This window comes from Pseudomonas sp. R-28-1W-6, assembly GCF_009799925.1.
GTDB lineage: Bacteria > Pseudomonadota > Gammaproteobacteria > Pseudomonadales > Pseudomonadaceae > Aquipseudomonas.
This window is the reverse complement of sequence record NZ_WELK01000007.1, coordinates 82,439-137,869: the sequence shown is the minus strand read 5'-3', so window position 1 is coordinate 137,869 and position 55,431 is coordinate 82,439. Positions and strand designations below refer to the sequence as shown.

The following is a 55,431-nucleotide window of genomic DNA, read 5'->3' as shown; positions in this document are numbered from 1 at the left end:
CCGAGGTAACCGCCATGAGCAAGAGTCAGGATTCACACAAAGAGAGCAAGAAAAAACCGCTCAAGACCCCGCACGAGAAGCGCATGGCCAAGCGCGATAAAAAGCATGGCACCACGCTGCTGGGCAGCCACGCCGAGACCCATTGAGTCTCTAGCCAGACCCGGCGCCTTTACGGCGCCGGGCCCCTTTCCCCTCCGCCAAACCAGCCCCCGACAGCTCACAGGTGCCTCCGCGCGCGTGACCGGCTAGAATCTGCCGCCTTATCCGGCGTAGCCCGGACATCGACTTACCCCATCCGCAGCCAGCGAGAGAACCAACATGGGCGCACAGTGGAAAGCCAAACCTAAAGAAGCCGCAGCCAACGCCAGGGGCAAGATCTTCGGCCGTCTGGTCAAGGAAATCATGGTCGCCGCACGCAACGGCGCCGATCCGGACACCAACGCCAAGCTGCGCGTGGCCGTACACGCGGCCAAGAAAGCCTCGATGCCCAAGGACACCCTGGAGCGGGCGATCAAGAAAGGCGCCGGCCTGCTCGGCGAGACCGTCAACTTCGAGCGCACCACCTACGAAGGCTTCGCCCCGCACCAGGTGCCGGTGATCGTCGAATGCCTGACCGATAACCTGAACCGCACCGTGGCGGAAATCCGCGTGCTGTTCCGCAAGGGCCAGATGGGTGCCTCCGGCTCGGTGACCTGGGACTTCAACCACGTCGGCATGATCGAAGCCTCCTCCGACAGCGGCGCCGACCCGGAACTGGCCGCCATCGAAGCCGGCGCCCAGGACTTCGAGCCGTCCGATGAGGGCAACACCCTGTTCGTCACCGAACTGACCGACCTCGACGCCGTGTGCAAGGCCCTGCCGGAGCATGGTTTCACCGTCAACTCGGCGAAGATCGGCTACATCCCGAAGAACCCGGTCAGCGGCCTGAGCGACGCACAGATGGAAGAAGTCGAAGCCTTCCTCGAAGCCCTCGACAACCACGACGACGTACAGAACGTCTACGTCGGCCTGTCTGGCTAAGCCGTTGAGTCGGCAGCAATACCATGCCGATCACGCCGCGCGCGCCAGCAGTGAAGCGCGGCGTCTGCTCGACCAGCGTGCGGCCCTCGGCCCGCGCTGGCTGGCCTGGGTCGCCACCGAGCTGTACCAGCTGAGCCCACCGGAATTCGCCAACATGGTACGCCGCGAGCTGGAGCGGCAAAGCTCGTAGGGTGCGCCGTGCGCACCGAGGCCCATCGCGGGTTATTCGGTGCGCACGGCGCACCCTACGGCCATCTGCGGGCACCCTGCATAGCCGCGACTGATTCTCAGGCACCCTCGAACATTGACCTCCGACAAGACGCGGCTCCCGCCCCGCCGCAACAATGCGCGGCATAACGCGTGTGCGGCCCACGAGCCCACCCTCCTTCCTTGCGTGTAGACCCGACCACCGCCGCCATCCGGCGCCCGCCTGAGGTTTACCCATGAGCATCACTTCCGCCAGCATCTGCGCCGCGGCCGACGCCCTGCAGGGCTTCGTCGGCTTCAACGAAAAGACCGGCCAGCATATCGTGCGTTTCAGCGAAGACTCCTTCGGCCTCGACGTGCCGGGCGAGAGCATCACCCCCACCTGCGAGTTCGTCTGGGTGCCGCTGCCCGGCGGCGTCATGCGCCTCAGCCGCGAACGCCTGCAGCTGCTGGTCGCGCAGAACATCGACGACCGCCTGCACCTCGCCGAGGCGCTGCATGTCTACCTGCGGCGCAGCGACCTGGCCGAAATCAGCGCCGAGCGGCGTGTGCTGCCGAGGACGCCGGCCTGAGCGGAACGACCGCAACGGCACGGCCCGACGGGCTCAGCAACGGCCGCAACGCCTACCATGAAGGCTGCCAGGCCTAACGCCCCCAGCCCGCGGGCACGGTGTCACACCGTTCCGGCGAGGCTGGCATAATGCTCGCTCCAAAACGGGGCGCGACACGGCGCCCCGGCGATTGAAAGGATTGCAATCGATGCACGCAACCGTGCTCTACAGCGGGCTATTGGTTCTGCTGCTGGCGCCGCTACAGGCCCGGGCGGACGAGCTGCTGCGCTACCCGCGCGCGCCCGGCGGCGAGGAGTACCGCCAGGCCTATGCCCTGGCCCAGCTGCAGCAGGCCCTGGACAAGGCCGGCAGCCCCCTGCGCCTGCAGCCATCGGAGCACCCGATGGAGCAGGAGCGCGCGCTGGTCAGCCTCGCCGAAGACGGCGCGGTCGACGTGGTCTGGAGCATGACCAGCGCCGACCGCGAGCGGCGCCTGCTGCCGGTGCGCATTCCGCTGGACAAGGGCCTGTATGGCTGGCGCATCGCCCTGTTGCGCCAGGACCGGCCCCTGCTGCTGCGCCATGTGCGCCGGCTCGCCGACCTGCAGGGCTGGCGCGCCGGCCAGGGCCACGACTGGCCGGACACCCAGATCCTGCGCTACAACGGCCTGCCGGTGGAGGTCAGCTCCAGCTACGACAGCCTGTTCCGCATGCTCGATGCCGGGCGCTTCGACTACTTCCCGCGGGCGGTCATCGAGATCTGGGACGAAGCCGAGCACAACCGCGAGGCGGCCATCACCATCGACCGCCACCTGCTCCTGCACTACCCCACCGCCCTGTATTTCTTCTTCTCGCCGCACAACCCGCAGCTGGCCGAAACCGTGGAGCGCGGCCTGGAGCGGGCGCTGGCCGACGGCTCGTTCGACCGCCTGTTCCTCCAGTATTACGGCGCCAGCCTGGGGCGGGTCGACTTCGCCCAGCGCCGGCTGATCGAGCTGCGCAACCCGCTGTTGCCGGCGGCCACGCCCCTGCAGCGCCGCGAGCTGTGGTTCCATCCGGACGATCTGCGGCAGCTCCGGCCCTAGACCACGCCCCGCGCTCAGAGCCTGTCTACGATCTGCTGCGCGTCGACCATGCTGCGTTAAAAACAGGCTCGGAATGCTCATTTACCATTCGTAAACTGCGCCTGCTCGCCTGTTTGACCAGCCGGAGGCTGTTACTAACGTAGCGCCTTGCCTTGCTCCAGCTCGCGAGATCGCAGACAGGTTCTCAGGGCTGCCGGCTGGCAGATACGCCCGGCAGGCTGGCACGCACGGCCTGGCGGCTATGCGTACCGAAGTTGCGGAACAACTCCACCAGCAACTGCTCCATGGCCGGATCACTGGCGCTGGCCAGCTGGTTGCCGGCGCTGAAGCCCTGGCTGGCGGCCTGGCGCGCCAGCCACAGACCGATCAGCTGATCCAGCTGATCGGCGCGCGCCTGGGACTCGGCGGCCACCACCTGCACCGCGTAGTCCGGGCCCACGGCCGGGGAGCCGGCATCCTCGCGCAGGTCGGCATAGGCCGCCAGCAACGGGTGGTCGGCCGGGCCGTCGTGCATCAGCAGCTGCATGCGCTCGAGCTGGTAGTGCTCGATGGCGGTATGCCGGTCGGCCACGCGCTGGATCGCGGCCTCGCGATCCTCCGGGTAGCCGGCCTCGGCCTTGGCGGCGATCAGCACCATGTCGCCGGTGCCCACGCCTGGCAGCACCCGGGCGTGGTAGGGCTGGGTCAGGTCCTGCAGGTAGTGCAGGGCCCAGCCGAGGAAACGGTAGCCCCAGTACGGGTGGCCACTGGCGAACGCCAGGCGGGCCAGGCCGCTGTACTGGTAGATCCGCCAATGCGGCAGGGTCCGCGCCAGGTACGGCGCGGCGGCGAAGATCAGTTCGGACTCGTGGTAATAGCCGATATGGAAAGGCGCCTGCGAGGAATACTCGAAGCGCGCATCGCCGAACGGTTGCTCGCCGAAGTTGTAGTCCTGGCCGGCCGTGCCCGGGTTGTCGCGGAACAGGTTGATGTCGTGGCCGTAGTCCGGCTCGTCGGCGGCGCTGGCCAGCACCTGCAGGGCGCTGACCGCCTCGCCCGGACGCAGCTCCAGGTAGCGCCAGTGGCTCCACGGGCCGATCTTGTGGAACACCAGGACATCCTGGCTGAGCAGGCGGCGCCGGCCGCCGGCATCCTGCCCCGGCAGCTGCTGGATGAAGCTGGCCAGGCGCACCTCGGGATTGATCCGCAGCGCCCGCAGGAAGGCCTGGCGCGGCTCCTTGAGGCCGGCGGCCAGCCAGCGCAGGTTGTCCGGGCGCGCCGGATAGCCGGGGAAATATTCGCGGGCAAAGCTCTCCTGCTGGTCGAGCAGGCGTTCGATGGCCGGCGCCTGCTCGAGCAGGAAGGCCTCCAGCGGCTCGGCCGGCACCTCGGCCGCCAGCTCGGGCATGCCGCGCAATGCCAGCAGGCTGCCGAGGGAATGATTGGACCAGGCGTGGGCGGCCAACGGCAGGCTGGCGAGGATCCAGGCACAGGACAACAGGGCGAACGGCTTCACTCTCACTCCACTACTCGGCGGCGGTCTGCGGCAGGCCAGCCTAACCCCGGCGGCCGCGCGCCGCACGGACACAAGACGCCAGGCACATGCACGGATCCGGCCACCTGCGGGCAGGGAGCAGGCGAGTACATGGAGTGAGCGCGGTTCAAGGCTGCCGGCGTGTTGGCCCGCAGCACCCGATCCCGCTCGTCGCTGCCACGCGAGCGGGTTCGGCGCCTCAGAATCTGTTTACGATCTTCTGAATTAGAGCCAGACAAGGCAAAAACGGCCGAGAAAGCGCAGTTTACGAGCTGTAAATGAGCATTCCGAGGCCGTTTTTAACGCGGTATGGCCGCGAGTCAGGAGATTGTAAACAGGTTCTCAGAACAGCAGGCTGGCGACCAGCAGTCCACCGGCAAAGGCCGCCAGGGCCAGCAGGCCGGCCTGCAGCGGACTCAGGCCGCCACGGCTCGGCAGCGCGGCCACGGCGGGCGCGGCACTGGCCTGGGCGGCGGCGCGCAGCGGGTTGGCAGTGGCCGGCTGGGCCGCATTGAGCGGCTTGCTGGCGGCCGGCTTGGGCAGATCGACGGCGCGCATGAACAGCGTGGCATCCTCGTCTTCGGCCTGCTGCACCTCGACCTTGGGGCCGATCACCAGCAACAGCACCGAGCCCATGCGCACCTGGTCGCCGGGCTGCAGCACCCGGGTATTGGCCTTCTCGCCATTGACCTGCACGCCATTGGCCGAGGCCAGGTCCTTGACCTCGAGCACGTCGTCCTTGAGGAAGAACTCACAGTGCCGCCGCGACAGCTCGGCATCGCTGAAGCACAGCTCGCACTTGACCGAGCGACCAAAGGTCATCGAACCGCTGACATGGTACTTCTTGCCCTCGTTCTCGCCCTTGAGCACCTGCAGGAACCAGCGCTGCCCGCCCTCGCTGCGCGGCTTGGCCTTGGCCGGGTCGCTCAGCTGCAGCTCGACCTCACCCAGGCGCAGGGTGTCGTCGCTGCGCAACTGGTAGCGGTGGGTGACGCGCTCATCGTTGACGAAGGTGCCGCTGGCGCTGTCGCAGTCGCTGACGTAGTAGAGGCCGTTCTCCTGGCGGATCTCGGCATGGAAGCCGTGGATGCCGCTATCGGCCAGCACCAGGTTGTTGCGCCGATCCTGGCCGACGGTGAAACGCTCCTCGACCAGCCAGATGGGGGCTTGCCGACTGTCCTTGAAATGCAGCTTGAGCATCGTCTAAATCCTGTCGAAATGGCGCTCACTCGCCAAAAAGATTGTTCCACGCGCGCTTGAGCGGATTGCCCTCTTGCTGCGCCTTCTGCTCGGCGGCCTGCTGCTCGCGCGCGGCCGCCTCGCTGGCGCGGGCCCGGGCGGCGCGCGCGGAGCTTAACAGCTGCTGGTGTTCATTACGCATCTTGAGCAGCTCGGGATTTTCCGGTTCGACCTGCAGGCCGCGCTCGATCATGGCCAGCGCCGCGGGGAAATCGCTGCGCCGGTAGGAGGCATTGGCCAGGTCGCGATAGAGCATGGCCACCCGGTTCAGGCCGGCCAGGGCCTGCTCGTGGCCCGGCGCCCAGCCGAGGATCTGCTGGTAGTAGTACACCGCGCTGTCGTCCTCGGGCAGCAGCAGGCGCTTGTCGGCAATGCTCTGCTCGGCCCGTTCCAGGTAGCCGGCAATGCGCGCCTCGAGCAGGCGCTGCAAGGCCTGCAGCGTGGCCGCATGCTGTTCGTCCAGCGCCAGGGCCTGACGGAAATAAAAATCGGCACTGTCATCGGCCGGAGCGGTCAGCAGCCCCTCGCGCAGGCGCTGCTCGCCCTGCTCGAGCAAGGCGGCGATGCGCGCCTCCTTGACCCGCAGCAGGCCGGCCAGGGCCGCTTCGTTATCGGCATCGACTTGCAGGACCTGGTTGAAGTAGTGCTCGGCACTGTCCTGCTGCGGCTCGTTCAGCTGCCCGCTGGCGAAGCGCTGCTCGGCCGAGGCGAGCAAGGCCTCGATCTGCCTCCGCTCCTTGAGGTACAGGGTGGCGAAGGTCAGGGTGCCGATCAGCACCAGTACGCTGAGCCCCACCAGCAACGGCATCGCCGAACGGCGCGGTTTGGCCGGCGCCGCGGCCTTGCCCGCGGCATCGGGCGCCACGCCGGCCGGTGCGACCTTCAGCGCGGGGCGCATCTGGGTCTGCTGCACCTCGCTCTGCCCGAACGCATCGAGCGCGGCCAGCAGCTCGCGACAGTCGACAAAGCGCTCGTCCGGGTTCTTCGCCAGCATGCGCGCCAGCAGCGGGCGCAAGGCCGCCAGTGCCTCCGGCAGCTCGGGCGGCGCCATCTGCACGTGATTGACCACGGTCTGGGTGTAGTTGCCGCCGCGGTAGGGATTGCTGCCGGTGAGCATCTCCAGCAGGATCACGCCGAGGCTGTAGATGTCGCTGCGCGCGTCCAGCACCTGGCACTGCGCCTGCTCCGGGCTGCTGTAGGCGGGGCTGCCGACGGCGATGCCGAACTGGGTCAGCTCGCTGTCGATGTCGAGGTCCTTGGCCACGCCGAAGTCGGTCAGCACCACCGAGCCATCGGCGCGGAAGAGGATGTTGGCCGGCTTCACGTCGCGGTGCACCAGGCCCTTGTCGTGCACCACGGCCAGGCCGCTGGCGACCTGGCGGACGATGGCCAGGGCACGCTCGACGGGGAAGACTTCGCCCTTGTGCCGGGTCAGGTCGCCGCCGGGGAGAAACTCCATGGCCAGGTAGTAGCGCCCGTCGGCCAGGCGGTCGATGTCATAGATGGTGATGATCGCCGGGTGGTTGAGCGAGGCGACGATGTGCGCTTCCTGGGTGAAGCGCTGGCTGAAGGTCTCATCATCGGCGCTGAGCAGCACCTTGATCGCGACCTTGCGGTGCAATGATTCCTGGGTGGCCAGGTAGACCTCGGCCATACCCCCCTTGCCCAGCTGGCCATGCACGCGGTAGCCGGGTATCTCTAGCAAATGGTTGCTCATCGAATGTCTTGTCGAAGTGTTCAAGGCTTACGGGGACCCAGCCATCTGCTGAGAAAGTTCCGGGGTCTGGCAGCGATCACCGGCGATTGCGGCGCATTCAGGCCAAGCACGATGCAGGAGATATTGTCCTTGCCGCCCAGCCGATTGGCCAGCCCTATCAGCTGTTCGACCAGCTCGTCGAGGGTTGCCGCCTCGGCACACAGCTGCTGGATCTGCGTATCGCTCAGTTCGCCGCTGAGGCCATCGCTGCACAGCAGCAACAGCTCGCCGGCGGCCAAGGTGCCGTGCAGCTGGCCGACCGTCAGCTCCTGCTCGCTCTGCCCCAGGCACTGGATGACGATATTGCGCCGCGGATGGGTGCGCGCCTGCTCGATGGTCATCTCGCCGGCATCGATCATCAGCTGCACCCAGCTGTGATCGCGACTGAGCTGCTCGATATGCTCGGCGCTGACCCGGTAGGCCCGGCTATCGCCGACCCAGGCCAAATCGAAGTCGGCGCCATCGAAGCACAAGGCCACCAGGGTGGTGCCCATGCGTCGCCCGCCTTCGACCTGCCCGGCTGCCACTATCGCGGCGTTGGCCGCCTGCGTCGCTGCCAGCAGGTTATCGCCCGCGGCAACGGCCTCGCGCAGCACCTGCAGGGCCAGGGCACTGGCCACCTCGCCACACTGATGTCCGCCCATGCCGTCGGCGACGGCCCACAGGCCCAGCTCGGGGCAACACAGCACGGCATCTTCGTTATGCGCACGCACCTGGCCGGCCACGCTTTGCGCGGCGAAGCCCAGGGACTGCTCGGTGTGCGTAATGGACATGGCTACGGAATCATCTCGTCAAGGTACTCCCCGTGCATGATGCGACCGCCGCAGGCGGCTGTCAGCCAGACGCAAAAGTTTCCCAAGAAAGTGTTAATCAGTCGAGATTGATGGCACGTCGGCGGCGCGCCGCTGTTCGTGCTGGCTCTGCCTGGGATAACCCCGCACCTCCAGGCCACCCGGGTATTCGCTGCGCTGCCGCAGCCGTTGCCGGCGCGCGCCATAGCGCCAGGCCCGGCAAAAACGGGGCGCTTTAGACCGGCCTTGGCAAAGTCCGCCAGAGCGGTATGATGCCGCGCTTTTTTAGGGATGCCGTATCCATGCCCTGGCGCTGTATCGCCCTGCTGCTTGCCCTTGCCCTGCCCGTCACCAGCCCCGCCGCGCCGCCGCGCACCTTTACCGAAGCGAAGAAAGTCGCCTGGCAGCTGTATGCCCGCCAATCGGTGGAGTTCTACTGCGGCTGCCGCTACAGCGGCAAGCAGGTCGACCTGGGCAGCTGTGGCTATGTGCCGCGCAAGAACCCGCGACGCGCCGCCCGCATCGAGTGGGAGCACATAGTCCCGGCCTGGGTCATCGGCCACCAGCGGCGCTGCTGGCAACAAGGCGGACGGCGCAACTGCGCGAGCAACGACCGCATCTATCAGCGCGCCGAGGCCGACCTGTTCAATCTGGTGCCGAGCATCGGCGAGGTGAACGGCGATCGCAGCAACTACAGCTTTGCCTGGCTGCCCCAGCAACCCAGCCAGTACGGCGCCTGCCCGATGGTGGTCGACTTCAAGGCACGCAAGGCGATGCCCAGGGCCAAGGTCCGCGGCATGATCGCCCGCACCTACTTCTACATGAGCGAACGCTACGGCCTGCGTCTGTCGAAGCAGGACCGGCGCCTGTTCGAGGCCTGGCACAAGCAGTACCCGGTGCAGGACTGGGAGCGCCAGCGCAACCAGCGACTGGCCTGCGTGATGGGCTGGTACAACCCCCATGTCGGCCCGACCGATCCGCGCCACTGCCCGGCACCGAGTCGCTGAGGCCGATCGGCCGAGGCCCTGCAACGGCACCCCGCTTAGCAGAAAGTGAAGAAATGACTAGGCGATTGGCCGTTATACCTGTAAGTTGTTCGGACTGTGTTGCATGTGTCACCGCAAATCGACCTGTTTAGATCTCGATCCAACCTTCCATCGGTTTCTTTACTCTTTGCACTCAGTCATGACCTGGGCTGTTCCAGTGTCATGTTCACTTTGTTCAAGGAGACATCCCATGTCCGAACGTCAAACTGGCACCGTCAAGTGGTTCAACGATGAAAAAGGCTTCGGCTTCATCACCCCGGAAAGCGGCGCCGACCTGTTTGTACACTACCGCTCGATCCAGAGCGCTGGCTTCAAAAGCCTGCAGGAAGGCCAAAAGGTCTCCTTCGTGGCTGTAAAAGGCCAGAAAGGCATGCAAGCTGACGACGTCCAAGTAATCTAATTACTCGACGCGTCACGAAAACCGGCCCACGGGCCGGTTTTTTTATCCCTGCCATTTCATCCGCACCCAGCGTGCGCCATCGATTTCCTCAAAGGGGAGCCACCATGCGAGTCAAAGGATCCAGCCAGAAACCCAAACCGCAACCGGCCGTGGAAACCCACGAATCCATCGAAGCCCAGATCGCCGCGTTCCTCAAGTCCGGTGGCGAGATCCAGCAGATCGCCAAAGGCGTCAGCGGTCAGTCGCTCACCCCCAGCCGTCACATCACCATCAGCAAGAAATAATCTTGCCGGCCGAATAGCCAGCAACCGCCATGGCCCGCACACGCGCGGCACTCTGGCGGCAATACTGGCACCTCGCCCAACATCGCCCTTGCCCACCTTGGCAAAGCTCTGCATCCTGTCGTCAGAAAACGATAAAAAGAGCCACAGGCCAAGGGACTATCGCTGATGTTCAAGCGACTCAGGAAAGACTTCCAGCTATCCATCATCTCCTTCATGGGATTGATCGGCGTACTGGGCATCACGCCTTACGCGTTTTATCGCCTGATGCACGGCAACTACCTGGTCGGTATCGCCGACTCGGTGTTCGTCACCTCCACCATACTGGCCGTGCTCTATGCCTGGCGCACCGGAGACACGGTGAAGCCCGGCATCTACCTGGCGAGCATCTTCTCGGTGGGTTCGACCCTGATCGCCATCAACCTGGGGGTCAACGGCCTGTTCTGGCTCTACCCGCTGATCCTCTTCAACTTCTTCATGGTTTCTCCCGGCAAGGCCATCGTGGCCACGCTGCTGATCCTTACCAGCCTGGTCGGCCACGCGCTCTGGGTCCCGGGCAGCGTGTTCGAGAGCCACTACCAGATGATCTCCTTCCTGGTCACCAACACGGTGGCGGGCATCCTCACCTTCATCTTCGCCTACCGCACCAGCAGCCAGCGCGAGCAGCTGCAGATCCTGGCCATCAGCGACCCGCTCACCGGCGCCCGCAACCGTCGGGCGATGGATGAGGAAATGAAGATCGCGGTATCCAGCAAACGCCGCCACGGCAAGGACTACGGCGCACTGGCAATGGATCTGGACCACTTCAAGCAGATCAACGACCAGTTCGGCCACCCGGCCGGCGACCAGGTGCTGATCGACTTCGTCGAGCTGATCAAATCCTGCTCGCGCCAAGAGGATCGCCTGTTCCGCTTCGGCGGCGAAGAGTTCCTCCTGCTCCTGCCGGACAGCACCAGCGAAGGCCTGCAAGCCGCCGCCAACCACCTGCTGCAACGGGTGCGGCAATCCTTGCGTGGGCCGGGCGGGCCGGTGACGGTGTCCATCGGCGGCACCACCCTGCGCCGCGACGAAAGCTGGAGCAGCTGGCTGCAGCGCACCGACCAGTGCCTGTACCAGGCCAAGAGCGCCGGCCGCGACCGCTGCATCATCGAGGCGCCGCAGCCGCTCGGCAGCCCGCAATCGCGGCCCTGAGCACACAACTACACTGTCGATAGACCCATCGCGGTCACCTGCACTCACTGGGGGCTCACCACTGCAAGATGGGAGGTGTGCCATGAATCGGCATTACTACATCAGCGACAACCTGGACGAGCTGGAAAAGCTCGAGAACGAGCTGGAAGCCAGCGGCATCAGCACCGAACAGATCCACGTCCTGAGCGAGCAGGATGCCGCAGTCGAGCAACACCAGCTGCACGACGTACCATCGCTCATGAAACAGGACCTGGTCCATTCCGGCCAGATCGCCAGCCTGATCGGCCTCAGCCTGGCAGCCCTGGTGGTGCTACTGGCCTGGCTGAACGGCTGGGCCGAGAGCCCTGCCGGCTGGACACCCTTCGTGTTCCTGGCGGTGGTGCTGGTCGGCTTCTGCATCTGGGAAGGCAGCCTGTTCGGCATGCAGCAACCCAACAGCGCCTTCCGCCGCTTTGCCGACAAACTGCACGAAGGCAAGCACCTGTTCTTTGTCGACGTGAAACCTGGGCAGGAGCCGATCCTCAACCAGGTCATCGCCCACCATCCGCGCCTGGAACTGGCCGGCACCGGGGAAGCCACGCCGGACTGGGCGGTCAGCGTGCAGCGCCGATGGCATCAGTTCCGCCGCATGCTCTGAATGGTCGCCGAGCGCGCTGCCATTTTGTACAGCGCGCGCGGGCCGGCTTGCTGGCAGGCGTGTGCCTTCAGAGTCTGTTTACGATCTTTTGGACTAGAGCCAGACAAGGCAAAAGCAGCCGAGGAAGCGGAGTTTACGTGCTGTAAATAAGCATTCCGAGGCTGCTTTTAACGCTGTATGGCCGACGGCCGGGAGATCGCAAACAGGCTCTTAGCCGCGCGCAGCAGCGGCGACGATCAGCTGCTTCATCTCCGCCACCGCCGCCTTGAAGCCGACGAACAGGGCATGCGCGACGATCGCATGGCCGATGTTCAGTTCGTGCACGCCGGCAATCGCCGCCACCGGTTCGGCATTGTGGTAATGCAGACCATGGCCGGCATTGACGATCAGGCCATGGGCCAGGCCGCAGGCCACTCCGTCACGGATCCGCGCCAGCTCGCGGGCCGCCTGCGCCGGGGTCTGGGCATCGGCATAGCGGCCGGTATGCAGCTCGATGGCCGGGGCACCGACACGCCGCGCCGCCTCGATCTGTTGCTCGTCGGCATCGATGAACAGCGACACTTCGCAGCCCAGCCGGCTCAGGCGCTCCACGGCCGCACGGATGCGTGCTTCCTGGCCAGCCACCTCCAGCCCCCCTTCGGTGGTCAGCTCCTGGCGGGTTTCCGGAACCAGGCAGATGTGCTCGGGACGGATGCTCTCGGCAAAGTCGAGCATGAAGTCGGTGACCCCCATCTCGAAGTTCATCCGCGTCTGCAGCACCTCCTTGAGCAGGCGCACGTCACGTTCCTGGATATGCCGGCGATCCTCGCGCAGGTGCACGGTGATGCCATCGGCACCGGCCTCCTCGGCATCCAGCGCCGCCTTGACCGGGTCGGGGTATCGGGTGCCACGGGCCTGACGCAGGGTGGCGACATGATCGATATTCACGCCGAGGAGGATGCGATTGGCTTCAGTCACGGGCAGGTTCCTTGAGATTCATGAAGAGTTCGCGGCTGACCAGTGGTCGACCGCCCAGATGGGGTGCCAGGGCCTGGCGCATCAGGCGCTTGGCCGCAGCCAGCGCGCCGGGCGACGACCAGTCGGCCTCGGCCATGGCCAGTAGATCGTCGCCGCGAAACAAGCCGGGCTGCAGCTGCACCACCGCCTCCAGACCGGCGTCCGGCAGCAGGCGGTACAGCCCGTCGGCGGCAATCGGCTGGCCGGCCAGATCGCTGTCCAGGGCAAAACCATAGCCCAGCTCGTCCAGCAGGCGCCACTCGAAGGCGCGCAACAGGGGCTCCAGCGGCGGATTCGCGGCCAGCGCCCGGAGCGTCAGGGCGTAGTGCTCGAACAAGGCGGGCAGCGGGTCTTCCGCGGGCAGCAGACGGATCAGCAGTTCGTTGAGGTACAGGCCGCTGAACAGTGCGGCGCCAGCGAGCAGATTGGGGATGCCTGCGGCTTCCAGGCGGGCGACGTTCTTCAGCTCGCCACGCCCACGGAACTCCGCCTCCAGCGGCACGAAGGGGCGCGCCAGGGTGCCGGCCTTGCCCCGCGCACCGCGCAAGACCGCGCGAAAACGACCTTGCGGAGTCAGGATGTCGAGCAGCGCACTGCTCTCGCGGTAGGCACGGCTGTGCAGGACGTAGGCCGGATACGCACTGGCCTGCATGGCTTAGATGTCGTTGTAGCCCAGCGAACGCAGGGCCCGCTCGTCATCGGACCAGCCACCCTTGACCTTGACCCAGAGGTTGAGCATGACCTTGGAGTCGAACAGCACCTCCATGTCCTTGCGCGCTTCCTGGCCGATGCGTTTGATGCGCTCGCCCTTGTCGCCGATGATGATCTTCTTCTGCCCGTCGCGCTCGACCAGAATCAGCGCATGGATATGCAGAATGCGCCCTTCCTGCTTGAACTCCTCGATCTCCACGGTGATCTGGTACGGCAGCTCGGCGCCGAGCTGGCGCATGATCTTCTCGCGCACCAGCTCGGCGGCGAGGAAGCGGCTGGAGCGGTCGGTGATCTGGTCTTCCGGGAAGAAATGCTCGCCCTCCGGCAGGAAGTCAGCCACCAGTTTTTCCAGGGCATCGAGGTTGTGCCCCTGCTGCGCGGAAATCGGCACGATCTCGGCCTTCGGCAGCTGCTGCTGCAGCCACTCCAGGTGCGGCATCAGCTCGACCTTGTCTTCAATGCGATCGGTCTTGTTGATCGCCAGGATCACCGGCCCCTGCACGTACTGGATGCGTTCGAGAACCATCTGATCCTCGTCGGTCCAGCGGGTACGATCGACCACGAAGATCACCACGTCGACGTCCTTCAACGCCGCCGAGGCCGTCTTGTTCATGTAGCGGTTCAGCGCCTTGTCGCTGTTCTTGTGCAGGCCGGGGGTATCGACATAGATCGCCTGAACTTCGCCCTCGGTCTTGATCCCGAGCATGTTGTGCCGGGTGGTCTGCGGCTTGCGCGAAGTGATCGCCAGCTTCTGCCCGAGGATGTGGTTGAGCAGGGTCGATTTGCCCACGTTGGGGCGGCCGACGATGGCGACATAGCCACAGCGGGGTACGGGTGCATCAGTCATTGCCATTCTCCACGCCCAGCGCCACGAGGGCGGCGGCGGCGGCGACCTGCTCGGCAATGCGCCGACTGGCGCCCTGCCCCTGGGTATTTTCATTCAACAGGGCCACCTCGCACTGCACGAAGAAGGTTCGGCAATGCGGCTCGCCCTGAATATCCACCACGTCATAGCGCGGCAGGTCGGTACCGCGCGACTGCAGAAACTCCTGCAGACGGGTTTTCGGGTCCTTGTTGGTGTCGACCAGGGTCAGGCTTTCCAGCTCGTTGCTGAGCCAGGCCAGCACACGCTGGCGCGCCATGTCCATGCCGGCGTCCAGGTAGATGCCACCGATCAGCGCCTCGAGGGCATCGGCCAGAATCGATTCGCGGCGAAAGCCGCCACTCTTCAGCTCGCCGGAGCCCAGGCGCAGGTACTCACCCAGATCGAAGCCACGCGCCAGCACTGCCAGTGTCTCGCCTTTGACCAGACGTGCGCGCAAACGCGACAACTGGCCTTCGCGAGCCTGGGGGAAGCGCTCGAACAGCGCCTCGCCAGCGACGAAGTTGAGGATGGCATCGCCGAGGAACTCCAGGCGCTCATTGTTGCGCCCGGCGAAGCTGCGGTGGGTAAGGGCCAGGATCAGCAGATCCTGGTTCTGGAAGGTATAACCGAGCTGACGCTCAAGACGGGCTAGAGAGGCACTCACGGCATGCGTACGCGAAATTCTTTGTCGAACCGAGCTACTAGGTCGAGATTTTCAATCAAGGGTTCACGCTTCTCATATTTGACGTGAACCAAAAACTCACCATTTTCGACGGTGATCTTGATCGACTCTTTCAAGTTCAAATCCCGGATATTGTTAACCATCATTCCACTGCTCAACTTGCTGTAGAAGTCGGAGACCGAACGAATTTCCTGACTGGGCTCTGTTTCCACTGAAGCGATCATTTTCTCCAGGGACATGTAATCCATGTAATGCGGCAGCATCTTGAAAGTCATGCTGGCGAAGAACGCCACCACAGCCAGCACCACCAGCCAGCTCAGCATCGACAAGCCTTTTTGCGAATGCGCAAACTTCATGACCACCCCCTCTTATCCTTTTTTATCGTGATGCCCGCAGGCCCAGAGCATAACTCTATATAAGCTGGCGCAAACCCATTGCACAATGCGCCACACACATGCCGGTTGATCAGTGGATCAGCCCCACCCGGGAAAAATTCGGCAGGCTGCGCAACTTCGGATCCGGCCAGCTCATCCACACGGCGAAGGCCTTGCCGACAATATTACGATCCGGAACCATGCCCAGCAGCTCCTGGGGAATACGCTTGTCGTTCCAGTAGCGGCTGTCATTGGAGTTGTCGCGGTTGTCGCCCATCATGAAGTAGTGCCCTTGGGGCACCACCCATTCGTCACCCGGCACGTGCAGGTTGCGGCGCAGCTCCTTGCGAATCTGGTGCTCCACCTCGCCCAGCTTCTCCCGATACAGCGCGGCACTGCCCAGGCTGCCCGGTTCCTCGCCGAGAAAGGTCTCGGCAACCGGCTGGCCATTGACCAGCAGGCGCTTGGCCGTGGTGTAGCTGATCCGGTCGCCGGGCAAACCAACCACGCGCTTGATGTAGTTGATGTTCGGCTCGCTCGGGTAGCGGAACACCATCACGTCGCCACGCTGCGGATCACCCACCTCGATGACCTTGGTATCGACAACCGGCAGGCGGATGCCGTAGGCAAACTTGTTGACCAGGATGAAATCGCCGATATCCAGAGTCGGCTTCATCGAGCCGGACGGAATCTGGAACGGCTCCAGCAGGAAGGAACGCAGCACCAGCACGATGGCCAATACCGGGAAGAACGACTTGCCGTATTCGACCAGCAACGGCTCGCGATTCAGGCTTTGCAGCACCTGCGCGTCCACCTTGTCGACCTGTCCCTCGTAAGTGGCAATCGCCGACCGCCGGCGCGGGGCCAGCAGGAGCAGATCGAGCAAGGCCAGGGCACCGCAAACCGCAACGGCAATCACCAGAATCAGAGGGAAATTGAACGACATGGCTATCAGCTATCCACTTTGAGCACGGCAAGGAAGGCTTCCTGGGGAATCTCCACGCTGCCGACCTGCTTCATGCGTTTCTTACCGGCCTTCTGCTTCTCCAGCAGTTTTTTCTTACGGCTCACGTCACCACCGTAGCATTTGGCCAGCACGTTCTTGCGCAGCGCCTTGACGGTTGTCCGCGCAACGATCTGGCCACCGATGGCGGCCTGGATGGCTACGTCGAACATCTGCCGAGGAATCAGCTCTTTCATCTTCTCGGTCAGCGCACGGCCTTTGTAGTGGGCCTTATCGCGATGCACGATAAGCGCCAGGGCATCGACCTTCTCGCCATTGATCAGCACATCCAGCTTGACCAGATTGGCGCTCTCGAAACGATCGAAACTGTAGTCCAGCGAGGCGTAACCGCGGCTGACCGACTTCAGGCGATCGAAGAAGTCCAGCACCACCTCGTTCATCGGCAAGTCATAGCAGACCTGCACCTGGCTGCTGAGGAACTGCATGTCACGCTGCACGCCGCGCTTCTCGATGCACAGAGTGATGACGTTGCCCAGGTGCTCCTGCGGCACCAGGATGGTGGCCCGCACGATGGGCTCGCGCATATCCTCGACCGACGCCAGATCCGGCAGTTTCGACGGGTTATCGACGTAGATCGTCTCGCCGTTCTTCATCACCACTTCGAAAACCACGGTCGGCGCGGTGGTGATCAGGTCCAGGTCGTATTCGCGCTCCAGGCGCTCCTGGATGATCTCCATGTGCAGCATGCCGAGGAAGCCGATGCGGAAACCGAAGCCCAGGGCCTCGGAGCTTTCCGGCTCGTACTGCAGCGCCGCGTCGTTCAGCGTCAGCTTCTGCAGCGCTTCGCGGAAGTCTTCGAAATCGTCCGAGCTGACCGGGAACAGGCCGGCGTAGACCTGCGGCTTGACCCGCTTGAAGCCCGGCAGCATGTCGACATCGGGAGTGCTCGACAGGGTCAGGGTGTCACCCACCGGTGCACCGTGAATGTCCTTGATGCCGGCGATGATGAAGCCCACCTCGCCCGCCTTGAGATCCTCGGTAGCCGTGTGCTTGGGCGTGAACACGCCGACGCTGTCGACCTGATGGACCTTGCCGGTGGACTTGACCAGCACCTTGTCGCCCTTCTTGATGCGGCCGTGGCGCACGCGCACCAGCGAGACCACACCCAGGTAGTTGTCGAACCAGGAGTCGATGATCAGCGCCTGCAGCGGCGCCTCGATATCGCCGGTCGGCGGCGGAATCACCGCGACCAGGCGCTCCAGCACCTCATCCACGCCCATGCCGCTCTTGGCACTGCAGGCCACGGCGTCGGTGGCATCGATGCCGATGATGTGTTCGATCTCTTCCTTGACCTTGTCCGGATCGGCCTGCGGCAGGTCCATCTTGTTCAGCACCGGCATGACTTCGAGGCCCTGCTCGATGGCCGTGTAGCAGTTGGCAACCGACTGGGCTTCCACCCCCTGACCGGCATCCACCACCAGCAGCGCGCCTTCGCAGGCCGCCAGCGAGCGGCTGACTTCGTAGGTGAAGTCGACGTGCCCGGGGGTATCGATGAAGTTGAGTTGGTAGGTCTTACCGTCCCGCGCCTTGTAGTGCAGGGTCACGCTGTGCGCCTTGATGGTGATGCCGCGCTCGCGCTCCAGATCCATGGAATCCAGCACCTGGGCTTCCATTTCGCGCTCGGACAGGCCACCACACATCTGAATGAAGCGGTCGGCCAGGGTCGACTTGCCATGGTCGATGTGGGCGATGATGGAAAAATTGCGGATATGACTCAGGTCACTCACGGATCAACACTCGAAAAAGCCGCAGGCAGGCTGCCCGCCGAAAATAGCCGAGCATTCTACCCGACTGCCAGCCATGGCGTCACGCCTGGGCAGTAGGCGGCGCGCACAAAAAAGGGCGGTAGAAACCGCCCTCCTGGTGAGGCAAGCCGCGCTACTCGGCCAGTTTGAAGGTAATGAAACTGGCGCGTCCCTGGCGCAGCACACGCATGGACACCGAACGATTGACCGGCAGCGCCTTGGCGACCTGGGCGAAGGTCTTGGCCGAGTCGATGGCCTGATTGTTCAGATGGGTGATCACGTCACCGGGACGCAGACCGATCAGTGCCGCCGGACCATTCTGCACCTCCTTGATCACCACGCCACCACGCAGATCGAGCGCCTTCTTCTGCTCATCGGTCAGCTCGACCACGGAAACCCCGAGGCGATTGCTGCTGCGCTCGACACCGGCCTCGGCATTGATCGCCACCTCGTCACCCTCTTCCGGCAGCGCCCCGACACTCATCGACAGGCGCTTGCGCTCGCCCTCGCGCACCACATCCAGCTCGATCGTGCTGCCAGGCTTGAGACCACCGACCAGGTGCGGCAGGTCGGCAGACATGATGATCGGCTGATCGTTCATACCGAGGATGACATCGCCCACCTGCAGCCCACCCTTGGCGGCCGGCCCACCTTCCAACACCTGGGCCACCAGCGCCCCGGCCGGTTTATCCAGCCCGAAGGACTCCGCCAGGTCCTTGTTCACTTCCTGGATCACCACCCCCAACCAGCCACGACTGACCTTGCCTTCCGTCTTCAGCTGATCGGCCACGGCCAGCGCCACGTCGATCGGGATCGCGAAGGAGAGCCCCATGAAACCACCGGAGCGGGTGAATATCTGCGAGTTGATGCCCACCACCTCGCCATCCAGGTTGAACAGCGGGCCACCCGAGTTGCCCGGATTGATCGCCACGTCGGTCTGGATGAACGGCACATAGTTCTCGTTCGGCAGGCTGCGCCCCTTGGCGCTGACGATGCCTGCAGTGACGGAGTGGTCAAAACCGAAGGGCGAGCCGATGGCCAGCACCCAGGCCCCGACCTTCAGGTCGTCGGATTTGCCCAGTTTGACGGTCGGCAGCCCCTTGCCCTCGACCTTGAGCAGCGCCACGTCGGTACGCGGGTCGGCCCCGACCAGCTTGGCCTCCAGCTCGCTGCGGTCGGACAAACGCACGATGATCTCGTCGGCGTCGGCCACTACATGGTTATTGGTCAGCACATAGCCATCGCCCGAGATGATGAAGCCGGAGCCCAGCGATTGCGCCTCGCGCTGGCGACCGTTCGGATTGCGCGGCACCTGCGGCAGATTGCGCTCGAAGAACTGGCGAAACTCCGGCGGCAGGCCTTCCAGATCGGGCATCTGCCCCTGGATCGCGGCATTGCGCTGCGGCACGTTCTGCCGCGTGCTGATGTTGACCACGGCCGGCGAGGCCGACTCGACCAACTCGGTGAACTCTGGCAATTGCGCCTGCGCCACAGCCACCTGCCCCAGCAACAGCAGGGCAAACAGACCGGACACGGAGGATTTCAGGCTAAGCATCGACGACAGCTCCCATCCACAGAAATGAGTATTCAGCACGCACTGACCAGCATGGCACGCAGCACTACCGGCTGCAGCGCCGGGTCGGCCGCCGTTTGACGACTGCGCCAACGCACCACGAGCCAGCCCGCGAACAACCCGGCCAGGCCCAGCAGGATCACCAGTGGTTCGGCCAAGCCCAACGCCTGCGCCAGCAGGGCGGCGGCAAACAGGCATACCAGCGGCAGCAGATAGACCAGCAGGGCGCCACGCACCAGCAGATCCTCGCGCACACCGATCACCACGGCATCACCCACCTGCACCTGCAGATCGCAGAGGGCGCGCACCAGGCCCCGGCTACGACCAACGCCCAGCTTGTCCATCAGGCCCTGGCCACAACCGGCATTGGCCGAGCAACTGGAGCAGGTGCTCTTGCGCAAGGTCTCGACCCAGACAGCCCCCGACTCGAGCGCCACGACACGCCCGCGCTCCTCGATCATTGCGCCACCGCCCCCGTCGTAGGGGGTTGCAGCGCCTGCATGGACAGGGCCACCCGCTCGGCGGTACCCAGCGGGATCTCGCCAACCACCGTCACCATCACATCGCCATCCGCCGTCGCCATGCGCCGGGACACCACGGCAGTCGGCCCCAACTGGCTGCGCGCATCCTCCACTGCAGCACCACGCAACGGCTCGAGAAAGACCGAGAAGCGCGCCAGACCATCGTCATACATCAGGCAAGCCACCGGCTCCGCAGAGGCCGGGCTGCGGCGCCGCAGAGCCTGCTGCAACTCGAACCCCGGCGGCAGCCAGGCCGCCCGCCAGGCCTGCGCGGAAAGCTCGTCGGCCTTGCCGAAACTCACCGCCTTGCAGGCCGCACTGGGCTGCAGCTGCTCGTCGGCCACCGAGCCGACGGTATCCAGCTCGATGAACTGGAAGCGCTCGAGCAGCTGACCCTTCTCGCTCAGCAGCAACGACCTGAGCGGTACGGCCGTTTCTTCATCCAGATGCAGTTCGACCGCATAGCGGTGCTGATCGCGCGGCTTCAGCGCCAGCACCACGGCGGCGCGCCCAGCCACCCGCGAGCGCCCCAGCACACGCAACTCATAACGCTTGGCCAGCTGCTCCGGAGCCAGCGCGCGAGCCGGCCACTGTACCTCGCTGAGCTGGTCGGTCAGGGCACCACTCACGCACTGCGGACGGCCGTCGACGCGCAGCACCTCCTGCGCCGGGCCGTCGAGCTGCAGCAGGCGCTCGCGCACCCCGCCACCCGCCTCGGCCCGATGCCAGATGGCATGGGTGGAAAAGCTGCCGTTGCGCTCGTAAACGAAGGTACCGTGAAAGCTTTGCTCTTCAGCCTTGGCCAAACGGCCCAGCCAGTCCTGGGCATCGGCAGCCTGGACCGGCAACGCCAGCCAGCTGCCGAACAACAGGAGAAACGGGAAGGCGCGCATGGTCCTCCTCAGCGGTTTTCCAGGCTGGCGGCACGCGCATACGGCAGAGCCGAATCAGCGCCATTGGCGGCCGCCTGCTGCGCATGCTGGCGCAGGTAGGCGGGCAGACGCTGCTCATGCCAGCCGGAAACCGGCTGCTGCGCCTTCGGCACACCCTGCACCAGCGGCTCGCTGCTCGTCGTATAGCCCGCCAACACTGCCGGGCCCTGGGCTTGCGGCATCGCCAGAGCGGGCTGCACACCCTGTTGGGCCAGCTGCGCGCCACCCAGCTCGTCCTGATTGTAGAAACGTACGCCCGCCAGCACGGCAACCGTCACCGATGCGGCAACCGCCAGGCGCCCCAGGCCGCGCCACGGGGCGCGGGAGACCTTGGCCGGCTGCGCCTCGTCGGCCAGGGCGACGGAGACGGCGGCGGCGATATCCAGGCGCGGCTCGCGCAACTCCTTGTGCATCACCGCACGGGCGACCTGATAACGCGCCCAGGTGGCGCGCAGCTCGGGCTCGTCGCTGGCGCTCAGCACCCGGCGCAGTTCCAGTTCATCCGCTTCGTTATCCATCACCGCGGACAGCGATTCCTGCAGGGCTTCACGACTCATGGCGGTTCCTCTCTCGGCTGTCGCCGCTGTCTCAGGCTTCCTGCAACAGGGGTTGCAGGGACTTATCGATGGCCTCGCGCGCCCGGAAAATCCGCGAGCGCACGGTGCCCACCGGACATTGCATGACATTGGCAATGTCCTCGTAACTCAACCCATCAAACTCACGCAGAGTCAGTGCCGTGCGCAAATCCTCGGGCAACTGCTGGATGGTGCGATGCACGGTGGCTTCGACCTCGTCACGCAGCAACAGCCGCTCCGGCGATTCGATGTCCTTGAGTGCATGATCCCCCTCATAGAACTCCGCATCCTCGGCACTCACATCACTGTCCGGCGGCCGGCGACCGCGCGAAACCAGGTAATTCTTCGCCGTATTGATGGCGATCCGGTACAGCCAGGTATAAAACGCACTGTCGCCGCGAAAATTGCCGAGCGCACGATAGGCCTTGATAAAGGCCTCCTGCGCGACATCCTGGGCCTCGTGGCTGTCGTGCACGAAGCGCACGACCAGCCCCAGAATCTTGTGCTGGTACTTGAGCACCAGCAGATCGAAAGCCCGTTTGTCGCCGCGCTGCACCCGCTCGACCAGTTGCTGATCGTCTTCCTGGGTTAGCATGAATACTCCTCGTGGGGTTCGAAGGAGTTCTGCGTCTGCCAGCAAGTCGTTCTGCCAAGATAGACTCGGACGTTGCGCAAAAGTTCTCCCCCTCCGAACAGGCTTCCTGCAGCGCCCGAGACGCTTGCACGAAACAACGCAACAGAGCCTGCGGCCCTGCTGCCGGATAATCTTTTTACCTGATCGACGCCGCCCTGCTGGCAGGATCGATCGGCACCTATGGTGACGGGTGACAGTCTATGGAACCTGAACGTATAAAGAAGTTCCCGATCATTTTAGTCTGTCATAAGGCCGCTATTGTGCCGGCCACCCCCTCTATATACTAGGCGGCGCCCTTTCGCGGAATCAGCAGTAGATGAGCCAACACCATCAGCACGACGTACTCATCATTGGCAGCGGTGCAGCCGGCCTGACCCTGGCCCTGACCTTGCCGCAGCACCTGCGCATCGCCGTGCTGAGCAAGGGCGAGCTGGCCAATGGCTCGACCTATTGGGCCCAGGGCGGGGTTGCCGCCGTACTGGATGACACCGACACGGTCGAGTCCCATGTCGCCGACACCCTCAACGCCGGTGGCGGCCTGTGCCGCGAAGATGCCGTGCGCTTCACCGTCGAGCATAGCCGGGAGGCCATCCAGTGGCTGATCGCGCAAGGCGTACCCTTCACCCGCGGCGATGAACACGAGCGCGAGGATGGCGGCTTCGAATTCCACCTGACCCGCGAGGGCGGCCACAGCCATCGGCGCATCATCCACGCCGCCGACGCCACCGGCGCCGCCATCTTCAACACCCTGCTGCAGCAGGCGCGCCAGCGCCCCAACATCGAGCTGTTGGAGCAGCGTGTGGCGGTCGACCTGATCACCGAGCGCAAGCTCGGCCGCCCCGGCCAGCGCTGCCTCGGCGCCTACGTACTGAACCGCCAGAGCGGCGAAGTCGACACCTGCCACGCGCGTTTCGTCATCCTCGCCACCGGCGGCGCGGCCAAGGTCTACCTGTACACCAGCAATGCCGACGGCGCCTGCGGCGATGGCATCGCCATGGCCTGGCGCGCCGGCTGCCGGGTCGGCAACCTGGAGTTCAACCAGTTCCATCCGACCTGCCTGTATCACCCCCAGGCCAAGAACTTCCTGATCACCGAGGCCCTGCGCGGCGAGGGCGCCCTGCTCAAGCTGCCCAATGGCGAGCGCTTCATGCCGCGCTTCGACCCGCGCGAAGAGCTGGCCCCGCGCGACATCGTCGCCCGCGCCATCGACCATGAGATGAAGCGCCTAGGGATAGACTGCGTCTACCTGGACATCAGCCACAAGCCCGCCGAGTTCATCAAGGCGCACTTCCCCACCGTGTACGAGCGCTGCCTGCAGTTCGGCATCGACATCACCCGCCAGCCCATCCCGGTGGTGCCGGCGGCGCACTACACCTGCGGCGGCGTGCTGATCGACAGCAGCGGGCGCACCGACGTACCCGGCCTGTATGCGATCGGCGAAACCAGCTTCACCGGCCTGCATGGCGCCAACCGCCTGGCCAGCAACTCGCTGCTGGAATGCTTCGTCTACGCCCGCTCGGCCGCCGCCGACATAGTCGCCCAACTGGACCAGGTGGAGATGCCGAGCGAGCTGCCGACCTGGGACGCCAGCCAGGTGACCGACTCGGACGAGGACGTGATCATCGCGCACAACTGGGACGAACTGCGGCGCTTCATGTGGGACTACGTGGGCATCGTGCGCACCAACAAGCGCCTGCAGCGCGCCCAGCACCGCGTGCGCCTGCTGCTCAGCGAGATCGACGAGTTCTACAGCAACTACAAGGTCAGCCGCGACCTGATCGAGCTGCGCAACCTGGCCCTGGTCGCCGAGCTGATGATCCGTTCGGCCATGCTGCGTCATGAGAGCCGCGGCCTGCACTACACCCTGGATTACCCGGAACAGTTGCCGCAAGCCAAGGACACTATTCTGCTGCCGCCCATCTACGGCGACTGAACTTCAGGCGTACCCGCAGACGTCGGTGCTGCTCCCGCGACAAGGCATCGCGCGGGATGCACAACCCGCGCACGCGCCGCTCGCCAGCCAAGCGAAAGCGCAGTACCACCAGCAGCGGCAAGGCCAGGCTGTCCGGGCGCAACTGCACCGCCTGCCAGCCATTGGCCCGGCTGTACAGCTGCCAGCCATCCTCATCCAAGCGCAACCCGCTGAAGGCGCACGGGTGACCGAGCAGCACCTGACGCGGCAACACCCAGACGGCCTGCGCCAGGCAACACAGCACGCCCAGGGTCAGCGCCCAGGCCGGAATGGCGACGAGACACAAGGTGAGCAGCGCCAGGAACAGCGCCAGCAGATAGCTCGCCAGCAGCAGGCGCGAGGCCTGCCAGTGGCATTCGAAGCCGTTACTTGGGTTGGACACGATCCAGGATCATGCGCACCATGCGCTTGAGGTCGGCATCCTCCGGCTCTTCGCGCTGCATGAACCAGCCGAACATGTCCTGATCCTCGCATTCCAGCAGTTTGCGATAGCGCGCCTGATCCTCGGCATCCAGGGTCGCGTACACCTCCTTGACGAAGGGCACCAGCAGCACATCCAGCTCCAGCATGCCGCGACGGCTGTGCCAGAAGAGTCGATTCAGTTCGGTAGCGTCGGCCATACAGCGGCTCCTGTGGGAAGGTGCGCAGTATAGCGAGCGGCGGCGCACTCGGCACCCGCTGACAAGCGCGCGGGTCGGCTCTATGATGAGGCCCCAGTCTTCCCTACCTGCGACAGCCAATGGCCGACTCCGCTTTTTTCTGCCCCCTGAACCACGAAGCCCTGCTCGCCGTGCGCGGCGCCGACGCCAGTAAATTCCTCCAGGGCCAGGTCACCTGCAACCTCAACTACCTCGACGCGCAGACCAGCAGCCTCGGTGCCCGCTGCACGCCCAAGGGGCGCATGCTGTCGAGCTTCCGCATCCTCGGTGAAGGCGACGGCTACCTGCTGGCCATGGCCAGCGAGCTGCTCGAGGCGCAACTGGCCGAGCTGAAGAAATATGCGGTGTTCTCCAAATCGACCCTGAGCGACGAATCCGCCGCCTGGGTGCGCTACGGTCTCAGTGGCGGCGATGGCGCGCTGGTCAGCCTGGGCCTCGACCTGCCGCAAGCCGCGGATACCGTGGTGCGCCACAACGGCCTGCTGGCCCTGCGCCTGAGCGATGGCCGCGCCGAAATCTGGGCCCCCGCCGACCAGGCCGAGACCCTGCACAAGCGCCTGGCCGCGCAACTGCGCGAAGCGCCGCTCAACGACTGGCTGCTGGGCCAAGTGCGCGCCGGCATCGGCCAGGTCTTCGGCGCCACCCGCGAACAGCTGATCCCGCAGATGATCAACCTGCAGGCCTTGGGCGGCGTGAGCTTCAAGAAGGGCTGCTACACCGGCCAGGAAATCGTCGCGCGCATGCAGTATCTCGGCAAGCTCAAGCGACGTCTCTATCGTCTCAGCCTGGACACGGGCCCGCTTCCGTCCATCGGCGCCGAACTGTTCTCGCCGGTGCATGGCTCCAGCGTCGGCGAAGTGGTCCTGGCCGCGCACAACGGCAGTGGCGGCGAGCTGCTCGCCGTGCTCCAGGAAGATGCCGCCCAGGACGGCCGCATCCGCCTCGACAGCCTCGAAGGCCCGCCACTGCAGGTACTCAGCCTGCCCTACGAACTGGACGGCGACCGCGAGATCCAGCGCTGATTAGAAAACGGATGCATAAGCCGGGGCAAACAAGGTACAACCCGGCGTAACCCTGACCCATGAGCCGACCGCACTACACTGAAGCGGTCGCGTGATCCGAGAGCAGAGATGAGCAAGCTTGCCGAAAAAGTCCAACAGGAACTGATCCAGGCCATCGAAAACGATGAGCTGGTGCTGCCGACCCTACCCGAGGTAGCGCTGAAGGTTCGCGAGGCCGCCGAAGACCCGAACATCAGCATCCCGGCCCTGAGCAAGGTGATCGGCAACGATGCCGCGCTGACCGCGCGCATCATCAAGGTGGTCAACAGCCCGCTGCTGCGCACCAGCAAGGAAATCACCGACCTGCAGATGGCCGTAAGCCGCCTCGGCATCAACTACACCTGCAACCTGGCCACCGGCCTGGCCATGGAACAGATGTTCCAGGCCACCAGCGACGTGGTCGACCGCAAGATGCGTGAAGTGTGGAACAAAAGCACGGAAATCGCCGGCATCTGCCACGTTCTGTGCAAACACTACACCCGCCTGATGCCCGACCAGGCGACCCTCGCCGGCCTGGTGCACCAGATCGGCATCCTACCGATCCTGACCTACGCCGAAGAGCACAACGAGCTGCTGGCCGACTCCATCAGCCTCAACCACGTGATCGAGAAGATCCACCCGATCATCGGCGACAAGATCCTGCGTTCCTGGGAATTCCCCGAGCCGATCGCCATGGTGCCGGGCCAGCACCTGGACTTCACCCGCAACTCGGCCAAGGTCGACTACGTCGACATCGTCCAGGTCGCCACCCTGCAGAGCTACCTGGGCAGCGAGCATCCCTACACCCAGCTGGACTGGAGCAAGATCCCCGCCTTCGCCAAGCTCGGCCTCGACCCGAACGTCGACATGCAGGCCGACGAAGACCTCTCCGCGGCCATGGAAGCCGCCACCAGCATGCTGCAGTAATCGCAGCAGACGTATTCGCCATCTGCTTCTACGCTATGAACTAGCTCCGCCGCTGCCAGCAGCGGCGGAGCGGCGGTCGCAAGCCGCCGAGGTCCAATGGAATGACCTTGCCCCGTTCAATCTGGGAGAAGGAAGCACCCGATGCGTCTGTTTGCCCTGCTGCTCGCCCTGACTCTCGCCGGCACCGCCCTGGCCGACACCATCCGCCTGACCAACGGCGAGTGGAGCCCCTACCTGGGCAAGAACCTGCCTCACCACGGGGTCGCCTCGCGCATCGTCGAAGAAGCCTTCGCCCTCGAAGGCGTCCAGGTGCGCTGGGAGTTCTATCCCTGGGCCCGCGCCCTGCGCAGTGCCGAACACGGCAAGAGCGATGGCGCCGCCGTCTGGTTGCGCAGCCCCGAGCGCGAAGCCGCCTTCTACATCAGCGACCCGGTGGTGGACAGCAGCTACCACCTGTTCCACCGCAAGGATCAGCCCTTCGACTGGCAGCAGGTCGACGACCTGCAAGGCAAGCGGATCGGCGGCGCCATCGACTACGACTACGGCCAGGCCTTCCAGCAGGCGGAAAACAGCGGCCGGCTGCAGGTGCAGCGCCTGAGCAGCGAGGAACAGGGGCTGCGCATGGTGTTGGCCGGGCGCCTGGATGTCTTCCCGATGGACAAGGTGGTGGCCTTCGACCTGCTGCACAGCCACTTCAGCGCCGCCGAACGGCGCCAGTTGAGCTTCCACCCAGTGCCGCTGCGCAGCGACAGCCTGCACCTGCTGCTGTCGCGCAAGGTGGCCGGCAACGAGGCCATGCTGCAACGCTTCAACCGGGGTCTGCAGCAGCTGCGCGCCAGCGGCAAGGTTGCCCAGTACCTGCTGGACATCCAGCAGCCGCTGAGCCTGAGCCACTGATCAGAGCGGCGGCGCCGGGAAACTCACCCGCACCAACAGACCACCGCTACGCCCTTCATCCAGGCTGATCTGCGCCAGATGGGCGCGGCAGATCTCGCCGACGATCGCCAGCCCCAGCCCGGCACCGCCGACCTGCGGATTGCGCCGGTAGAAACGCTCGAAGACCTTCTCCCGCTCCTCCGCTGGAATCCCCGGGCCGTCGTCCTCGACCTCCAGCAGCGCCGGCGCCAGCACCCGCAGAATCACATTGCCGCCCGCCGGGGTATGGGCCAGGGCGTTGTCCACCAGGTTGTAGACCAGCTCGTTGAGCAGGGTCGGCTCGCCTTGGATGAACACGCCCTCCTCGGCTTCCAGGGCCAGGGCGATGCCGCGCTGGTGCGCCAGCGGCGCCAGGGCCATGGCCAGCTCACGCACCAGCAGGCTCAGTTCGACCCGTTCGGCGCCGCCCTCGGCGATGGCCCGCGCGCCACGTTCGATGCGCGCCAGCGACAGCAGCTGGTTGGCCAGGTGGGTCAGGCGGTCGGTGCTCTGCGCGGCTTTTTCCAAGGTGCTGTGCCACAGCTGCGGCTCGCGCTCGCGCAGGCCCAGCTCGATGCGCGCCTTGAGCGCCGCCAGCGGCGTGCGCAGCTCGTGGGAAGCATCGGCGATGAACTGCGCCTGGCGTTCGAACTGCACACGCAGGCGCTCGGTGAAGTGGTTGAGGGCGGCCACCAGCGGACGCATTTCATCCTGCGCCTCGACCAGCGGCAGCGGCCGCAGGTCGTCCGGCTGGCGCTCCTCCACCGCGCTGCGCAGGCGCTCCAGCGGGCGCAGGGCCGCGCTCACCGCCAGCCACACCAGGGCCAGGCTGACCAGCGCCAGCAGGCCCATGCGCCACAGGGTATCGAGCAGCAGGCCACGGGCCATGCGCTCGCGCGCGCCCTCGGTTTCGGCCACGCGGATTTCCGCCATGCCGTTCATCTCCGGCTCGCTGACCGGCTGCAACAGACTGACCACGCGCACGCCGACGCCAGCGAACTCGCCGTCGTAGAAGCGTGCCAGGGCCGGGTAATCGTCGGTGCGCGGGGTTCCGGGCGGTGGCGCCGGCAGGGCGTCGTAGCCCGAGACCAGGCGCCCCTGCAGGTCGCTGACCTGATAGAAGATGCGCCCCTCGCTGTCGTAGGCGAACACATCCAGGGCCACGTAGGGCACGTCGGCACGCAGCAGCCCCTCTTCGGTGTACAGGCCGTCGGCGATGGCCCGCGCCGAGGCCAGCAAGGTGCGGTCGTAGGCCGCGTCCGCCGCCTCGCGGCCGTTCCAATAGGCGCTCAGGCTGCCGATCAGCAGCGGAATGGCCAGCAGCGCGGCGAGGCGCCGCAGCAGCCGGCCGCGCAGGCTGCCGGCAGGTTTTTCAGCCACCGACCGCCTCCAGCAGATAACCCAGGCCGCGGAAGGTGACGATGCGCACGCTGTCGCCCTCCAGCTTCTTGCGCAGGCGGTGCACGTAGATCTCGATGGCGTCGGCGCTGGCCTCCTCGTCCAGGCCGAACACCTGGTCGGCCAGCTGTTCCTTGCTCATCACCCGTCCCGGCCGGGCGATCAGCGCCTCCAGCACGGCCTGCTCGCGCGAGGTCAGGTTGAGCAGCTGCTCGTGCAGGCTGAAACGTCGGGTACCCAGGTCATAGACCAGCGCCCCGCAGCGCTGCTGGGCCTCGCCGCCGAGCACGCTGCGCCGCAGCAGGGCCTTGACCCGCGCCTCCAGCTCGGTCAGCTCGAAGGGCTTGGCCAGGTAATCGTCGGCGCCCAGGTTGAGGCCGTGCACCCGGTCCTTGACCTCGCCACGGGCGGTCAGCATCAACACCGGCAGGGTCTTGCCGCGCCCGCGCAGGCGCGCCAGCACCTCGAAGCCGTCCAGCCGTGGCAGGCCGACATCCAGCACCGCCAGGGCATAGTCCTCGCTGGCCAGGGCATGCTCGGCGGCGATGCCGTCGTGCAGCACGTCCACGGTCAAGCCGGTGCCGCGCAGGGCCTGGGCCACGCTTTCGGCCAGGGGCAGATGGTCCTCGACCAGCAGGATTCGCACGGTAATGACACTCCAGGAACTTGTAGTTATGCGCCGAGTGTAACCAGCGCGAAGGCGCTGTGCAGGCCGCAAAAACTTTCTTTCACGCTGAAAGCCTGGCGAAAGCTTGGCGCCCTAGCATCCGGCTCAGGGTGGCTAGAACCACCCACAGAACGCCGGCTGCGTGGTTGCGCCGGCGTGACAAAAACAATATTCGGAGACCACATATGCGCACTGCCCCCCGGCAGGCCCTGCCGCCTGTCCGCCGCCTCAGCCTCGCCCTTCTCGCCTGCAGCCTGACGCCTGCCGCCCATGCCGCCTTTGTTGCCGACAGCAGCGCCAGCCTGACCACCACCAACATCTACCTGAACCGCGACTTCCGCGAGGGAACCGGGCAGAACAAGCGCGAGGAATGGGGCCAGGGCTTCCTCCTCGACATCCAGTCCGGCTATACGGAAGGCACGGTCGGCGTCGGCCTCGACGCCCTCGGCATGCTCGGGGTCAAGCTGGACTCCGGCGGTGGCCGCACCGGCACCGACCTGCTGCCGGTGCAGGACGACGGCGGCACCCCGGATGAGTTCGGCCGCCTGGGCCTGACCGCCAAGGTGAAAATCTCCGAGAGCGAGTTCCGCTACGGCTCGCACATCCCCGAGCTGCCGGTGGTCAAGGCCAGCGACAGCCGCCTGCTGCCGCAGGTGTTCGAGGGCGGCCTGCTGACCTCCGCCGAGCTGGAGGGCCTGGCCTTCACCGGCGGGCGCCTGGACAAGGTGATCGACCGCGCCTCGACCAACTCCGAGGACCTGATCCTCAACAGCAAGAACAAGCGCTTCACCGGCGGCGTGACGGCCGAGCACATGGACCTGGCCGGCTTCGACTACAGCTTCGCCAAGGGCCTGACCGGGCGCTACTACTATGCCGACGTCGAGGACATCTACCGCCAGCACTTCCTCGGCCTGCTGGCCAGCCAGGCGCTGGGCGGCGGCAGCCTGAGCGCCGACCTGCGCCTGTCGATCAGCGACGACAGCGGCGCGGCCAACGCCGGCCAGGTCGACAACAACGCCTGGAACGGCCTGCTCGGCTACGCCCACAGCGGCCACAAGCTGAGCCTGGGTTACCAGCACCTGTCCGGCGATACCGGCTTCGCCTACATCGATGGCAGCGACCCGTTCCTGGTCAACTTCGTGCAGATCAACGACTTCGCCAACGCCGACGAGCGTTCCTGGCAGGCGCGCTACGACTTCGACTTCGCCCGCCTCGGCGTGCCCGGCCTGAGCTTCCTCACCCGCTACGTGCACGGCGACAACGCCACGGTGGCCGGCAGCGCTGAGGAAGGCAGCGAGTGGGAGCGCGACATCGAGCTCAAGTACGTGGTGCAGAACGGCCCGCTCAAGGACCTCTACGTGCGCCTGCGCAATGCCAGCTTCCGTTCCAGCTTCGCCCGCGATGCGGACGAGAACCGCGTGATCGTCGGCTACTCCCTGCCGATCTGGTAAGCCACAATAAAACTCCACAGGAGAACAAGATGAAGACTGCCCTGTCCCGTGTCGCCCTGCTCGCCTCCGGCCTGCTGCTGTCCAGCCAGTTGCTGGCCGAACCCAAGCGCCCCGAATGCATCGCCCCGGCCAAGCCCGGCGGCGGTTTCGACCTGACCTGCAAGCTGGCCCAGAGCGGCCTGCGCGACGGCGGCCTGCTCCAGGCGCCGATGCGCGTCACCTACATGCCCGGCGGCGTCGGCGCGGTGGCCTACAACGCGGTGGTGGCCCAACGGCCGAAAGACGCCGGCACCATCACCGCCTTCTCCTCCGGCTCCCTGCTCAACCTGGCCCAGGGCAAGTTCGGCCGCTACGACGAGAACGCCGTGCGCTGGCTGGCCGGCATCGGCACCGACTACGGCGCCATCAGCGTGCGCGCCGACTCGCCCTACCAGACCCTCACCGACCTGGTCGAGGCGCTGAAGAAGGACCCGGGCAGCATCGTCTTCGGTGCCGGCGCCACCATCGGCGGCCAGGACTGGATGCAGACCGCCCTGCTCGCCCGCCTGGCCGGCATCGACCCGCAGAAACTGCGCTACGTGGCCTTCGAGGGCGGCGGCGAGACCCTCACCGCCATGCTCGGTGGCCATGTCCAGGTCACCTCCAGCGGCCTCGGCGAAGTCACCCCGCAACTGGCGGCGAACAAGATCCGCGTGATCGCCGTGCTCTCCGAGCAGCGCCTGCCGGGCAAGCTGAGCAACATCCCCACCGCCCGGGAGCAGGGCTACGACATCACCTGGCCGGTGATCCGCGGCTTCTACATGGGGCCGGAAGTCAGCGATGCCGACTTCGCCTGGTGGAAAGGCCAGTTCGACACCCTGCTGGCCAGCCCCGAGTTCGCCAAGCTGCGCGAGCAGCGTGACCTGTTCCCGCTGAACATGACCGGCGACGAGCTCAAGGCCTACGTGTTCAAGCAGGTGCAGGACTACAAGGCGCTGGCCGGCGAATTCGGCCTGGTCCAGTAGGGGAAGCTGCTGCGCTAGGAAAGGCTGTGTTGGAAGGCGGCTCGGCTCGGTCATTGGGTTGACCCAACTCCCTCCCCTCGCCGCCTTCCGCCTTGCCTTTCCGTCGCTCGCGACGCTTCCCCCTTCCCCCTATCCCGAGGAACTCCTCATGTACGTCCGCCTGTTCGCCGCGGTGTGGCTGCTCGTCTGCGCCTTTCTCGCCGTGGTCGCCTGGGGCTTCCAGGCGCCCTTTTCCTACGACCCGGTCGGCCCGCGCGCCTACCCCCTGCTGTTGCTGGCACTGATGGCCGTGGCCGCGCTGTGGCTGCTGGGCAAGCCGAGCGGCGAGCCGACCCTGCCGATCTCCATGGTCCTGGCGCGCAAGGTTGCCCTGTGTGTCGGCGCCCTGCTGGCCTATGCCCTGCTGTTCGAGCCGCTGGGCTTCGTCATCAGCACCGGCCTGGCCGGTTTCGCCCTCGGCCTGCTGTTCAACGGTCGCCTGCTGCCCTGTGCCATCAGCGGCCTGCTGATGGGCGTGCTGCTCTACGGCCTGTTCGATTACTTGCTGGACGTGCCGCTGCCGCTCGGCCTGTTCGCCGCCTTCGTGGAGAGCTGAAATGGAAACGCTGAATTTCTTGATGCAGGGCTTCGATGTCGCCACCCGCCCGGTCAACCTGCTGGTGGCGCTGTTCGGCGCCTTCGTCGGCACCGTGGTCGGCCTGCTGCCGGGCCTGGGGCCGATCAACGGGGTGGCGATCCTGCTGCCGCTGGCCTTCGCCCTCGGCCTGCCGCCGGAAACCGCGCTGATCCTGCTGGCCGCCGTGTACCTGGGTTGCGAGTACGGTGGGCGCATCTCCGCCATCCTGCTCAACGTGCCGGGCGACGCCGCCGCCATCATGACCACCCTCGACGGCTATCCGCTGGCGCGCCAGGGCAAGGGCGGCATCGCCCTGTCGCTGTCGGCCATGAGCTCGTTCATCGGCAGCACCATCGCCACCATCGGCGTCGTATTGTTCGCGCCGATCCTGGCCAACTGGGCGGTGGCCTTCGGCCCGGCCGAGTACTTCATGCTGATGGTGTTCGCCATCGCCTGCCTGGGCGGCATGGTCGGCGACAAGCCGGTCAAGACCCTGCTCGCCGCGCTGATCGGCCTGGGCCTGGCCACCGTCGGGGTGGACGCCACCACCGGGGTGTACCGCTTCACCTTCGACAGCATCGGCCTGTCCGACGGCATCCAGTTCGTCATCGTGGTGATCGGCCTGTTCAGCGTCAGCGAGGTCCTGCTGATGCTCGAACACACCGCCAGCGGCCAGCAGGCGGTGAAGGCCAGCGGGCGCATGCTGTTCAACGCCAAGGAGTTCACCTTCACCTGGTGGAGCACGGTGCGCAGCTCCCTGGCCGGCTTCGTCATCGGCGTGCTGCCGGGCGCCGGGGCGACCATCGCCAGCGCCATCACCTACATGAGCGAGAAGCGCATCGCCGGCAGCAGCGGCCGCTTCGGCGACGGCGACCTGCGCGGCGTGGCGGCCCCGGAAGCAGCCAACAATGCCTCGGCCTGCGGCTCGCTGATCCCCATGCTGACCCTCGGCGTGCCGGGCTCGGGCACCACCGCGGTGATGATCGGCGCCCTGACCCTGTACAACATCACCCCCGGCCCGCTGCTGTTCGAGCAGCAGCCGGACGTGGTCTGGGGCCTGATCGCCTCGCTGTTCATCGGCAACGTCATCCTGCTGGTGATGAACATCCCGCTGGTCGGCCTGTTCGCCCGCATGCTCAGCGTGCCGACCTGGATCCTGGTGCCGGCCATCACCATCATCAGCCTGGTCGGCGTCTACGCCGTGCACAGCACCACCTTCGACCTGGTGCTGATGATCGGCCTCGGCGTGTTCGGCTACCTGCTGCGCAAGATGGACTTCCCGCTGTCGTCGCTGATCCTCGGCTTCGTCCTTGGCGAACTGATGGAGTCCAACCTGCGCCGCGCCCTGTCGATCAGCAACGGCGACCTGGCGATCCTCTGGCAGAGCCCGATCAGCATGGCGCTGTGGGGCCTGGCCGCGCTGATGCTGGCCCTGCCCGGCCTGCGCTGGCTGCGCAAGCGCCGCTCGCTGCGCGCCGCGCATGCCTAACTGGTGGCTCACCCCGCTGGCCGGCGCGGCCGGCGGTGCCCTGGCCAGCCTGATCGGCTGGCCTTTGCCGTGGATGGTCGGCTCGCTGCTGGCGGTGATCCTGCTGCGCTGCCTGGCGGGGCTGGAGCTGCGCGAGGTGCCCGGCGCGCGCAAGGGTGGACAGTGGCTGGTGGGCACCGGCATCGGCCTGCACTTCAGCCCGGCGGTGCTGCAGCAGGTCGTCAGCCACGGCGGCCTGCTGCTGGCCGGCGCGCTGTTCACCAGCCTCACCTGCCTGATCGGCATCGGCCTGCTGCGCCGCGCCGGCTGCGACCGCGCCACCGCCTACTTCGCCAGCATGCCCGGCGGCGCCAGCGAGATGGTCAACCTCGGCCAGCGCAATGGCGCCCTCGCCAGCCAGGTGGCCGCCGGGCAGAGCCTGCGCCTGCTGCTGGTGGTGCTCTGCGTGCCGGCGCTGTTCCAGTGCTGGCTGGGCACGCCACCGGCCCTGGCACATGCCGGCGGCAACGTGGACATCGCGGTTCTGGCGCTGCTGCTGGCCGGCGGTGCCGGCCTGGCCCTGCTCGGCCAGCGCCTGCGCCAGCCCAACCCCTGGCTACTCGGGCCGATCCTGGTCAGCGCGCTGGGGGCGATCCTGCTTGAGTCCAACCCGAGCCTGCCGGCCGGCACCAGCCAGCTCGGCCAGTGGCTGATCGGCAGCGCCCTGGGCTGCCACTTCAGCCGCGAGTTCTTCCGTCATGCACCGCGTTTCGTCGCCCTGGTGTTGCTGGCCAGCGTGCTGGCCATGCTCACCGCCGCCCTAGGCGCCGAGGCGCTGAGCTGGCTGGGTGCGCTGGATCACCGCGCGCTGCTGCTGGGCATGATGCCCGGCGGCATCGCCGAGCTGAGCCTGACCGCCGAGGCCCTGGCCCTGTCGGTGCCGCTGATCACCGGGCTGCAGGTGCTGCGCCTGCTGTGCGTGCTGTTTCTCGCCGAGCCGCTGTTCCGCCTGTGGCAGCGCCGCCACCAGGCCTGATCCGGTTTGCCTCGAGCCACGCTTGGCCCGCCCCGTGCGGGTCTTTTTTTGCCCGTAGCCGTAGGGTGCGCCGTGCGCACCGCAAGCCGGCGATGAGCCCGTGGTGCGCACGGCGCACCCTACACAGCCATGCAGACCCACCATACCCGGCTGCTCTATCCTTCTGTTTACAGCCTTAGTGCGAGTCCCGCCATGCGCCTGCGCCGTTGTGCCATCGTCCTGCTCTGCGCCACCCTGCTGCTGGGCGCCTGCAGCCGCCTGGACCTGGCCTATCGCAACCTCGACTGGCTGATCGGCTGGTCGCTGGACGACTACCTGCAACTCGACAGCGCCCAGCAGGACTGGCTCAAGCCGCGCCTGCGCGCGCACCTGGACTGGCACTGCAGCACCCAGCTGCCGGCCTACTCGGCCTGGCTGCAACGCAGCGCGGCCCTGGTCGCCCAGACGCCGCTGCAAGCGCAGCAGTTCCAGGCGCCCTTCAACGAGTTCCGCCAGGCGATCGACGCCATCGCCACGCAGATCGCCCCCACCGGCATCGAACTGCTGCGCGGCCTCAGCCCCCGGCAAGTGGCGGAGCTGGACCAGGCGCTGAGCGAAGAGAATCAACGGCTGCGCCGGGAATACCTGCAGCCGCCGCTGGAGGAACAGGTCGCCAGCCGCGCCGAACGCATGCGCGAGCGCCTGCAGCCCTGGTTCGGCGAACTGAGCCGGCAACAGCAGGAGCGTGTCGAGGCCTGGTCCCGGCAACTCGGCGAGCAGAACCGCCTGTGGCTGGACAACCGCATGCACTGGCAGGCGGAATTGCGCGCCCTCCTCGACGCCCGGCGCAGCGCCGACTTCGCCGCCCGCCTGCAGCACCTGGTGCAACAGCGCACGGGCTCCTGGACCCCGGCCTACCGCGAGCAGTTCGAGCGTTCGCAAGTGGCGCTGGCCGAGCTGCTCGCCGACCTGTTCAACGCTGCCGACGCCCGCCAGCGCCAGCGCGTGCAGCAACGCCTGGCGGCGCTGCGCCAGGACCTCGACGGCCTGGCCTGTACTACGCCGGCAGAGGCGGCAGTCGCCAATCGATCGGAGTAAGACCGCACTGCTCCAGGTATTTGTTGGCCCGGCTGAAGTGGCCGTTGCCGAGGAAGCCACGGTAGGCCGACAGCGGTGACGGATGGGCAGACTTCAGCACCAGGTGACGGGTGGCATCGATCAGTTTCTGCTTGCCCTGCGCATGGGCGCCCCACAGCAGGAACACCAGGTGGCCCGGCCGCGCGTTGACCGCCTCGATCACCTTGTCAGTGAACGGCTGCCAGCCCTTGTCGGCGTGCGAGCCGGCACTGGCCTGTTCCACCGTCAGCGAGGTGTTGAGCAGCAGCACGCCCTGCTCGGCCCAGCTCTGCAGGCAGCCATGGGCGGGGATGTCGATGTTCAGGTCGCGCTTGAGTTCCTTGAAGATGTTCTGCAGCGACGGCGGCGCCGGCACCCCCGGCTGCACCGAGAAGCACAGGCCGTGGGCCTGGCCGGGGCCGTGGTAGGGGTCCTGACCGATGATCACCACCTTGACCCGATCCAGCGGCGTGGAATTCAGCGCATTGAAGATCAGCGGCCCCGGCGGGTAGATCACCTTGCCGTTGTTCTTCTCGTTACGCAGGAACTCGCTGAGCTGCGCCATGTAGGGCTTGTCGAACTCCTCGCGCAGGGCCTCCTTCCAGCCCGGTTCGAGTTTGATGCGGTCGTCGACGCTCATGGCGGTTCCTGCTGAGAAAAACGAAAGCGGCACGCTAAGGAAGGCACCGGGGCAAGTCAAGGTTGCAGCGCCCGAGACGCGCCCTTCCGCTCCACCGAGCGGCTGCATGTCCACAGGCGATTTGCTAGCATCACCGCCCCCGCCACGACCCCGTCAACCACCATGCCGCCGTCCGCCGAAGCCCTGCGCTTTGCTCTGCTCACTCGTTTCCTCAAGGGCGAGGCCAAGGTTCCCCAGATGCCGGAAGCGGCCCTGCGCATCCGCCGCCTGCTGCAAGACTCGCGCACCTCGCTGGAACAGCTGGCCCGGGTGATCAACAGCGACCCGCCGCTGGCCGCCTACCTCATGCAGTTTGCCGAAAGCCCGCTGCTGCGCCGCGGCCGGCCCTGCGTGTCGATGCGCGACCTGCTGGCCCGCCTCGGCACCCGCCAGCTCGGCGATCTGGTGCTCGGCTTCGGTGTGCGCCACCTGTTCGCCAGCCGCGAGCCCGCCCTGCAGCAGGCCTTTCGCCTGCGCTGGCGCAAGGCGCGCGAGCGGGCGGCCTACTGCGCCGCCCTGGCCCAGCGCTGCGGCCTGTCCCTGGATGAGGCCATGCTCGCCGGCCTGCTCGAAGACATCGGCAGCCTGCCCCTGCTGGCCGAACTGGAGCACTGGCCCGACTTCCCGCGCGACGCGCAGGCGCTGGACGAGCTGTGCGAATACCTGGCCGGCGACATCGGCGCGCTGGTGCTGACCCGCTGGCAACTGCCGGGCGCGATCATCGAGTGCGCCCGCCAGCGTGGCAAATGGCAGCGCCTGCACGACGGCACGGCCGACCTCACCGACCTGGTGCTGGTCGCCAGCGCGCTGCAAGCCGCCCCGCAGGACCTGGCCGAACCACTGCCGGCTCAGCAGCGGCTGAACCTGCAGCAGCCGCTGGCCGCCCTGCGCGAGGAACTGCAGGCGGAACTGCAGCTGTGGCTGCGCCTGCTGGCCTGATCAGCCCCGGTGCCCGCTCATGGCTGGGCGCCATGCCCGACCCGTTCCCGAGCAGCCGCGCGCGGCACCTGGGATAGGCGCGCAGCATCCCAGCAAACGCCGAGCGAGCCAATAGCCGCCGTGACTAGGCGGCCTCCTCCGGCGGCTGGTGTTCGCGGCAGATCAAGCCAATGGCCGCCGGGGCCAGCGGCTCCCGGGTCAGGCCGCAGAACGGCTGGCCATCGTGCTGCTGGTGAAACCGGCAGCTGTGGCACAGACCGAAGCTCGGCACCTCCTCAGACTGCTGAATAGTGCGCAGCAGCAGGCCGAACAGCCTCTCCAGCTCATCCGCCTGCCCGCCCATGCGGCCCAGGGCCGTGCCAAGGAACTGCGGCGGGACAAGCTCAGCCACCAGCGTGCGGGCCGCCTCGGTCAGCTGCAGATGCACGCTGCGCTTGTCGCGCGGGTCCTGGGTTTTAACGATCAACCCCTTGGCCTCCAGCGCCTTGAGCGACTGGGACACCGTGCCTTTGGTCAAGCCCAGGTACTCGGTCACCGCCAGCGGTGTGTTCGAGTAGTGATTGCAGCGCGCCAGGTAGAGCAAGGCACTCACCTGGATGGGTTGCAGATCCGCCAGCAACGGGTGCTGACGATTCCACACGCGCATCAAGCTGGTGAGCCGTTCGAGCAAATCGAATAGTGCGGTGCCGGTCATGGAATCACTCCTCCGGGCAAATAGTATCGAATAAAAACCATATTGACAAAGCCGGGTACATCGGTAACCTGCAAACGGTATCGATCCGATACTTAAATTCTAGGAGAACATGCAATGACTACTGCCCGCTACTACCACGCCGGTTGCCCCGTATGTGTCGAAGCCGAACAAACCCTGCTCAACCTGCTGGACCCGAACGTGCAGGTCGAGGTGGTGCACCTCGGTAACGTGCCGAGCCGCATTGCCGAGGCCGAGGCCGCCGGCGTCAAGTCGGTGCCCGCCCTGGTGGTCGGAAGCCAGGTGCTGCACCTGAACTTCGGCGCCGCCATCGCCGATCTCAAATAGGCAAGCCACCCTCGCCCTCGGCATCCCCTTGCCGGGTGGCCAGAAAACCGCGCGGGTAGCACCGGCAAAGCAGTACTGCGCCGGGTGAAGCCGCCGGCAGCCCGCAAAGGCCATGAACATCCCCTGTCCATGGCCTTTGCCCTGCCTCAACCCTGGTGCAACGCCCGGTAATGGCTCGGCGCCATGCCCACCACCTTGCGAAACAGCCGCGAGAAGTAATAGGGATCGTCGTAGCCCAGCTGCTCGCCGATCTGCCGCACCTCCAGGCTGCCCTGGTCGAGCAGGCGGCAGGCGTGGGCCATTTTCAGGTTGATGAAGTCCTGGATCGGCGCATGGCCGGTCAGCGCGCGGTAGGTCTTGGCGAAGTGGAAGCGCGACAGCTTGAACTGCGCCGCCAGCTCGTCGAGGTTGAGACTGTCGTGCAGATGGGCGCGCATCACCGCCTGCACCGCGTCCACATCCAGCACCCGGCCGGACTTGAGGTTGGCCCGCGCCGGCAATACCGCCAGGGAGCTGAGCAGCGCCTGCAGCTGGTGCGCGGCATGGATGAAGTGCGGCAGGTTGAGGCCCTGGCGGTGCAGGCCGAGCAGCGCGTCGAACTCGGCCAGCAGGCGTGGCTGCACGCCGATGCGGCGCAGCCGGGCCGGGCCGAGCAGGCGCAGGAAGTCCTCGCCGAGGCTGCCGTCGAAGTGCACCCAGTACAGGGTCCAGGGCCGTTCGGCATCGGCGCCGTAGGCATGCGCCTGGCCCTTGGGCAGCAGCAGCAAATCGCCACCGCCAACTTCTAATCGTCCATCCTCGCTGTCCAGCCAGCCGCGCCCGGCCCGGCAGTAGATCAGCAGATGATCGTCCGGCTGCTGGCGTTGCATGCGGTGCCCGGCCGCTTCCGGGTAGAAACCCAGGGCCAGCGGAAAACAGCCGGCGGCCAGCGGCTGGCGCGCCAGCAGGCGCCGCAGCCTGGGCGGGGTGATGAAGCGCAGGCCATTGGCCGGCAACGGCCAGTTGGAGGTTTCCACGTGGGCTTTCATGCAACGGCTCCCTCAGGCGGCGCTGATTTGTGCTCGTACCGGTCGTCGCCCCGCCGGCGAAAACCAGCGGAGCGACCACGACTAATCCCAAGATCGTCCATCCAACCGGCAAGATCGTCAATCCACAAGCCTTCACGCAGTGGCTATAACAAGGGCACACGATTCTGCTCACGATCTCGCGAGCTAGAGCCAGACAAGGCGCAACGTTAGTAACAGCCTTCGGCTGGTCAAACGGCCGAGGGAGCGGAGTTTACGAATTGTAAATGAGCATCCCGAGGCCAGTTTTAACGCCGTATGGCCGACGCGCAGCAGATCGTGAACTGAATCCAAGAATAAGTTCAGGAGATACCTGATGGCCCGCGTGATCCCCCAGCTGATCGCAGGCGAGTGGCAAGCCAGCCACTCCCGTGAACTGATCGAAGTGACCGACCCGGCCACCCAGGAAGTCCTGGCCCTGGCACCGAAGGCCACCGTTGATGAAATCGAGGCGGCCATCGCCAGTGCCAAGAGCGCCTTCCTCACCTGGCGCGAGGTCGCGCTACCGGAACGCGCGCGGCTGATGCTGCGCTACCAGCACCTGCTCAAGGAACACCACGACGAGCTGGCCGAGATCCTCGCCGGCGAGACCGGCAAGACCTTCGCCGACGCCAAGGGCGATGTCTGGCGCGGCATCGAGGTGGCCGAGCACGCCGCCAACATCTGCAGCCTGATGATGGGCGAAACGGTGGAGAACGTCGCCCGCGAGATCGACACCGCCAGCTATATCCAGCCGCTCGGCGTGTGCGTGGGCATCACCCCGTTCAACTTCCCGGCAATGATCCCGCTGTGGATGTTTCCGCTGGCCATCGCCTGCGGCAACAGCTTCATCCTCAAGCCGTCCGAGCAGGACCCGCTGACGCCGAACAGGCTGGCGGAACTGTTCATCGAGGCCGGCGCGCCCAAGGGCGTGCTGCAGGTGCTGCATGGCGGCCGCGAGGTGGTCGACGCCCTGCTGGTGCACGAGGACATCCGCGCTATCTCCTTCGTCGGTTCGGTGCCGGTGGGCCAGCACATCTACCGCACTGGCACCCAGCACCTGAAGCGGGTGCAGGCCTTCGCCGGGGCGAAGAACCACATGGTGATCATGCCCGACGCGCCCAAGGACCAGGTCATCAGCAACCTGCTCGGCGCCAGCTGCGGCGCCGCCGGCCAGCGCTGCATGGCGATCAGCGTGGCGGTGTTCGTCGGCGAGTCGAAGGCCTGGATCGACGAACTGGCGGCGCAGATCGCCGAACTGAAACCGGGCTACTGGAACGACGCGAGCGCCGCCTACGGCCCGCTGATCAGCCAGCAGGCCAAACAGCGCGTGCTGCGCCTGATCGCCGAGGGCAAGGCCGAAGGTGCCGAGTGTCTGGTCGATGGCTCGCACTGCACGGTGCCGGGCTACCCGAACGGCAACTGGCTGGGCCCGACCCTGTTCCGCGGGGTGACTCCGAAGATGGGCCTGTACCGCGAGGAGATCTTCGGCCCGGTGCTGGTGTGCATGGAGGTCGACACCCTGGAACAGGCCATCGAGCTGGTCAACGCCAGCCCCTACGGCAACGGCACCTCGATCTTCACCCGCTCCGGCGGCGCCGCGCGGCATTACCAGCACGCGGTGGAAGTCGGCCAGGTGGGCATCAACGTGGCGATTCCGGTGCCGCTGCCGTTCTTCTCCTTCACCGGCTGGAAGGGTTCCTTCTATGGCGACCTGCACGCCTACGGCAAGCAGGCGGTGCGCTTCTATACCGAGACCAAGACCGTCACCAGCCGCTGGTTCGACGACACGCCCGTGAGCGGGCCGAACATGACCATCCAATTGAAGTGAACATTGACCCACTGCAATACGCTGCCCATACGACCAAAAGAGAATGCCTCCCCGCTCGCCGTAGCCTCACAGTCGGCCCCGGCACAACAAGAACATGGAGGATGCAATGAAACGACTGACTGCCACCCTGGCCCTCTGGGCCGGGATCACCGCCTGCGCGCAGGCTGCCGAGCCGATAACCCTCGGCCTCAACTACCCGCGCACCGGCCCCTATAAGGAAGAAGGATTGGCCCAGATGCGCGGCGCCCTGCTGGCCATCGACGAGCTGAACGCCCAGGGCGGCGTACTCGGCCGGCCCTTGCGCCTGTCCAGCAAGGACAGCGCCTCGCGCCCGGAAAAGGCGGTGAAGAACGTCGACAAGCTGGCCGACGAAGGCGCGGCCATGCTCTTCGGCGGCGCCTCCAGCGCGGTGGCCATCGCCGCCGGCAAGCGCGCCCGCGAACGCGGCCTGCTGTACTTCGGCACCCTCACCTACTCCAACGACACCACCGGCAAGGATGGCCAGCGCTACCTGTTCCGCGAGTGCAACAGCGCCTGGATGAGCGCCCGCGTGCTCGGCCAGCACCTGGCCAAGACCCTGCCGGGCAAGCGCTACTTCTACGTGACCGCCGACTACACCTGGGGCAACACCACGGAAAGCTCGCTGCGCGAGACCACCGGCACCCAGGACCCGGGGCAGAACCCGGGCCTCAAGGTGCCCTTCCCCGGCGCGCGCATCGCCGACTACCAGAACGCCCTGACCCAGGCCGCGGCCAGCAGCAGCGAGGTGCTGGTGCTGGTGCTGTTCGGCGAAGACCTGGTGCGCGCCATGCGCATCGTCGAGGACCTCGGCCTGAACCAGCGCATGCAGATCGTCGCGCCCAACCTGACCCAGAGCATCGTCGAGCAGGCCGGCCCGAGCCTGATGGAAGGCGTGCTCGGCACTGAACCCTGGACCTGGCAGGTGCCCCAGCGCGAAGGCTCGGAACGTGGCATGGCCTTCGTCAAGGCGTTCAACGAACGCTACGAGGTCTACCCGTCCAGCTCCGCCGCCTCGGCCTACAGCATCGTCTACCAGTGGGCCGACGCCGCCAAGCGGGCCAAGAGCCTCGACAGCGAGGCGCTGATCCAGGCCCTGGAAGGCCACAGCTACAGCCTGCTCAAGGGCAAGCAGCAATGGCGCGCCTTCGACCACCAGAACGTGCAGACGGTGTATGCCGTCCAGGTCAAGCCGCGCGCCGAGGTGATGAAGGACCCGCGCCGCCAGGATTATTTCGAGATCGTGCATCAACTGGACGGCGAGCAAGCCGCGCCCAGCCTGGCCGAATGGCAGGCCGAGCGCAGCGCCGCCAAACAACCCCCGACCTTGCAGTGAGAGCCCATGGACTTTGAACTGAGCGATGAACAACGCCTGCTGGTACACAGCGCCCGCGCCTTCGCCGCGCGGGAGCTGGCCCCCCACGCAGCAGACTGGGACCGCGACCACCACTTCCCGGTGGACGTGATCAAACGCGCCGCCGAACAGGGCTACCTGGCCCTGTACATCAAGGAGGAGGACGGCGGCCTGGGGCTGTCGCGCCTGTCCAGTTCGTTGATCTTCGAGCAGTTGTCCGCCGGCTGTATCGCCACCACGGCGTTCCTCACCATCCACAACATGGCCTCGTGGATGCTCGCCAGCTTCGCCGACCAGGCGTTGAAGGACGCCTGGCTGCCGCGCCTGACCAGCGGCGAACTGCTGGCCTCCTACTGCCTGACCGAGCCGGACGCCGGTTCCGACGCCGCCCGCCTGCGCACCCGCGCCAGGCGTGACGGCGACGACTACGTGATCGACGGCAGCAAGTGCTTTATCTCCGGCGCCGGCAGCACCGACGTGCTGATCGTCATGGCGCGCACCGGCGAGGACGGCGCCAAGGGCGTGTCCTGCTTCCTGGTGCCGGGCGACGCGCCGGGGGTGAAGTACGGGCGCAACGAACTGAAGATGGGCTGGCGTGCGCAGCCGACCCGCTCGATCACCTTCGAGGGCGTGCGCATCCCCGCCGGCAACCGCATCGGCCCGGAAGGCCAGGGCTTCGTCTATGCCATGAAGGGCCTGGACGGCGGCCGCATCAACATCGCCAGCTGCTCGCTGGGCGCGGCCCAGGCGGCGCTGGAGCAGAGCCTGCGCTACGTCGAGGAGCGCAAGCAGTTCGGCAAGGCGCTCAGCGAATTCCAGGCACTGCAGTTCAAGCTGGCCGACATGCTCACCGACCTCACCGCCAGCCGGCAGATGGTGCGCCTGGCCGCGCACAAGCTGGACAACGGCCACGGCGAGGCCAGCCTGTACTGCGCCATGGCCAAGCGCTTCGCCACCGACCACTGTTTCACCCTGTGCAACGAGGCCCTGCAGCTGCACGGCGGCTATGGTTACCTCAACGACTACCCGCTGGAACGCTGGGTGCGCGACAGCCGCGTGCACCAGATCCTGGAGGGCACCAACGAGATCATGCGGGTGATCATCGCCCGTCGCCTGCTGGACCAGGGCGGCATGCTCGATCGCCTGCTGTAAGAACCTGCATAGGATTTGCTGCGCGTCGGCCCTGCTGCGTTAAAAACAGGCTTGGAATGCTCATGTACAAAAGTACATTCCGCTTCCTCGCCTATTTTTGCCTTGCATGGCTCTAGCTCGCAAAATCCTGAACAGGTTCTAAGCCCATTGCAGAAACGAGGATGTTTTATGAGCAACGCCATCGAAGCCTACAAGCCCGGGCTCTTCGACCTGACCCACAAGATCACCGTGGAAAAGCACGGCCACACCGCGCTGATCACCCTCAACCACCCGCCGGCCAACACCTGGGACCGCGACTCGCTGATCGGCCTCAAGCAGCTGATCGAGCACCTCAACCGCGACGACGACATCTACGCCCTGGTGGTGACCGGCCAGGGCAGCAAGTTCTTCAGCGCCGGCGCCGACCTCAACCTGTTCGCCGACGGCGACAAGGCGCGTGCCCGCGAGATGGCGCGGCGCTTCGGCGAGGCCTTCGAGGCCCTGCGCGATTTCCGCGGCGTGTCGATTGCCGCGATCAACGGCTACGCCATGGGCGGTGGCCTGGAATGCGCCCTGGCCTGCGACATCCGCATCGCCGAGCGCCAGGCCCAGCTGGCCCTGCCGGAAGCCAGCGTCGGCCTGCTGCCCTGTGCCGGCGGCACCCAGGCGCTGCCCTGGCTGGTCGGCGAAGGCTGGGCCAAGCGCATGATCCTCTGCGGCGAGCGCATCGACGCCGAGACCGCCCTGCGCATCGGCCTGGTCGAGCAGGTGGTGGACAGCGGCGAAGCCCGCGGCCACGCCCTGCTGCTGGCGGCCAAGGTGGCGCGGCAGAGCCCGGTGGCGGTGCGCACCATCAAGCCGCTGATCCAGGGCGCACGCGAACGCGGCGCGAACACCTGGCTGCCCGAGGAGCGCGAGCGCTTCGTCGACCTGTTCGACGCCGACGACACCCGCGAAGGGGTCAACGCCTTCCTCGAGAAACGCGACGCCCAGTGGCGCAACAAATAATCGGCGCCCACTCGCCCGTAGGGTGCGCCGCGCGCACCAGGAACCGCGAAGATGAACGTGCATTTCGAAGAGCGCCACGCCCAGCACGGCTACCGCATCGGCATCGCCAGCCTGGATGCCGAGAAGAGCCTGAATGCCCTGACCCTGCCGATGATCGAGGCGCTGGACGCCAGGCTGCGCGCCTGGGCGGCTGACCCGAGCATCGCCTGCGTGCTGCTACGCGGCAACGGCCCCAAGGCCTTCTGCGCCGGCGGCGACGTGGTGCAGCTGGTGCAGCAGTGCCGTGAGCACCCGGGCGAGGTGCCGCCGCTGGCGCGGCGCTTCTTCGCCGACGAATACCGCCTCGACCACCTCATCCACACCTACCCGAAGCCGCTGATCTGCTGGGCCCATGGCCATGTGCTGGGCGGCGGCATGGGCCTGATGCAGGGCGCGGCGATCCGCATCGTCACCCCGAGCAGCCGCCTGGGCATGCCGGAGATCAACATCGGCCTGTACCCGGATGTCGGCGGCAGCTGGTTCCTCGCCCGCCTGCCGGGCAGGCTCGGCCTGTTCCTCGGCCTCACCGCCAGCGGCATCAACGCCCGCGATGCCCTGGACCTGAACCTGGCCGACCGTTTCCTGCGTGACGACCAGCAGGACGCCCTGCTCCACGGCCTGAGCCAGCTCAACTGGCAGGAGCAGGCCGCCCAGCAGCTCAACAGCCTGCTGCGCGCGCTGGAGCACGAGGCTCGCAGCGAACTGCCGCAGGCCCAGTGGCTGCCGCGCCGCGAACGCCTCGACGCCCTGCTCGACGTGGCCGACCTGCCTGCGGCCTGGCGTGCCCTCGGCACCCTGCAGGGCGACAGCGACCTGCTCCTGGCCCGCGCGGCCAAGACCCTGGCCGAGGGTTGCCCGCTCACCGCCCACCTGGTCTGGCAGCAGATCCGCCGCGCCCGCCACCTGTCGCTGGCCGAGGTGTTCCGCATGGAATACGCCATGAGCCTGAACTGCTGCCGCCACCCGGAATTCCCCGAAGGCGTGCGCGCCCGCCTGCTCGACAAGGACCAGGCGCCGCGCTGGCACTGGCCGGACGTGGCAACCATCCCGCCGGCGGTGATCGACGCCCATTTCGAGGCGGTGTGGGAAGGCGCGCATCCGCTGGCGGATCTGTGAGCAAGAGCCCGCCGGTGCCCAGCCAGATGCAGCGGGCCCTGGCCTTCCAGGCCCTGCATCAACGCCCCGGCTGCTTCGTCATCCCCAACCCCTGGGATGCCGGCTCGGCCAAGGCGCTGGCCGCCCTCGGTTTCGAGGCCTTGGCCACCACCAGTGCCGGCCTGGCCTTCAGCCTGGGGCGCGCCGACGGCGAAGGCTTGATCAGCCGCGAGGAAACCCTGGCCAACGCGCGGGCGATCGTCGACGCGACCGGGTTACCCGTCGCCGCCGACCTGGAAAACGGTTTCGGCCCTAGCCCGCAGGAATGCGCGCACACCATCCAGCTGGCAGCCCTGGCCGGCCTGGTCGGCGGCTCCATCGAGGACGCCAGCGGCCGGCCGGAGCAGCCGATCTACCCGCTGGAACTGGCGCAGGAGCGCATCCAGGCCGCAGTGGCAAGCGCCCGCAGCCTGCCCTTCCCCTTCACGCTCTGCGCCCGGGCGGAGAATTTTCTGCACGGGCGCCCCGACCTGCCCGACACCATTCGCCGCCTGCAGGCCTATGCCGAAGCCGGCGCCGACGTGCTCTACGCGCCGGGCCTGCGCAGCCGCGAAGAGATCGCCGCCGTGGTGCGCGCGGTGGCGCCGAAACCGCTCAACGTGGTGATGGGGCTGGGTTCGGCCAGCTTCACCGTCGGCGAGCTGGCGCAGCTGGGCGTCAAGCGCGTCAGCCTGGGTTCGGCACTGGCCCGCGCGGCCTTCGGCGCGTTCCTGCGGGCCGCCGAGGAAGTGCGCCTGCACGGCAGCTTCGGTTTCGCCGAACAGGCGGAGCCGTTCGCCCACATCAACCAGCTGTTCGGCGCATCGCGCTGAACAGCACCCGAGCATGTCCATCCGGCAAGGAGAACAACAATGACCCAGATCGCCTTCATCGGCCTCGGCCACATGGGCCTGCCCATGGCCCGCAACCTGCTCAAGGCCGGCTTTGCCGTGACCGTTTTCGACCTGGTCGCCGACGCCGTGGCCACCCTGGCCGGCGAGGGCGCCACGGCCGCCAGTAGCGCGGCGCAGGCAGTGCGCGGCGCCGACGTGGTGATCAGCATGCTGCCGGCCAGTCGCCATGTGGAAAGCCTGTACCTGGGCGACGCCGGCCTGCTGACGCAGATCGCCGCGGGCAGCCTGATCCTGGAATGCTCGACCATCGCCCCGGACTCGGCGCGCAAGGTGCATGCGGCAGCCGCCGCCCGCGGCCTCGCCATGCTCGATGCGCCGGTGTCCGGCGGCACCGCCGGGGCGGCGGCCGGCACCCTGACCTTCATGGTCGGCGGCCAGGCCGAGGCGCTGGAGAAGGCCCGGCCGATCCTCGCGGCGATGGGCAAGAACATCTTCCACGCCGGCCCCGACGGCGCCGGCCAGGTGGCCAAGGTGTGCAACAACCAGCTGCTCGCCGTGCAGATGATCGGCACAGCGGAGGCCATGGCTCTCGGTGTGGCCAGCGGCCTCGATCCGGCCGTGCTGGCCGAGATCATGCGCCAGAGCTCGGGCGGCAACTGGACCCTGGAAAAGTACAACCCCTGGCCCGGGGTGATGGAAAACGCGCCGGCGTCCAAGGGTTATTCAGGCGGCTTTATGGCCGAGCTGATGGCCAAGGATCTGGGCCTGGCCCAGGAAGCTGCGCAGGCCACCGGCAGCAGCACGCCGATGGGCGCCCTGGCGCTGCAGCTGTATCGCCTGCTGCTCAAGCAGGGCAATGGCAAGCTGGATTTCTCGGCGGTGCAGAAGCTGTTCGTCGAGTGACGGCCCCCGAACCGCTGGTGCGCATGGCGCACCCTACGACCGAGAAAGCAAAACGCCGCAGTGAATGCGGCGTTTTTCATGGTGGCGCGGAGCTCGTCAGCGCTCGCGCAGCGCCTCGGCCCGGGCGCGGATGATCGGCTTGAGCAGGTAGCTCAGCACGCTCTTCTTGCCGGTGATGATGTCCACCGAGGCGACCATGCCGGGGATGATCAGTAGCGGGCGTTCCTCGCTGCCCAGGTGGCTCTTGTCGGTGCGCAACTGGATCAGGTAGAAGCTGTTGCCCTCCTCGTCGGTGACGGTGTCGGCGCCGATCTGTTCCAGCTCGGCCCGCAGCCCGCCATAGATGGTGTAGTCATAGGCGCTGAACTTGACCATGGCCTCCTGCCCCGGATGGAGGAAGGCGATGTCCTGCGGACGGATGCGCGCCTCCACCAGCAGGCTCTCACCCAGCGGCACGATCTCGACGATATCGCTGCCCGGCTGGATCACCCCGCCGATGGTGTTGACCAGCAGCTGCTTGACGATGCCGCGCACCGGCGAAGTGACCAGGGTGCGATTGACCCGGTCTTCCAGGGCCTTACCGGTCGACTGGATCTTGCTCAGCTCGGTGCGCGCCTCGTTCAGCTGGGTCAGGGCCTCGCTGCGAAAGCGCCCGCGGGTCTCGTCGATCTTGCGCTCGACCTCCTTGATCGCCGCCTCGGCGCGGGGCATGGCCAGCGTGGTGGCTTCCAGCTGACCGCGCGCCTCCACTTCCGCACGCTTGAGGCGCAGCACCTCCACCTGGGAGATCGCGCCTTCGGCGACCAGCGGCTCGGACATCTGGATTTCCTGGCGCAGCAGGTTGAGGCTGTTGCGCGACTGCCCCTGCTTGGACGCGTACTCGCGCAGCTCCTGGCGGCGCTGGGTCAACTGCTCCTCGAGGCCGGCCACCTCGTCGAGCAACTGCTGCTTGCGGCTGTTGAACAACTCGATCTCGTTGTCGGCCAGGCCTGGGGCCTTCTCCCGCACTTCCGCCGCCACCACCAGCTCGCGGTCCTGCACCTCGGCACTCAGGCGCTCCACCCGCAGCAGCAGGGCCAGGCGGTCGGCTTCGGTTTCGCCGACGTTGGAGGCGAAACGGGTGTCATCCAGGCGCAGCAGGGGATCGCCGACCTCGACTATCTGCCCTTCGCGCACGAACAGTTCGGCGACTATGCCGCCCTCCAGGTTCTGGATCTTCTGCAGGCGCGAGGAAGGAATGGCCTTGCCATCGCCGCGGGTCACTTCATCGACCACGGCGAAGTTGGCCCACAGCAGGCAGAAGGCGACAAAGGCCACCAGCGCCCAGATGGTCAGGCGGATCACCCGCGGGGCATCCTCGATCAGCGCCTTGCTGACCTCGGGCAGGGGTTCGCTGCCGAGCGCCTGGCGGCCGCCGAAATAGGCGCCCAGGGCCTGCCGCAGACGCTTGCCGATAGCTTTAGCTGACACTGACCTGCCCCTTCTTCAGCGCTTCCATCACACTCCCCTTGGGCCCGTCGGCAATGATCTGGCCACGGTCGACGATCACCAGGCGATCCACCAGGCTGAGCATCGAGGCGCGGTGGGTGACCAGCAGCAGGGTCTTGTTGGCGATCATCGCCGCCAGGCGCTGCTTGAGGCGCTCCTCGCCGGTGTTGTCCATGGCGCTGGTCGGTTCGTCCAGCAGCAGGATCGGCGGATCGAGCAACAGCGCGCGGGCCAGGGCGACGTTCTGCCGCTGGCCGCCGGAGAGGTTCTGTCCGCGTTCGCCGACCTGCAGCTCGTAGCCCTTCGGGTGCAGGCGGGCGAACTCGTGCACGCCGGCCAGTTCGGCGGCCTGCAACACCAGCTCGTCCTCCACGTAGCGCGCGCCGGACACCAGGTTGTCACGCAGGCTGCCGCTGAACAGCTGGATGTCCTGGGGCACGTAGCCGATGTTGTAGCGCAGGTCGCTGACGTCCAGCTGGCGCACATCGATGCCATCGACCAGCAGGTTGCCGCTATCGGCCTGGTACAGGCCGACGATCAACTTGGCCAGGGAACTCTTGCCCGAGCCGCTGCGGCCGATGATGCCGATCTTCTCCCCCGGGCGGATCACCAGGTTGATCTTGTGCAGGGCCGCCTGCTGCTGTTCCGGGTAATGGAAGTCGACCTGGCGGAACTCCACCGCGCCCTGCAGCGACTGGCGCTTGAGCGGGCGCTCGTTGTCCTGGCGCTCCTGCGGCAATTCCATCATCTGGTTGACCGAGTCCAGGGTCACCTTGGCCTGCTGGTAACGGGTCAGCAGGCCGGACATCTGCGTCAGCGGGCCCAGGGCGCGACCGCTGAGCATGTAGCAGGCGATCAGCCCGCCCATGCTCAGGTTGCCGGCAATGATCTGGTAGACGCCCAGCACCACCACCACCACGCCGGCCAGCTGCTGCAGCAGCATGGTCGAGTTCATCGCCAGGCTGGAGAGCATGCGCGCGCGCAGCTCCAGGCGGCTGAGCGTGCCGATGGTCTGCTCCCAGATATATTGCCGCTCGCTCTCGGCGTTGTTGACCTTGACCGCGTCCAGCCCGGCCAGGCTCTCGATCAGGCTGGACTGGCGCTCGGCGGCCAGGGCCATGGTGCGCTGCATGGTCTCGGCCAGGGGCCGCTGCAGGGCCCAGCCGATCAGCGCCACCAGGGGGAAGGCGAGAATCGGAATCCACACCAGATGCCCGCCGATCATGGCGATCACCGCCAGGATCAGCAGGGTGAACGGCAGGTCGATGACGCTGGCCAGGGTCAGCGAGGCGAGGAAATCGCGCAGGCTCTGGAACTCGTGGATGTTCTGCGCGAAGCTGCCGACCCGCGCGGGGCGGAACTTCATGGCCATGCCGACGATGCGCTCGAACAGCGTGGCCGAGATGATCAGGTCGGTCTTCTTGCCGGCCAGGTCCAGGCACAGGCCGCGCAGGGTCTTGAGCAGCAGGTCGAAGAAGAACACCCCGGTGATGCCGATGGCCAGCACCCACAGGGTGGCCTCGGCCTGGTTGGGCACCACCCGGTCGTACACGTTCATCACGAACAGTGGCGTGGCCAGGCCGATCAGGTTGATCAGCAGGCTGGCGGCGATGGCATCGATATACAGCCAGCGGGAACGCTTGAGGGTGTCGCGGAACCAGGACGTGGCCCGCGGGATCAGCTCGCCGCGGTTGAAGTCGAACTTGTGCAGCGGCTGGGCGAAGAACGCCTGGCCGCTGTAGTCCTCGCGCAGGACCTCGAGGTTGACCAGCACCTCGCCGCCCTCGCTCTCGCACGGCATGACGCGCGCGCGCTGCTGCTCGTCCCAGCCCAGCAGCAGGGCACTGCGGCCGTCGCGCAGCAGCAGCAGCGCCGGCATGGCAATCGCCGGAATCTGCTGCAGCTCGCGGCGCAACCAGCGCCCCTGCAAGCCGGCGCGCGCCGCGGCGCGCGGCAGCAGCTCGGCGCTCAGGCGCTGCTCCGGCAGGGGCAGGCCCGCCGTCAGCATGGCGCGGCTGACCGACTTCTGATGCAGGAGGCAAAGCGACAGCAGGCTGTCCAACAACGGATCGTCATGGCGATCGCGGGGGTCGCTACGGGTCTGGGTCTGACTGATATCTACTGCCACGCGGGGTCACTCTTGCGCCGGAGAAAGCTGACTCGAAGCCAGGCACGGTCATCGCACCCTTACCAGGCCGGCACGCCGCGGCGTGCCGACCCCGACCCGTTTCGCCGCGGATCGACGGCGTTGGGCTCAGTTCAGGCCAGGCAGCTTGGCTTCGCTCTGGACCACGTCCAGCGGCGCGGAGGCCATCGGCGCCACCACCCCCTGGCTCTTGAGCAGCGCGCCTATGGTGGCCTTGATCCGGTATTGAGTAAACAGCTCGAGGAAGCGCACCTCCTCGAGTCGACGGGAAGCGGTGAACAGCTCGTTCTCGCTGTCCAGCAGGTCGAGCAGGGTGCGATCGCCGAGGGTGAACTGCTTCTGGTAGGACTCGCGCACGCGGCTGCTGTAGTCGACGTACTGCTCGGCGATCGGCAGCTGCTGGCGCGCGTTTTCCAGCGCGTTCCAGGCCAGGCCCAGCTCCTCGTTGAGTACCCGCAGCGCATTGTTGCGCACGTCCATCGCCTGATTGGTCAGGTGCGCCTTGGATTGCAGGTCGGCCTTGTTGCTGCCGCCGGCGAACAGGTTGTAGCGCATGCGCACCATGGCCTGCCATTCGTTCACATGCCCCTCGGTGCCATCCAGGTTGTTGTCGGCGCCGTGCTCCAGCTCGGCATCGAAGCGCGGGTAGAACGGCGACTTGGCCGCCTCGTACTGCTGCTCGGTGGCCTGCACATCGGCTTCGGCGGAGCGCAGCAGCGGGTTGTTCGCCAGCATCTCCACGCGCGCGGCCGGCAGGTCCGCCGGCAGCTGACCGGCCAGGCCGGCCGGACGGCTCAGCTCGGCGGGGTCGCTGCCCACCAGGCTGTAGTAGTTGACCCGCGCATCGGCCAGGTTGGTCTGCTCGGTGATCAGGTTGTTGCGGGCCTGGGCCAGGCGCGCTTCCGCCTGATCGAGATCGGCCATGCGCCCTACCCCGCGCTCGCTGCGCAGGGTGATCTGGTCATAGATGCGTTCATGGCTGCGCAGATTGTCCTGCGCCAGGCGCACCATCTCCTGGCGGCTGAGCACATCGAGATAGGCTCGCACCACGTCCAGGCCGGTACGCTCGGAGGTGCCCATCAGTTCATAGGCGCGCGCATTCACGGTGGCGCGCTGCCGGGCCACTTCGCTGCTGGTGGCAAAACCGTCGAACAGCATCTGCTGCAGGCGCACGCTGGATTCGCCACGGGTCAGGGTTTCATAGTCGTGCTCGCCGCTGCCGTTGCGAACGCCCGGATCGTCGGTGCCCTCGCGCCCGTAGCCGGCCAGCAGGTCGACCCGCGGCAGGTAGCCGCCCTTGGCCGCCTTCATCTGCTCCTCCACGGACAGGCGGGCATTCACCCCCGCCTGGATTTCCGGATGGTTCTCGAGCGCGCCCTGCAGCGCCTCGCTGAGGGTCTGTGCCTGGGCGGAAACCGAACAGGTGAAGAGAAGCGGCAGAACAACGGAGAAGCGCATGGGAAGGGGGAATCCTTTGAACAGGGCAAGGCGGGTCTGCACAACGCAGGGTTGTTAAAAACAGCACATTACCGGCGTCGATTAAGTCACTGCATTAAGGTGACGCAGCTCACAGATTAATCTTATCGATATCAAAGTGACATCACGATAGTCAATTGTTTATGATCGCCGAAGGGCGGTCAATACTTTGGCACAGCTTCAATTCCAAATCGGCATAAGACGATTTATTGTCGCCATATTTTTGACTACTACTCAATTATTTCAACGCCCACCACCTCAATTCATCTGCGTGCACAACCTTCCCAGTGCGCTGTAGCAGGAGCGGATTCCATGAGCAGCATCGTCGCCATTATCAAGAGCATCATCGGTCAGGTTTTCGCCGTTTCGATCGATGGTTTGAAGCGTCAGGTATTCGAAGGCGATCAACTGTTCGCGGGTGAACAGCTCCTCACCGACGCCGGCGGCAGTGCCACCCTGCAACTGGCCGATGGCGAGGTCGTCCAGCTGGGGGCAAGCGCCACCTGGCAGGCCGGCAACCCGCAGGCGCAGACAGGCAACGACGAGGAACCCGTCTCCGAACTGGAGCAGGCCCTGGCCGAAGGCTTCGACCCGACCACCGGCCTGGAAGAAACCGCGGCGGGCGCGGCGGCCGGCGGCGGCACGGGCGGCGCGGCCGGGGGCGGGCATAGCTTCGTCATCCTCGACGCCACCGGCCAGCAACTGGACCCGACCATCGGCTTTGCGACTGCCGGGCTCGGCATTGCGGGGGCGGCAGAGACGCTCGAAACCGCCACCGACGCCCTCGACCTAGCCAGCACCGACGCCGCGCCAGCGGCTGACACCACCCCGCCCGTGATCAGCATCGGCATCGATCCGATCACCGCGGACAACACCCTCAACCGCCAGGAACTCGCCGACGACTTCCTCAGCATTACCGGCAGCGTCGGCGGCGAAGCCAAGGTGGGCGACAGGGTGACCCTCGATGTGGGCGGCAACCTCTATGACGGCAACGTGATCCAGCGCCCCGATGGCTCTCTCGGTTTCGAGATCAATGTGGGCACCGGCGACCTGCGCGCGGCCGACAGCATCACCGCCACGCTGACCAGCACCGATGCCGCAGGCAACAGCGCAACCGCCAGTGCCGCACGCGACTACACCGTCGACACCAGCGCCAACCTCACCGTCAGCCTCGACAACGTGAACAGCGACAACGTCGCCAACGCGCCGATCGCCGGCACCTCCGATGTCGGCGCCGGCCGTACCGTGACCCTGGTCATCACCGATGCCAATGGCGACACCGTGGAAGTCACCGCCATCACCGATGCCGCCGGCAACTACAGCACCACCGCCGACCTCAGCGGCCTGGCCGATGGCAACCTTAACGTCAGTGCCAGCGTCACCGATGCCGCTGGCAATCAAGCCAACGCCACTGACGGTGCAGTGCTCGACGCCCTGGCGCCGAGCGTGTCCATCGCCGACATCACCACCACCGGCGACAGCACCCCGACCTTCAGCGGTACCCATGCCAACACCACCGGCAACCTGACCCTCAACGTCAACGGCAGCGACTACAGCGTCACCCCCAACGGCGACGGCACCTGGTCCTTCACCCTGCCGGACAGCGCCGCCCTGGCCGATGGCAACTACATCGCCACCATCAGCGGCAGCGATGGCCAGGGCAACGACGCCAGCGCCAACGATCCGTTCACCGTTGCTGACGCCGTGGTCGCCAATGACGACAGCTTCAGCGTCAACGAAGACGGCTCGGTCA

General features: G+C 66.4%; 56 protein-coding genes. 30 read left to right on the top strand and 26 right to left on the bottom strand.

Features of this window, described 5'->3' with window-relative positions:
• The first annotated feature begins 14 nt into the window (after positions 1 to 14).
• The 5 genes from F3I62_RS20325 (at position 15) to F3I62_RS14405 (ending at position 2,862) form a co-directional block, all read left to right on the top strand.
• Positions 15 to 146: a hypothetical protein gene (locus tag F3I62_RS20325; RefSeq protein ID WP_256667775.1), complete on the top strand. Its 132-nt coding sequence runs from the start codon at positions 15 to 17 to the stop codon at positions 144 to 146.
• A 172-nt stretch (positions 147 to 318) separates the two neighbouring features.
• Entirely contained in the window at positions 319 to 1,020 is a 702-nt protein-coding gene (locus tag F3I62_RS14420; RefSeq protein WP_160490332.1) for a YebC/PmpR family DNA-binding transcriptional regulator, read from the top strand.
• Between the two features lie 4 nt (positions 1,021 to 1,024).
• Positions 1,025 to 1,210, top strand: coding sequence for a hypothetical protein (locus tag F3I62_RS14415; RefSeq protein ID WP_160490331.1), 186 nt, complete (start codon positions 1,025 to 1,027; stop codon positions 1,208 to 1,210).
• Positions 1,211 to 1,463: 253 nt separating this feature from the next.
• Positions 1,464 to 1,799, top strand: coding sequence for a DUF2025 family protein (locus tag F3I62_RS14410; protein WP_160490330.1), 336 nt, complete (start codon positions 1,464 to 1,466; stop codon positions 1,797 to 1,799).
• Positions 1,800 to 1,986: 187 nt separating this feature from the next.
• The gene (locus tag F3I62_RS14405) at positions 1,987 to 2,862 is read left to right on the top strand and encodes an ABC transporter substrate-binding protein (RefSeq protein ID WP_160490329.1); all 876 of its coding nucleotides are present in this window, start codon (positions 1,987 to 1,989) and stop codon (positions 2,860 to 2,862) included.
• Between the two features lie 184 nt (positions 2,863 to 3,046).
• Here the strand turns inward: F3I62_RS14405 and F3I62_RS14400 are convergent, their stop codons facing one another.
• From F3I62_RS14400 to F3I62_RS14385, 4 genes are all read right to left on the bottom strand, one after another.
• Complete coding sequence (locus F3I62_RS14400) at positions 3,047 to 4,357, bottom strand: phospholipase (RefSeq protein ID WP_372240140.1); 1,311 nt, start codon at positions 4,355 to 4,357, stop codon at positions 3,047 to 3,049.
• Between the two features lie 360 nt (positions 4,358 to 4,717).
• On the bottom strand, positions 4,718 to 5,575 hold the full coding sequence (locus tag F3I62_RS14395) for an FHA domain-containing protein (RefSeq protein WP_160490328.1): 858 nt from the start codon (positions 5,573 to 5,575) through the stop codon (positions 4,718 to 4,720).
• A gap of 25 nt (positions 5,576 to 5,600) precedes the next feature.
• Positions 5,601 to 7,331: a serine/threonine-protein kinase gene (locus tag F3I62_RS14390; protein WP_160490327.1), complete on the bottom strand. Its 1,731-nt coding sequence runs from the start codon at positions 7,329 to 7,331 to the stop codon at positions 5,601 to 5,603.
• Between the two features lie 20 nt (positions 7,332 to 7,351).
• Positions 7,352 to 8,143 (bottom strand): PP2C family serine/threonine-protein phosphatase, encoded by a 792-nt coding sequence (locus F3I62_RS14385; RefSeq protein ID WP_160490326.1) that lies wholly within the window; start codon positions 8,141 to 8,143, stop codon positions 7,352 to 7,354.
• 320 nt (positions 8,144 to 8,463) lie between these two features.
• Between F3I62_RS14385 and F3I62_RS14380 the strand changes: the two genes are divergently transcribed.
• From F3I62_RS14380 to F3I62_RS14360, 5 genes are all read left to right on the top strand, one after another.
• Complete coding sequence (locus F3I62_RS14380; RefSeq protein WP_160490325.1) at positions 8,464 to 9,168, top strand: endonuclease; 705 nt, start codon at positions 8,464 to 8,466, stop codon at positions 9,166 to 9,168.
• A gap of 229 nt (positions 9,169 to 9,397) precedes the next feature.
• Positions 9,398 to 9,607, top strand: coding sequence for a cold-shock protein (locus F3I62_RS14375; protein ID WP_160490324.1), 210 nt, complete (start codon positions 9,398 to 9,400; stop codon positions 9,605 to 9,607).
• A 104-nt stretch (positions 9,608 to 9,711) separates the two neighbouring features.
• Complete coding sequence (locus F3I62_RS14370) at positions 9,712 to 9,891, top strand: hypothetical protein (protein ID WP_160490323.1); 180 nt, start codon at positions 9,712 to 9,714, stop codon at positions 9,889 to 9,891.
• 165 nt (positions 9,892 to 10,056) lie between these two features.
• A complete protein-coding gene (locus F3I62_RS14365; RefSeq protein ID WP_160490322.1) occupies positions 10,057 to 11,079 on the top strand; it encodes a GGDEF domain-containing protein in 1,023 nt (340 codons plus the stop codon).
• An 82-nt stretch (positions 11,080 to 11,161) separates the two neighbouring features.
• A complete protein-coding gene (locus F3I62_RS14360) occupies positions 11,162 to 11,716 on the top strand; it encodes a magnesium transporter (RefSeq protein ID WP_160490321.1) in 555 nt (184 codons plus the stop codon).
• A gap of 210 nt (positions 11,717 to 11,926) precedes the next feature.
• On the opposite strand, the gene pdxJ is transcribed toward F3I62_RS14360, so the two are convergent.
• From pdxJ to rpoE, 12 genes are all read right to left on the bottom strand, one after another.
• Positions 11,927 to 12,673 (bottom strand): pyridoxine 5'-phosphate synthase, encoded by a 747-nt coding sequence (pdxJ, locus tag F3I62_RS14355; RefSeq protein ID WP_160490320.1) that lies wholly within the window; start codon positions 12,671 to 12,673, stop codon positions 11,927 to 11,929.
• Positions 12,666 to 13,364 carry a DNA repair protein RecO gene (gene recO, locus F3I62_RS14350; protein ID WP_160490319.1) on the bottom strand — a complete coding sequence of 233 codons (699 nt, stop codon included), beginning with the start codon at positions 13,362 to 13,364 and terminating at the stop codon, positions 12,666 to 12,668. The genes pdxJ and recO overlap by 8 nt, the downstream gene beginning before the upstream one ends.
• Positions 13,365 to 13,367: 3 nt before the next feature.
• A complete protein-coding gene (gene era / locus F3I62_RS14345; RefSeq protein WP_160490318.1) occupies positions 13,368 to 14,270 on the bottom strand; it encodes a GTPase Era in 903 nt (300 codons plus the stop codon).
• Positions 14,263 to 14,952, bottom strand: a complete 690-nt coding sequence (rnc, locus tag F3I62_RS14340; protein WP_160080957.1) for a ribonuclease III — start codon at positions 14,950 to 14,952, stop codon at positions 14,263 to 14,265. Before rnc ends, era begins: the two co-directional genes overlap by 8 nt.
• Positions 14,949 to 15,326 (bottom strand): DUF4845 domain-containing protein, encoded by a 378-nt coding sequence (locus F3I62_RS14335; protein ID WP_160490317.1) that lies wholly within the window; start codon positions 15,324 to 15,326, stop codon positions 14,949 to 14,951. The genes rnc and F3I62_RS14335 overlap by 4 nt, the downstream gene beginning before the upstream one ends.
• Before the next feature lie 109 nt (positions 15,327 to 15,435).
• The gene (gene lepB, locus F3I62_RS14330) at positions 15,436 to 16,290 is read right to left on the bottom strand and encodes a signal peptidase I (protein WP_160490316.1); all 855 of its coding nucleotides are present in this window, start codon (positions 16,288 to 16,290) and stop codon (positions 15,436 to 15,438) included.
• Between the two features lie 5 nt (positions 16,291 to 16,295).
• Positions 16,296 to 18,095, bottom strand: a complete 1,800-nt coding sequence (gene lepA, locus F3I62_RS14325; RefSeq protein ID WP_160490315.1) for a translation elongation factor 4 — start codon at positions 18,093 to 18,095, stop codon at positions 16,296 to 16,298.
• 151 nt (positions 18,096 to 18,246) lie between these two features.
• Positions 18,247 to 19,668, bottom strand: a complete 1,422-nt coding sequence (locus F3I62_RS14320) for a DegQ family serine endoprotease (protein ID WP_160490314.1) — start codon at positions 19,666 to 19,668, stop codon at positions 18,247 to 18,249.
• A 32-nt stretch (positions 19,669 to 19,700) separates the two neighbouring features.
• Positions 19,701 to 20,147, bottom strand: a complete 447-nt coding sequence (locus tag F3I62_RS14315; RefSeq protein ID WP_160490313.1) for a SoxR reducing system RseC family protein — start codon at positions 20,145 to 20,147, stop codon at positions 19,701 to 19,703.
• Positions 20,144 to 21,100: a MucB/RseB C-terminal domain-containing protein gene (locus F3I62_RS14310; RefSeq protein WP_160490312.1), complete on the bottom strand. Its 957-nt coding sequence runs from the start codon at positions 21,098 to 21,100 to the stop codon at positions 20,144 to 20,146. The genes F3I62_RS14315 and F3I62_RS14310 overlap by 4 nt, the downstream gene beginning before the upstream one ends.
• A gap of 8 nt (positions 21,101 to 21,108) precedes the next feature.
• The gene (locus F3I62_RS14305; protein ID WP_160490311.1) at positions 21,109 to 21,696 is read right to left on the bottom strand and encodes a sigma-E factor negative regulatory protein; all 588 of its coding nucleotides are present in this window, start codon (positions 21,694 to 21,696) and stop codon (positions 21,109 to 21,111) included.
• A 31-nt stretch (positions 21,697 to 21,727) separates the two neighbouring features.
• Complete coding sequence (gene rpoE, locus F3I62_RS14300) at positions 21,728 to 22,309, bottom strand: RNA polymerase sigma factor RpoE (RefSeq protein ID WP_160080973.1); 582 nt, start codon at positions 22,307 to 22,309, stop codon at positions 21,728 to 21,730.
• Positions 22,310 to 22,664: 355 nt separating this feature from the next.
• Here rpoE and nadB point away from each other — a divergent pair, with 355 nt between their 5' ends.
• Positions 22,665 to 24,281: an L-aspartate oxidase gene (gene nadB / locus F3I62_RS14295; RefSeq protein WP_160490310.1), complete on the top strand. Its 1,617-nt coding sequence runs from the start codon at positions 22,665 to 22,667 to the stop codon at positions 24,279 to 24,281.
• On the opposite strand, the gene F3I62_RS14290 is transcribed toward nadB, so the two are convergent.
• Complete coding sequence (locus F3I62_RS14290) at positions 24,250 to 24,702, bottom strand: protein YgfX (RefSeq protein ID WP_160490309.1); 453 nt, start codon at positions 24,700 to 24,702, stop codon at positions 24,250 to 24,252. The genes nadB and F3I62_RS14290 overlap by 32 nt on opposite strands.
• A complete protein-coding gene (locus tag F3I62_RS14285) occupies positions 24,686 to 24,940 on the bottom strand; it encodes a succinate dehydrogenase assembly factor 2 (protein ID WP_160490308.1) in 255 nt (84 codons plus the stop codon). Before F3I62_RS14285 ends, F3I62_RS14290 begins: the two co-directional genes overlap by 17 nt.
• Before the next feature lie 119 nt (positions 24,941 to 25,059).
• Between F3I62_RS14285 and F3I62_RS14280 the strand changes: the two genes are divergently transcribed.
• The 3 genes from F3I62_RS14280 (at position 25,060) to F3I62_RS14270 (ending at position 27,843) form a co-directional block, all read left to right on the top strand.
• A complete protein-coding gene (locus tag F3I62_RS14280) occupies positions 25,060 to 26,001 on the top strand; it encodes a folate-binding protein YgfZ (RefSeq protein ID WP_160490307.1) in 942 nt (313 codons plus the stop codon).
• A gap of 108 nt (positions 26,002 to 26,109) precedes the next feature.
• Positions 26,110 to 26,946 (top strand): HDOD domain-containing protein, encoded by an 837-nt coding sequence (locus tag F3I62_RS14275; RefSeq protein ID WP_160490306.1) that lies wholly within the window; start codon positions 26,110 to 26,112, stop codon positions 26,944 to 26,946.
• 141 nt (positions 26,947 to 27,087) lie between these two features.
• Positions 27,088 to 27,843: an ABC transporter substrate-binding protein gene (locus F3I62_RS14270; protein ID WP_160490305.1), complete on the top strand. Its 756-nt coding sequence runs from the start codon at positions 27,088 to 27,090 to the stop codon at positions 27,841 to 27,843.
• Here the strand turns inward: F3I62_RS14270 and F3I62_RS14265 are convergent, their stop codons facing one another.
• Together F3I62_RS14265 and F3I62_RS14260 are read right to left on the bottom strand one after the other, a co-directional pair.
• A complete protein-coding gene (locus F3I62_RS14265; RefSeq protein ID WP_160490304.1) occupies positions 27,844 to 29,241 on the bottom strand; it encodes a sensor histidine kinase in 1,398 nt (465 codons plus the stop codon).
• Entirely contained in the window at positions 29,234 to 29,905 is a 672-nt protein-coding gene (locus tag F3I62_RS14260; RefSeq protein WP_160490303.1) for a response regulator, read from the bottom strand. The genes F3I62_RS14265 and F3I62_RS14260 overlap by 8 nt, the downstream gene beginning before the upstream one ends.
• A 206-nt stretch (positions 29,906 to 30,111) precedes the next feature.
• Between F3I62_RS14260 and F3I62_RS14255 the strand changes: the two genes are divergently transcribed.
• From F3I62_RS14255 to F3I62_RS14230, 6 genes are all read left to right on the top strand, one after another.
• Positions 30,112 to 31,377 carry an OprD family porin gene (locus tag F3I62_RS14255; RefSeq protein WP_160490302.1) on the top strand — a complete coding sequence of 422 codons (1,266 nt, stop codon included), beginning with the start codon at positions 30,112 to 30,114 and terminating at the stop codon, positions 31,375 to 31,377.
• A gap of 29 nt (positions 31,378 to 31,406) precedes the next feature.
• Positions 31,407 to 32,381, top strand: coding sequence for a tripartite tricarboxylate transporter substrate binding protein (locus F3I62_RS14250; RefSeq protein ID WP_160490301.1), 975 nt, complete (start codon positions 31,407 to 31,409; stop codon positions 32,379 to 32,381).
• A 148-nt stretch (positions 32,382 to 32,529) separates the two neighbouring features.
• Positions 32,530 to 32,976, top strand: coding sequence for a tripartite tricarboxylate transporter TctB family protein (locus F3I62_RS14245; RefSeq protein ID WP_160490300.1), 447 nt, complete (start codon positions 32,530 to 32,532; stop codon positions 32,974 to 32,976).
• A gap of 1 nt (position 32,977) precedes the next feature.
• The gene (locus F3I62_RS14240; protein ID WP_160490299.1) at positions 32,978 to 34,486 is read left to right on the top strand and encodes a tripartite tricarboxylate transporter permease; all 1,509 of its coding nucleotides are present in this window, start codon (positions 32,978 to 32,980) and stop codon (positions 34,484 to 34,486) included.
• The gene (locus F3I62_RS14235; protein WP_160490298.1) at positions 34,479 to 35,501 is read left to right on the top strand and encodes an AbrB family transcriptional regulator; all 1,023 of its coding nucleotides are present in this window, start codon (positions 34,479 to 34,481) and stop codon (positions 35,499 to 35,501) included. Before F3I62_RS14240 ends, F3I62_RS14235 begins: the two co-directional genes overlap by 8 nt.
• A gap of 192 nt (positions 35,502 to 35,693) precedes the next feature.
• Positions 35,694 to 36,578: a DUF6279 family lipoprotein gene (locus tag F3I62_RS14230; RefSeq protein ID WP_256667774.1), complete on the top strand. Its 885-nt coding sequence runs from the start codon at positions 35,694 to 35,696 to the stop codon at positions 36,576 to 36,578.
• On the opposite strand, the gene ung is transcribed toward F3I62_RS14230, so the two are convergent.
• A complete protein-coding gene (ung, locus tag F3I62_RS14225) occupies positions 36,538 to 37,236 on the bottom strand; it encodes a uracil-DNA glycosylase (protein ID WP_160490297.1) in 699 nt (232 codons plus the stop codon). The two genes, F3I62_RS14230 and ung, sit on opposite strands and share 41 nt — an antisense overlap.
• Before the next feature lie 162 nt (positions 37,237 to 37,398).
• Between ung and F3I62_RS14220 the strand changes: the two genes are divergently transcribed.
• Positions 37,399 to 38,214 carry an HDOD domain-containing protein gene (locus F3I62_RS14220; protein ID WP_160490296.1) on the top strand — a complete coding sequence of 272 codons (816 nt, stop codon included), beginning with the start codon at positions 37,399 to 37,401 and terminating at the stop codon, positions 38,212 to 38,214.
• Between the two features lie 124 nt (positions 38,215 to 38,338).
• Here the strand turns inward: F3I62_RS14220 and F3I62_RS14215 are convergent, their stop codons facing one another.
• On the bottom strand, positions 38,339 to 38,908 hold the full coding sequence (locus F3I62_RS14215; RefSeq protein ID WP_160490295.1) for a MarR family winged helix-turn-helix transcriptional regulator: 570 nt from the start codon (positions 38,906 to 38,908) through the stop codon (positions 38,339 to 38,341).
• Positions 38,909 to 39,022: 114 nt separating this feature from the next.
• On the opposite strand from F3I62_RS14215, the gene F3I62_RS14210 reads away from it, so the two are divergent.
• Positions 39,023 to 39,253: a thioredoxin family protein gene (locus F3I62_RS14210; RefSeq protein WP_160490294.1), complete on the top strand. Its 231-nt coding sequence runs from the start codon at positions 39,023 to 39,025 to the stop codon at positions 39,251 to 39,253.
• Positions 39,254 to 39,399: 146 nt separating this feature from the next.
• Here the strand turns inward: F3I62_RS14210 and F3I62_RS14205 are convergent, their stop codons facing one another.
• Positions 39,400 to 40,281 carry an AraC family transcriptional regulator gene (locus F3I62_RS14205; protein WP_160490293.1) on the bottom strand — a complete coding sequence of 294 codons (882 nt, stop codon included), beginning with the start codon at positions 40,279 to 40,281 and terminating at the stop codon, positions 39,400 to 39,402.
• 352 nt (positions 40,282 to 40,633) lie between these two features.
• On the opposite strand from F3I62_RS14205, the gene F3I62_RS14200 reads away from it, so the two are divergent.
• The 7 genes from F3I62_RS14200 (at position 40,634) to mmsB (ending at position 48,568) form a co-directional block, all read left to right on the top strand.
• A complete protein-coding gene (locus F3I62_RS14200) occupies positions 40,634 to 42,127 on the top strand; it encodes a CoA-acylating methylmalonate-semialdehyde dehydrogenase (RefSeq protein WP_160490292.1) in 1,494 nt (497 codons plus the stop codon).
• 106 nt (positions 42,128 to 42,233) lie between these two features.
• On the top strand, positions 42,234 to 43,481 hold the full coding sequence (locus F3I62_RS14195; RefSeq protein WP_160490291.1) for an ABC transporter substrate-binding protein: 1,248 nt from the start codon (positions 42,234 to 42,236) through the stop codon (positions 43,479 to 43,481).
• A gap of 6 nt (positions 43,482 to 43,487) precedes the next feature.
• A complete protein-coding gene (locus tag F3I62_RS14190; RefSeq protein WP_160490290.1) occupies positions 43,488 to 44,651 on the top strand; it encodes an acyl-CoA dehydrogenase family protein in 1,164 nt (387 codons plus the stop codon).
• 168 nt (positions 44,652 to 44,819) lie between these two features.
• Positions 44,820 to 45,638 (top strand): enoyl-CoA hydratase, encoded by an 819-nt coding sequence (locus tag F3I62_RS14185; RefSeq protein ID WP_160490289.1) that lies wholly within the window; start codon positions 44,820 to 44,822, stop codon positions 45,636 to 45,638.
• Between the two features lie 51 nt (positions 45,639 to 45,689).
• Complete coding sequence (locus F3I62_RS14180) at positions 45,690 to 46,793, top strand: enoyl-CoA hydratase/isomerase family protein (protein ID WP_160490288.1); 1,104 nt, start codon at positions 45,690 to 45,692, stop codon at positions 46,791 to 46,793.
• A 26-nt stretch (positions 46,794 to 46,819) separates the two neighbouring features.
• Positions 46,820 to 47,644 carry an oxaloacetate decarboxylase gene (locus F3I62_RS14175; protein WP_160490359.1) on the top strand — a complete coding sequence of 275 codons (825 nt, stop codon included), beginning with the start codon at positions 46,820 to 46,822 and terminating at the stop codon, positions 47,642 to 47,644.
• Between the two features lie 39 nt (positions 47,645 to 47,683).
• A complete protein-coding gene (gene mmsB, locus F3I62_RS14170; RefSeq protein ID WP_160490287.1) occupies positions 47,684 to 48,568 on the top strand; it encodes a 3-hydroxyisobutyrate dehydrogenase in 885 nt (294 codons plus the stop codon).
• 96 nt (positions 48,569 to 48,664) lie between these two features.
• Here the strand turns inward: mmsB and F3I62_RS14165 are convergent, their stop codons facing one another.
• From F3I62_RS14165 to F3I62_RS14155, 3 genes are all read right to left on the bottom strand, one after another.
• Positions 48,665 to 50,023 carry an HlyD family type I secretion periplasmic adaptor subunit gene (locus F3I62_RS14165; protein ID WP_160490358.1) on the bottom strand — a complete coding sequence of 453 codons (1,359 nt, stop codon included), beginning with the start codon at positions 50,021 to 50,023 and terminating at the stop codon, positions 48,665 to 48,667.
• A 4-nt stretch (positions 50,024 to 50,027) separates the two neighbouring features.
• The gene (locus tag F3I62_RS14160; RefSeq protein ID WP_160490286.1) at positions 50,028 to 52,184 is read right to left on the bottom strand and encodes a type I secretion system permease/ATPase; all 2,157 of its coding nucleotides are present in this window, start codon (positions 52,182 to 52,184) and stop codon (positions 50,028 to 50,030) included.
• 126 nt (positions 52,185 to 52,310) lie between these two features.
• Positions 52,311 to 53,660, bottom strand: coding sequence for a TolC family outer membrane protein (locus F3I62_RS14155; RefSeq protein ID WP_160490285.1), 1,350 nt, complete (start codon positions 53,658 to 53,660; stop codon positions 52,311 to 52,313).
• A 330-nt stretch (positions 53,661 to 53,990) separates the two neighbouring features.
• Here F3I62_RS14155 and F3I62_RS14150 point away from each other — a divergent pair.
• Positions 53,991 to 55,431 (top strand): retention module-containing protein (locus F3I62_RS14150; RefSeq protein WP_160490284.1); only part of this gene is annotated, 1,441 nt, incomplete at its 3' end.

What these genes read in the sequence shown, in the direction of transcription:
- F3I62_RS14380 (WP_160490325.1), top strand. Translation starts at nt 8,464, where the DNA reads ATGCCCTGGCGCTGTATCGCCCTGCTGCTTGCCCTTGCCCTGCCCGTC.
- F3I62_RS14210 (WP_160490294.1), top strand. Translation starts at nt 39,023, where the DNA reads ATGACTACTGCCCGCTACTACCACGCCGGTTGCCCCGTATGTGTCGAA.
- F3I62_RS14335 (WP_160490317.1), bottom strand. Translation starts at nt 15,326, where the DNA reads ATGAAGTTTGCGCATTCGCAAAAAGGCTTGTCGATGCTGAGCTGGCTG.
- F3I62_RS14250 (WP_160490301.1), top strand. Translation starts at nt 31,407, where the DNA reads ATGAAGACTGCCCTGTCCCGTGTCGCCCTGCTCGCCTCCGGCCTGCTG.
- nadB (WP_160490310.1), top strand. Translation starts at nt 22,665, where the DNA reads ATGAGCCAACACCATCAGCACGACGTACTCATCATTGGCAGCGGTGCA.
- recO (WP_160490319.1), bottom strand. Translation starts at nt 13,364, where the DNA reads ATGCAGGCCAGTGCGTATCCGGCCTACGTCCTGCACAGCCGTGCCTAC.
- F3I62_RS14230 (WP_256667774.1), top strand. Translation starts at nt 35,694, where the DNA reads ATGCGCCTGCGCCGTTGTGCCATCGTCCTGCTCTGCGCCACCCTGCTG.
- F3I62_RS14320 (WP_160490314.1), bottom strand. Translation starts at nt 19,668, where the DNA reads ATGCTTAGCCTGAAATCCTCCGTGTCCGGTCTGTTTGCCCTGCTGTTG.
- F3I62_RS14270 (WP_160490305.1), top strand. Translation starts at nt 27,088, where the DNA reads ATGCGTCTGTTTGCCCTGCTGCTCGCCCTGACTCTCGCCGGCACCGCC.
- F3I62_RS14370 (WP_160490323.1), top strand. Translation starts at nt 9,712, where the DNA reads ATGCGAGTCAAAGGATCCAGCCAGAAACCCAAACCGCAACCGGCCGTG.
- F3I62_RS14185 (WP_160490289.1), top strand. Translation starts at nt 44,820, where the DNA reads ATGAGCAACGCCATCGAAGCCTACAAGCCCGGGCTCTTCGACCTGACC.
- F3I62_RS20325 (WP_256667775.1), top strand. Translation starts at nt 15, where the DNA reads ATGAGCAAGAGTCAGGATTCACACAAAGAGAGCAAGAAAAAACCGCTC.
- era (WP_160490318.1), bottom strand. Translation starts at nt 14,270, where the DNA reads ATGACTGATGCACCCGTACCCCGCTGTGGCTATGTCGCCATCGTCGGC.
- ung (WP_160490297.1), bottom strand. Translation starts at nt 37,236, where the DNA reads ATGAGCGTCGACGACCGCATCAAACTCGAACCGGGCTGGAAGGAGGCC.
- F3I62_RS14240 (WP_160490299.1), top strand. Translation starts at nt 32,978, where the DNA reads ATGGAAACGCTGAATTTCTTGATGCAGGGCTTCGATGTCGCCACCCGC.
- F3I62_RS14280 (WP_160490307.1), top strand. Translation starts at nt 25,060, where the DNA reads ATGGCCGACTCCGCTTTTTTCTGCCCCCTGAACCACGAAGCCCTGCTC.
- F3I62_RS14395 (WP_160490328.1), bottom strand. Translation starts at nt 5,575, where the DNA reads ATGCTCAAGCTGCATTTCAAGGACAGTCGGCAAGCCCCCATCTGGCTG.
- F3I62_RS14255 (WP_160490302.1), top strand. Translation starts at nt 30,112, where the DNA reads ATGCGCACTGCCCCCCGGCAGGCCCTGCCGCCTGTCCGCCGCCTCAGC.
- rpoE (WP_160080973.1), bottom strand. Translation starts at nt 22,309, where the DNA reads ATGCTAACCCAGGAAGACGATCAGCAACTGGTCGAGCGGGTGCAGCGC.
- F3I62_RS14365 (WP_160490322.1), top strand. Translation starts at nt 10,057, where the DNA reads ATGTTCAAGCGACTCAGGAAAGACTTCCAGCTATCCATCATCTCCTTC.
- F3I62_RS14405 (WP_160490329.1), top strand. Translation starts at nt 1,987, where the DNA reads ATGCACGCAACCGTGCTCTACAGCGGGCTATTGGTTCTGCTGCTGGCG.
- F3I62_RS14410 (WP_160490330.1), top strand. Translation starts at nt 1,464, where the DNA reads ATGAGCATCACTTCCGCCAGCATCTGCGCCGCGGCCGACGCCCTGCAG.
- F3I62_RS14220 (WP_160490296.1), top strand. Translation starts at nt 37,399, where the DNA reads ATGCCGCCGTCCGCCGAAGCCCTGCGCTTTGCTCTGCTCACTCGTTTC.
- F3I62_RS14195 (WP_160490291.1), top strand. Translation starts at nt 42,234, where the DNA reads ATGAAACGACTGACTGCCACCCTGGCCCTCTGGGCCGGGATCACCGCC.
- F3I62_RS14305 (WP_160490311.1), bottom strand. Translation starts at nt 21,696, where the DNA reads ATGAGTCGTGAAGCCCTGCAGGAATCGCTGTCCGCGGTGATGGATAAC.
- F3I62_RS14215 (WP_160490295.1), bottom strand. Translation starts at nt 38,908, where the DNA reads ATGACCGGCACCGCACTATTCGATTTGCTCGAACGGCTCACCAGCTTG.
- F3I62_RS14315 (WP_160490313.1), bottom strand. Translation starts at nt 20,147, where the DNA reads ATGATCGAGGAGCGCGGGCGTGTCGTGGCGCTCGAGTCGGGGGCTGTC.
- F3I62_RS14200 (WP_160490292.1), top strand. Translation starts at nt 40,634, where the DNA reads ATGGCCCGCGTGATCCCCCAGCTGATCGCAGGCGAGTGGCAAGCCAGC.
- F3I62_RS14235 (WP_160490298.1), top strand. Translation starts at nt 34,479, where the DNA reads ATGCCTAACTGGTGGCTCACCCCGCTGGCCGGCGCGGCCGGCGGTGCC.
- F3I62_RS14390 (WP_160490327.1), bottom strand. Translation starts at nt 7,331, where the DNA reads ATGAGCAACCATTTGCTAGAGATACCCGGCTACCGCGTGCATGGCCAG.
- F3I62_RS14275 (WP_160490306.1), top strand. Translation starts at nt 26,110, where the DNA reads ATGAGCAAGCTTGCCGAAAAAGTCCAACAGGAACTGATCCAGGCCATC.
- F3I62_RS14245 (WP_160490300.1), top strand. Translation starts at nt 32,530, where the DNA reads ATGTACGTCCGCCTGTTCGCCGCGGTGTGGCTGCTCGTCTGCGCCTTT.
- lepB (WP_160490316.1), bottom strand. Translation starts at nt 16,290, where the DNA reads ATGTCGTTCAATTTCCCTCTGATTCTGGTGATTGCCGTTGCGGTTTGC.
- F3I62_RS14175 (WP_160490359.1), top strand. Translation starts at nt 46,820, where the DNA reads ATGCAGCGGGCCCTGGCCTTCCAGGCCCTGCATCAACGCCCCGGCTGC.
- F3I62_RS14360 (WP_160490321.1), top strand. Translation starts at nt 11,162, where the DNA reads ATGAATCGGCATTACTACATCAGCGACAACCTGGACGAGCTGGAAAAG.
- F3I62_RS14375 (WP_160490324.1), top strand. Translation starts at nt 9,398, where the DNA reads ATGTCCGAACGTCAAACTGGCACCGTCAAGTGGTTCAACGATGAAAAA.
- F3I62_RS14285 (WP_160490308.1), bottom strand. Translation starts at nt 24,940, where the DNA reads ATGGCCGACGCTACCGAACTGAATCGACTCTTCTGGCACAGCCGTCGC.
- F3I62_RS14420 (WP_160490332.1), top strand. Translation starts at nt 319, where the DNA reads ATGGGCGCACAGTGGAAAGCCAAACCTAAAGAAGCCGCAGCCAACGCC.
- F3I62_RS14205 (WP_160490293.1), bottom strand. Translation starts at nt 40,281, where the DNA reads ATGAAAGCCCACGTGGAAACCTCCAACTGGCCGTTGCCGGCCAATGGC.
- F3I62_RS14310 (WP_160490312.1), bottom strand. Translation starts at nt 21,100, where the DNA reads ATGCGCGCCTTCCCGTTTCTCCTGTTGTTCGGCAGCTGGCTGGCGTTG.
- mmsB (WP_160490287.1), top strand. Translation starts at nt 47,684, where the DNA reads ATGACCCAGATCGCCTTCATCGGCCTCGGCCACATGGGCCTGCCCATG.
- F3I62_RS14385 (WP_160490326.1), bottom strand. Translation starts at nt 8,143, where the DNA reads ATGTCCATTACGCACACCGAGCAGTCCCTGGGCTTCGCCGCGCAAAGC.
- F3I62_RS14180 (WP_160490288.1), top strand. Translation starts at nt 45,690, where the DNA reads ATGAACGTGCATTTCGAAGAGCGCCACGCCCAGCACGGCTACCGCATC.
- F3I62_RS14190 (WP_160490290.1), top strand. Translation starts at nt 43,488, where the DNA reads ATGGACTTTGAACTGAGCGATGAACAACGCCTGCTGGTACACAGCGCC.
- F3I62_RS14155 (WP_160490285.1), bottom strand. Translation starts at nt 53,660, where the DNA reads ATGCGCTTCTCCGTTGTTCTGCCGCTTCTCTTCACCTGTTCGGTTTCC.